Origin of the sequence: Campylobacter sp. P091 (assembly GCF_002138935.1) — a bacterium.
Taxonomy (GTDB): domain Bacteria; phylum Campylobacterota; class Campylobacteria; order Campylobacterales; family Campylobacteraceae; genus Campylobacter; species Campylobacter devanensis.
In genome coordinates this window covers 1-53,989 of the sequence record NZ_MJKZ01000004.1, presented here as the reverse complement: position 1 = coordinate 53,989, position 53,989 = coordinate 1, and the positions used below count along the sequence as shown (strand labels likewise).

Annotated in this window: 71 protein-coding genes, 1 tRNA gene and 2 pseudogenes (1 of these 74 cut by a window edge); 60 read left to right on the top strand and 14 right to left on the bottom strand. The window is 34.2% G+C overall.

Annotated elements, in window-relative coordinates; translation table 11 throughout:
* The 5 genes from CIGNP91_RS05145 to sodB all read left to right on the top strand — a co-directional run.
* Positions 1-1,734, top strand: the 3' portion of a protein-coding gene (locus CIGNP91_RS05145) for a S8 family peptidase (RefSeq protein WP_086253563.1). The gene continues 2,013 nt to the left of window position 1, outside the view; the window shows 1,734 of its 3,747 coding nt (coding positions 2,014-3,747); its start codon lies off the left edge, out of view; it ends in the stop codon at positions 1,732-1,734.
* Positions 1,735-2,024: 290 nt separating this feature from the next.
* Positions 2,025-2,207: a hypothetical protein gene (locus CIGNP91_RS05140; protein WP_086253562.1), complete on the top strand. Its 183-nt coding sequence runs from the start codon at positions 2,025-2,027 to the stop codon at positions 2,205-2,207.
* A 137-nt stretch (positions 2,208-2,344) separates the two neighbouring features.
* Positions 2,345-3,010, top strand: coding sequence for a hypothetical protein (locus CIGNP91_RS05135; protein WP_201790880.1), 666 nt, complete (start codon positions 2,345-2,347; stop codon positions 3,008-3,010).
* A 123-nt stretch (positions 3,011-3,133) separates the two neighbouring features.
* Positions 3,134-3,805: a hypothetical protein gene (locus CIGNP91_RS05130; RefSeq protein WP_086253561.1), complete on the top strand. Its 672-nt coding sequence runs from the start codon at positions 3,134-3,136 to the stop codon at positions 3,803-3,805.
* A gap of 104 nt (positions 3,806-3,909) precedes the next feature.
* Entirely contained in the window at positions 3,910-4,560 is a 651-nt protein-coding gene (sodB, locus tag CIGNP91_RS05125) for a superoxide dismutase [Fe] (RefSeq protein ID WP_086253560.1), read from the top strand.
* Positions 4,561-4,749: 189 nt separating this feature from the next.
* Here the strand turns inward: sodB and galE are convergent, their stop codons facing one another.
* From galE to CIGNP91_RS05100, 5 genes are all read right to left on the bottom strand, one after another.
* Positions 4,750-5,739, bottom strand: a complete 990-nt coding sequence (gene galE, locus CIGNP91_RS05120; protein WP_086241545.1) for a UDP-glucose 4-epimerase GalE — start codon at positions 5,737-5,739, stop codon at positions 4,750-4,752.
* Between the two features lie 123 nt (positions 5,740-5,862).
* Positions 5,863-6,342, bottom strand: coding sequence for a UDP-4-amino-4,6-dideoxy-N-acetyl-beta-L-altrosamine N-acetyltransferase (pseH, locus tag CIGNP91_RS05115; RefSeq protein WP_086253559.1), 480 nt, complete (start codon positions 6,340-6,342; stop codon positions 5,863-5,865).
* Positions 6,323-6,562, bottom strand: a complete 240-nt coding sequence (locus CIGNP91_RS05110) for a hypothetical protein (RefSeq protein WP_086253558.1) — start codon at positions 6,560-6,562, stop codon at positions 6,323-6,325. Before CIGNP91_RS05110 ends, pseH begins: the two co-directional genes overlap by 20 nt.
* Positions 6,563-7,378, bottom strand: coding sequence for a DNA ligase (locus CIGNP91_RS05105; RefSeq protein WP_086253557.1), 816 nt, complete (start codon positions 7,376-7,378; stop codon positions 6,563-6,565).
* Positions 7,375-8,184 carry a 3'-5' exonuclease gene (locus CIGNP91_RS05100; RefSeq protein WP_086234767.1) on the bottom strand — a complete coding sequence of 270 codons (810 nt, stop codon included), beginning with the start codon at positions 8,182-8,184 and terminating at the stop codon, positions 7,375-7,377. Before CIGNP91_RS05100 ends, CIGNP91_RS05105 begins: the two co-directional genes overlap by 4 nt.
* Before the next feature lie 60 nt (positions 8,185-8,244).
* Between CIGNP91_RS05100 and waaC the strand changes: the two genes are divergently transcribed.
* Genes waaC through CIGNP91_RS05075 form a run of 5 tightly spaced genes read left to right on the top strand, consistent with a single transcriptional unit; the run spans position 8,245 to position 13,096 of the window.
* On the top strand, positions 8,245-9,210 hold the full coding sequence (gene waaC, locus CIGNP91_RS05095; RefSeq protein ID WP_086225293.1) for a lipopolysaccharide heptosyltransferase I: 966 nt from the start codon (positions 8,245-8,247) through the stop codon (positions 9,208-9,210).
* Positions 9,203-10,066 (top strand): lipid A biosynthesis lauroyl acyltransferase, encoded by an 864-nt coding sequence (locus tag CIGNP91_RS05090; RefSeq protein WP_086253556.1) that lies wholly within the window; start codon positions 9,203-9,205, stop codon positions 10,064-10,066. Before waaC ends, CIGNP91_RS05090 begins: the two co-directional genes overlap by 8 nt.
* Positions 10,063-11,133: a glycosyltransferase family 9 protein gene (locus CIGNP91_RS05085; RefSeq protein ID WP_086233553.1), complete on the top strand. Its 1,071-nt coding sequence runs from the start codon at positions 10,063-10,065 to the stop codon at positions 11,131-11,133. The genes CIGNP91_RS05090 and CIGNP91_RS05085 overlap by 4 nt, the downstream gene beginning before the upstream one ends.
* 36 nt (positions 11,134-11,169) lie before the next feature.
* On the top strand, positions 11,170-12,192 hold the full coding sequence (locus CIGNP91_RS05080) for a glycosyltransferase family 4 protein (protein ID WP_086253555.1): 1,023 nt from the start codon (positions 11,170-11,172) through the stop codon (positions 12,190-12,192).
* Complete coding sequence (locus tag CIGNP91_RS05075; protein WP_086253554.1) at positions 12,176-13,096, top strand: glycosyltransferase family 9 protein; 921 nt, start codon at positions 12,176-12,178, stop codon at positions 13,094-13,096. Before CIGNP91_RS05080 ends, CIGNP91_RS05075 begins: the two co-directional genes overlap by 17 nt.
* Before the next feature lie 7 nt (positions 13,097-13,103).
* Here CIGNP91_RS05075 and gmhA read toward each other — a convergent pair whose 3' ends face one another.
* From gmhA to gmhB, 4 genes are read right to left on the bottom strand one after another with little or no spacing between them, the layout of a single operon-like run.
* Positions 13,104-13,661: a D-sedoheptulose 7-phosphate isomerase gene (gmhA, locus tag CIGNP91_RS05070; RefSeq protein WP_086253553.1), complete on the bottom strand. Its 558-nt coding sequence runs from the start codon at positions 13,659-13,661 to the stop codon at positions 13,104-13,106.
* A 9-nt stretch (positions 13,662-13,670) separates the two neighbouring features.
* Positions 13,671-15,047, bottom strand: coding sequence for a D-glycero-beta-D-manno-heptose-7-phosphate kinase (rfaE1, locus tag CIGNP91_RS05065; RefSeq protein WP_086253552.1), 1,377 nt, complete (start codon positions 15,045-15,047; stop codon positions 13,671-13,673).
* Positions 15,047-16,012 (bottom strand): ADP-glyceromanno-heptose 6-epimerase, encoded by a 966-nt coding sequence (rfaD, locus tag CIGNP91_RS05060; protein ID WP_086253551.1) that lies wholly within the window; start codon positions 16,010-16,012, stop codon positions 15,047-15,049. The genes rfaE1 and rfaD overlap by 1 nt, the downstream gene beginning before the upstream one ends.
* Entirely contained in the window at positions 16,009-16,506 is a 498-nt protein-coding gene (gene gmhB / locus CIGNP91_RS05055) for a D-glycero-beta-D-manno-heptose 1,7-bisphosphate 7-phosphatase (RefSeq protein ID WP_086225301.1), read from the bottom strand. Before gmhB ends, rfaD begins: the two co-directional genes overlap by 4 nt.
* A gap of 161 nt (positions 16,507-16,667) precedes the next feature.
* Between gmhB and CIGNP91_RS05050 the strand changes: the two genes are divergently transcribed.
* The 4 genes and pseudogenes from CIGNP91_RS05050 to CIGNP91_RS08605 form a co-directional block, all read left to right on the top strand.
* Positions 16,668-16,976: a c-type cytochrome gene (locus CIGNP91_RS05050; RefSeq protein ID WP_086225302.1), complete on the top strand. Its 309-nt coding sequence runs from the start codon at positions 16,668-16,670 to the stop codon at positions 16,974-16,976.
* Between the two features lie 117 nt (positions 16,977-17,093).
* Positions 17,094-17,255 (top strand): hypothetical protein, encoded by a 162-nt coding sequence (locus tag CIGNP91_RS08615; RefSeq protein WP_180383219.1) that lies wholly within the window; start codon positions 17,094-17,096, stop codon positions 17,253-17,255.
* Positions 17,237-17,386 (top strand): hypothetical protein, encoded by a 150-nt coding sequence (locus tag CIGNP91_RS08610; protein WP_180383218.1) that lies wholly within the window; start codon positions 17,237-17,239, stop codon positions 17,384-17,386. Before CIGNP91_RS08615 ends, CIGNP91_RS08610 begins: the two co-directional genes overlap by 19 nt.
* 104 nt (positions 17,387-17,490) lie before the next feature.
* Positions 17,491-17,956, top strand: a pseudogene (locus CIGNP91_RS08605) (trimethylamine-N-oxide reductase TorA); the annotation flags it as partial.
* 371 nt (positions 17,957-18,327) lie between these two features.
* Here CIGNP91_RS08605 and CIGNP91_RS08600 read toward each other — a convergent pair.
* Together CIGNP91_RS08600 and CIGNP91_RS05040 are read right to left on the bottom strand one after the other, a co-directional pair.
* A complete protein-coding gene (locus CIGNP91_RS08600; RefSeq protein ID WP_179186973.1) occupies positions 18,328-18,471 on the bottom strand; it encodes a hypothetical protein in 144 nt (47 codons plus the stop codon).
* 98 nt (positions 18,472-18,569) lie between these two features.
* The gene (locus CIGNP91_RS05040; protein ID WP_180379769.1) at positions 18,570-18,833 is read right to left on the bottom strand and encodes a hypothetical protein; all 264 of its coding nucleotides are present in this window, start codon (positions 18,831-18,833) and stop codon (positions 18,570-18,572) included.
* Positions 18,834-19,204: 371 nt separating this feature from the next.
* Between CIGNP91_RS05040 and rpsJ the strand changes: the two genes are divergently transcribed.
* From rpsJ to tkt, 40 genes and pseudogenes are all read left to right on the top strand, one after another.
* Positions 19,205-19,516 (top strand): 30S ribosomal protein S10, encoded by a 312-nt coding sequence (rpsJ, locus tag CIGNP91_RS05035; RefSeq protein ID WP_002847957.1) that lies wholly within the window; start codon positions 19,205-19,207, stop codon positions 19,514-19,516.
* Between the two features lie 18 nt (positions 19,517-19,534).
* Positions 19,535-20,113 carry a 50S ribosomal protein L3 gene (rplC, locus tag CIGNP91_RS05030; protein WP_086229579.1) on the top strand — a complete coding sequence of 193 codons (579 nt, stop codon included), beginning with the start codon at positions 19,535-19,537 and terminating at the stop codon, positions 20,111-20,113.
* A complete protein-coding gene (gene rplD / locus CIGNP91_RS05025; protein ID WP_063997497.1) occupies positions 20,110-20,724 on the top strand; it encodes a 50S ribosomal protein L4 in 615 nt (204 codons plus the stop codon). Before rplC ends, rplD begins: the two co-directional genes overlap by 4 nt.
* A 2-nt stretch (positions 20,725-20,726) precedes the next feature.
* Positions 20,727-21,008 (top strand): 50S ribosomal protein L23, encoded by a 282-nt coding sequence (locus tag CIGNP91_RS05020; RefSeq protein WP_086225386.1) that lies wholly within the window; start codon positions 20,727-20,729, stop codon positions 21,006-21,008.
* Position 21,009: 1 nt separating this feature from the next.
* Complete coding sequence (gene rplB, locus CIGNP91_RS05015) at positions 21,010-21,840, top strand: 50S ribosomal protein L2 (RefSeq protein WP_086225387.1); 831 nt, start codon at positions 21,010-21,012, stop codon at positions 21,838-21,840.
* 2 nt (positions 21,841-21,842) lie between these two features.
* Positions 21,843-22,124, top strand: a complete 282-nt coding sequence (rpsS, locus tag CIGNP91_RS05010; RefSeq protein ID WP_086225388.1) for a 30S ribosomal protein S19 — start codon at positions 21,843-21,845, stop codon at positions 22,122-22,124.
* A 9-nt stretch (positions 22,125-22,133) separates the two neighbouring features.
* Positions 22,134-22,466, top strand: a pseudogene (rplV, locus tag CIGNP91_RS05005) (50S ribosomal protein L22); the annotation flags it as partial.
* 7 nt (positions 22,467-22,473) lie between these two features.
* Positions 22,474-23,172, top strand: coding sequence for a 30S ribosomal protein S3 (gene rpsC / locus CIGNP91_RS05000; RefSeq protein WP_086228532.1), 699 nt, complete (start codon positions 22,474-22,476; stop codon positions 23,170-23,172).
* The gene (gene rplP, locus CIGNP91_RS04995; protein ID WP_086225391.1) at positions 23,172-23,597 is read left to right on the top strand and encodes a 50S ribosomal protein L16; all 426 of its coding nucleotides are present in this window, start codon (positions 23,172-23,174) and stop codon (positions 23,595-23,597) included. Before rpsC ends, rplP begins: the two co-directional genes overlap by 1 nt.
* Positions 23,584-23,769 carry a 50S ribosomal protein L29 gene (gene rpmC / locus CIGNP91_RS04990; RefSeq protein ID WP_086225392.1) on the top strand — a complete coding sequence of 62 codons (186 nt, stop codon included), beginning with the start codon at positions 23,584-23,586 and terminating at the stop codon, positions 23,767-23,769. Before rplP ends, rpmC begins: the two co-directional genes overlap by 14 nt.
* A gap of 22 nt (positions 23,770-23,791) precedes the next feature.
* The gene (gene rpsQ / locus CIGNP91_RS04985) at positions 23,792-24,037 is read left to right on the top strand and encodes a 30S ribosomal protein S17 (RefSeq protein ID WP_442861880.1); all 246 of its coding nucleotides are present in this window, start codon (positions 23,792-23,794) and stop codon (positions 24,035-24,037) included.
* Complete coding sequence (gene rplN, locus CIGNP91_RS04980) at positions 24,037-24,405, top strand: 50S ribosomal protein L14 (protein ID WP_086225394.1); 369 nt, start codon at positions 24,037-24,039, stop codon at positions 24,403-24,405. Before rpsQ ends, rplN begins: the two co-directional genes overlap by 1 nt.
* Complete coding sequence (rplX, locus tag CIGNP91_RS04975; RefSeq protein ID WP_086225395.1) at positions 24,405-24,638, top strand: 50S ribosomal protein L24; 234 nt, start codon at positions 24,405-24,407, stop codon at positions 24,636-24,638. Before rplN ends, rplX begins: the two co-directional genes overlap by 1 nt.
* A 2-nt stretch (positions 24,639-24,640) precedes the next feature.
* A complete protein-coding gene (gene rplE / locus CIGNP91_RS04970) occupies positions 24,641-25,183 on the top strand; it encodes a 50S ribosomal protein L5 (protein WP_086225396.1) in 543 nt (180 codons plus the stop codon).
* A gap of 1 nt (position 25,184) precedes the next feature.
* Positions 25,185-25,370, top strand: a complete 186-nt coding sequence (locus tag CIGNP91_RS04965) for a type Z 30S ribosomal protein S14 (protein WP_038452543.1) — start codon at positions 25,185-25,187, stop codon at positions 25,368-25,370.
* 10 nt (positions 25,371-25,380) lie between these two features.
* The gene (gene rpsH / locus CIGNP91_RS04960; protein ID WP_086225397.1) at positions 25,381-25,776 is read left to right on the top strand and encodes a 30S ribosomal protein S8; all 396 of its coding nucleotides are present in this window, start codon (positions 25,381-25,383) and stop codon (positions 25,774-25,776) included.
* Between the two features lie 103 nt (positions 25,777-25,879).
* Entirely contained in the window at positions 25,880-26,416 is a 537-nt protein-coding gene (gene rplF / locus CIGNP91_RS04955) for a 50S ribosomal protein L6 (RefSeq protein ID WP_086225398.1), read from the top strand.
* A 9-nt stretch (positions 26,417-26,425) separates the two neighbouring features.
* Positions 26,426-26,782, top strand: a complete 357-nt coding sequence (gene rplR / locus CIGNP91_RS04950; protein ID WP_086253549.1) for a 50S ribosomal protein L18 — start codon at positions 26,426-26,428, stop codon at positions 26,780-26,782.
* A 14-nt stretch (positions 26,783-26,796) separates the two neighbouring features.
* Positions 26,797-27,240 carry a 30S ribosomal protein S5 gene (gene rpsE / locus CIGNP91_RS04945; RefSeq protein ID WP_086225400.1) on the top strand — a complete coding sequence of 148 codons (444 nt, stop codon included), beginning with the start codon at positions 26,797-26,799 and terminating at the stop codon, positions 27,238-27,240.
* A gap of 9 nt (positions 27,241-27,249) precedes the next feature.
* The gene (gene rplO / locus CIGNP91_RS04940; RefSeq protein WP_086226580.1) at positions 27,250-27,651 is read left to right on the top strand and encodes a 50S ribosomal protein L15; all 402 of its coding nucleotides are present in this window, start codon (positions 27,250-27,252) and stop codon (positions 27,649-27,651) included.
* Positions 27,651-28,913 (top strand): preprotein translocase subunit SecY, encoded by a 1,263-nt coding sequence (secY, locus tag CIGNP91_RS04935; protein ID WP_086251247.1) that lies wholly within the window; start codon positions 27,651-27,653, stop codon positions 28,911-28,913. Before rplO ends, secY begins: the two co-directional genes overlap by 1 nt.
* A gap of 1 nt (position 28,914) precedes the next feature.
* On the top strand, positions 28,915-29,676 hold the full coding sequence (gene map / locus CIGNP91_RS04930; RefSeq protein WP_086225403.1) for a type I methionyl aminopeptidase: 762 nt from the start codon (positions 28,915-28,917) through the stop codon (positions 29,674-29,676).
* A gap of 84 nt (positions 29,677-29,760) precedes the next feature.
* Complete coding sequence (gene infA / locus CIGNP91_RS04925) at positions 29,761-29,979, top strand: translation initiation factor IF-1 (protein ID WP_009649712.1); 219 nt, start codon at positions 29,761-29,763, stop codon at positions 29,977-29,979.
* A gap of 3 nt (positions 29,980-29,982) precedes the next feature.
* Positions 29,983-30,594, top strand: a complete 612-nt coding sequence (locus CIGNP91_RS04920) for a Crp/Fnr family transcriptional regulator (RefSeq protein WP_086226578.1) — start codon at positions 29,983-29,985, stop codon at positions 30,592-30,594.
* A 66-nt stretch (positions 30,595-30,660) separates the two neighbouring features.
* On the top strand, positions 30,661-31,986 hold the full coding sequence (gene hcp / locus CIGNP91_RS04915; RefSeq protein WP_086238511.1) for a hydroxylamine reductase: 1,326 nt from the start codon (positions 30,661-30,663) through the stop codon (positions 31,984-31,986).
* Between the two features lie 226 nt (positions 31,987-32,212).
* Complete coding sequence (gene rpmJ, locus CIGNP91_RS04910) at positions 32,213-32,326, top strand: 50S ribosomal protein L36 (protein ID WP_002848032.1); 114 nt, start codon at positions 32,213-32,215, stop codon at positions 32,324-32,326.
* 3 nt (positions 32,327-32,329) lie between these two features.
* A complete protein-coding gene (gene rpsM / locus CIGNP91_RS04905; protein ID WP_086225406.1) occupies positions 32,330-32,698 on the top strand; it encodes a 30S ribosomal protein S13 in 369 nt (122 codons plus the stop codon).
* A 9-nt stretch (positions 32,699-32,707) separates the two neighbouring features.
* Entirely contained in the window at positions 32,708-33,100 is a 393-nt protein-coding gene (rpsK, locus tag CIGNP91_RS04900) for a 30S ribosomal protein S11 (RefSeq protein ID WP_086225407.1), read from the top strand.
* 27 nt (positions 33,101-33,127) lie between these two features.
* Positions 33,128-33,754, top strand: coding sequence for a 30S ribosomal protein S4 (rpsD, locus tag CIGNP91_RS04895; RefSeq protein WP_086225408.1), 627 nt, complete (start codon positions 33,128-33,130; stop codon positions 33,752-33,754).
* 13 nt (positions 33,755-33,767) lie between these two features.
* Complete coding sequence (locus tag CIGNP91_RS04890; protein WP_086225409.1) at positions 33,768-34,766, top strand: DNA-directed RNA polymerase subunit alpha; 999 nt, start codon at positions 33,768-33,770, stop codon at positions 34,764-34,766.
* A 16-nt stretch (positions 34,767-34,782) separates the two neighbouring features.
* The gene (rplQ, locus tag CIGNP91_RS04885; protein ID WP_086225410.1) at positions 34,783-35,139 is read left to right on the top strand and encodes a 50S ribosomal protein L17; all 357 of its coding nucleotides are present in this window, start codon (positions 34,783-34,785) and stop codon (positions 35,137-35,139) included.
* A gap of 261 nt (positions 35,140-35,400) precedes the next feature.
* Positions 35,401-36,651: an autotransporter outer membrane beta-barrel domain-containing protein gene (locus CIGNP91_RS04880; protein ID WP_086241534.1), complete on the top strand. Its 1,251-nt coding sequence runs from the start codon at positions 35,401-35,403 to the stop codon at positions 36,649-36,651.
* An 82-nt stretch (positions 36,652-36,733) separates the two neighbouring features.
* Positions 36,734-37,009 carry a NifU family protein gene (locus CIGNP91_RS04875; protein ID WP_086252325.1) on the top strand — a complete coding sequence of 92 codons (276 nt, stop codon included), beginning with the start codon at positions 36,734-36,736 and terminating at the stop codon, positions 37,007-37,009.
* Between the two features lie 349 nt (positions 37,010-37,358).
* On the top strand, positions 37,359-37,904 hold the full coding sequence (locus tag CIGNP91_RS04870; protein WP_086253548.1) for a hypothetical protein: 546 nt from the start codon (positions 37,359-37,361) through the stop codon (positions 37,902-37,904).
* Positions 37,885-39,156 carry a UDP-N-acetylmuramoyl-L-alanyl-D-glutamate--2,6-diaminopimelate ligase gene (locus tag CIGNP91_RS04865; protein WP_086253547.1) on the top strand — a complete coding sequence of 424 codons (1,272 nt, stop codon included), beginning with the start codon at positions 37,885-37,887 and terminating at the stop codon, positions 39,154-39,156. The genes CIGNP91_RS04870 and CIGNP91_RS04865 overlap by 20 nt, the downstream gene beginning before the upstream one ends.
* A gap of 2 nt (positions 39,157-39,158) precedes the next feature.
* The gene (gene panD / locus CIGNP91_RS04860; RefSeq protein ID WP_086226571.1) at positions 39,159-39,506 is read left to right on the top strand and encodes an aspartate 1-decarboxylase; all 348 of its coding nucleotides are present in this window, start codon (positions 39,159-39,161) and stop codon (positions 39,504-39,506) included.
* Positions 39,507-39,561: 55 nt separating this feature from the next.
* Positions 39,562-39,870, top strand: a complete 309-nt coding sequence (locus tag CIGNP91_RS04855; RefSeq protein ID WP_086226570.1) for a YbaB/EbfC family nucleoid-associated protein — start codon at positions 39,562-39,564, stop codon at positions 39,868-39,870.
* Complete coding sequence (locus CIGNP91_RS04850) at positions 39,867-40,937, top strand: DUF7488 domain-containing protein (RefSeq protein ID WP_086234743.1); 1,071 nt, start codon at positions 39,867-39,869, stop codon at positions 40,935-40,937. Before CIGNP91_RS04855 ends, CIGNP91_RS04850 begins: the two co-directional genes overlap by 4 nt.
* Entirely contained in the window at positions 40,934-41,761 is an 828-nt protein-coding gene (locus CIGNP91_RS04845) for a polyprenyl synthetase family protein (protein WP_086253546.1), read from the top strand. The genes CIGNP91_RS04850 and CIGNP91_RS04845 overlap by 4 nt, the downstream gene beginning before the upstream one ends.
* 2 nt (positions 41,762-41,763) lie before the next feature.
* Entirely contained in the window at positions 41,764-43,668 is a 1,905-nt protein-coding gene (gene tkt / locus CIGNP91_RS04840; protein ID WP_086253545.1) for a transketolase, read from the top strand.
* A 21-nt stretch (positions 43,669-43,689) separates the two neighbouring features.
* Here tkt and CIGNP91_RS04835 read toward each other — a convergent pair whose 3' ends face one another.
* Both CIGNP91_RS04835 and moaC read right to left on the bottom strand, forming a co-directional pair.
* Positions 43,690-43,956 (bottom strand): HP0495 family protein, encoded by a 267-nt coding sequence (locus CIGNP91_RS04835; protein ID WP_086225421.1) that lies wholly within the window; start codon positions 43,954-43,956, stop codon positions 43,690-43,692.
* Positions 43,949-44,425 carry a cyclic pyranopterin monophosphate synthase MoaC gene (gene moaC, locus CIGNP91_RS04830; protein WP_086253632.1) on the bottom strand — a complete coding sequence of 159 codons (477 nt, stop codon included), beginning with the start codon at positions 44,423-44,425 and terminating at the stop codon, positions 43,949-43,951. The genes CIGNP91_RS04835 and moaC overlap by 8 nt, the downstream gene beginning before the upstream one ends.
* A 195-nt stretch (positions 44,426-44,620) precedes the next feature.
* Here moaC and CIGNP91_RS04825 point away from each other — a divergent pair.
* A tRNA-Ser gene (locus CIGNP91_RS04825) sits at positions 44,621-44,708 on the top strand.
* A gap of 81 nt (positions 44,709-44,789) precedes the next feature.
* On the opposite strand, the gene rpsU is transcribed toward CIGNP91_RS04825, so the two are convergent.
* Entirely contained in the window at positions 44,790-45,002 is a 213-nt protein-coding gene (rpsU, locus tag CIGNP91_RS04820) for a 30S ribosomal protein S21 (RefSeq protein WP_002848116.1), read from the bottom strand.
* A gap of 151 nt (positions 45,003-45,153) precedes the next feature.
* Between rpsU and ccoG the strand changes: the two genes are divergently transcribed.
* The 5 genes from ccoG to CIGNP91_RS04795 all read left to right on the top strand — a co-directional run bounded on the left by ccoG (position 45,154) and on the right by CIGNP91_RS04795 (position 53,678).
* Positions 45,154-46,530: a cytochrome c oxidase accessory protein CcoG gene (ccoG, locus tag CIGNP91_RS04815; protein ID WP_086253544.1), complete on the top strand. Its 1,377-nt coding sequence runs from the start codon at positions 45,154-45,156 to the stop codon at positions 46,528-46,530.
* A 145-nt stretch (positions 46,531-46,675) separates the two neighbouring features.
* Positions 46,676-47,749 carry an efflux RND transporter periplasmic adaptor subunit gene (locus CIGNP91_RS04810; RefSeq protein WP_086253543.1) on the top strand — a complete coding sequence of 358 codons (1,074 nt, stop codon included), beginning with the start codon at positions 46,676-46,678 and terminating at the stop codon, positions 47,747-47,749.
* A complete protein-coding gene (locus tag CIGNP91_RS04805) occupies positions 47,750-50,890 on the top strand; it encodes an efflux RND transporter permease subunit (RefSeq protein ID WP_086253542.1) in 3,141 nt (1,046 codons plus the stop codon).
* On the top strand, positions 50,883-52,286 hold the full coding sequence (locus CIGNP91_RS04800) for an efflux transporter outer membrane subunit (RefSeq protein ID WP_086253541.1): 1,404 nt from the start codon (positions 50,883-50,885) through the stop codon (positions 52,284-52,286). Before CIGNP91_RS04805 ends, CIGNP91_RS04800 begins: the two co-directional genes overlap by 8 nt.
* A gap of 81 nt (positions 52,287-52,367) precedes the next feature.
* Entirely contained in the window at positions 52,368-53,678 is a 1,311-nt protein-coding gene (locus tag CIGNP91_RS04795) for a hemolysin family protein (RefSeq protein WP_086253540.1), read from the top strand.
* The last annotated feature ends 311 nt before the right edge of the window (positions 53,679-53,989 follow it).

Genomic DNA, 53,989 nt, shown 5'->3' with positions numbered 1-53,989 from the left:
CTCACCAATGAAAGCGGTATTGTGATGCCTGGTGGAGCGGGGCAAATCGGCGTTTTAAATGTAAATGGTACATATACCCAAAACCAAAGCGCAAGCCTACACATAAATTTTAATAACCAAGCAAACTCAGATATCATCGCTACAAACTATGATATCAAGGGTGGAAATTTGGTTTATATCCCGCTTAGTGGGGAGTTTTTCAAAACTGGGCAAGAGATTAAAATTGATTTTGATAAGCTTAGTGAGAATGGAAATCTAGATAAATTTACTAATATCTCAGTCCTAGGTACAAGCACTTTAAATTTTAAACTAAAAGATAATAACACAATAATATCAAGTGAAAACACCAACAATTCCGGTAACCAATCTGGTAACCAAAATAATGAAAACACCAACAATTCCGGCAACCAATCTGGAAATCAATCCGGTAACCAAAACAACAATTCCGGCAACCAATCTGGAAATCAATCCGGTAACCAAAATAACAATTCTGGAAACCAATCTGGTAACCAAAACAACAATTCTGGCAATAGCAACACTATAATAGTAGAAATAAAAGAAGATGCCTATAAACCTACAAACTCCTCACAAGCGACAAACTTGGCAGTATCTAAGTCATTGATACAGATTAGAAATTCAGCGAATTTAAGCCCAAAATATCAACAATTCTTTGGAGAATTAGATACAACAAGCAATAATCGTAAAAAAGAAATTCTATCAAGTGTAAATTCAAAAGATATCTCAAGATCCGCAGGAGAAGCTGCAACCTTCACAGGTAGAACTTTAGGACAACAAACATTGCCATTTGCAACTCTTCAAAGTGGCGCTACAAAGGTCGCTACTATAGCTAAGAATTCGAAATTAGCTCTTATAAATAGCGATATGACTGATAGTATGGTCTATGATATCTTAGAGAGTTATAACGCAGCTTTGAGTAAAAGCGAGATTTTCAGTAGGGTTTCATACTCATATTTTAAAGGCGATGACTATAATATCGATACATATTCTGTGAATTTAGGTACCAACAAATGGGTAAGCGATGATGTGAAATTGGGTGCGTTTTTGAACTATTCTCACCAAAAAGGGGATTATGGATTCTCAGATATCACAAGCAAGTTAATATCTGTGGGTTTAGCTGGTTTAAAAGATTTTGGCGATTTTAATTTAATAGCTAGCGTGGATGTCGGTATGGGATTTAATGATACTAGTCGTTATATCCTAACCTCAAGTGATGAGCTAAAAGCCGATTATAATAGCTATTTTGTCTCAACTGGGCTTGGTCTATCAAAAGATTTTGAGATAAATGATAGCTTTGTTTGGACGCCGATATCTATGCTAAATTATATATATACTAAGCAAGATGGATTTGAAGAGAGTGGCGGTATATTGGCTAAGGGGTATAAAGATATATCTATAAATAGCTTAAATTTAAGTTTAGGTGGCAATATAGCTTACAATATAGCTACCCAAAACAATCTTTTTGCTACTTTAAATGGCTTTGCTTTTTATACAAGGCGATTAAATAGTGATAGTTTTAGTAGTACAGAGTATTTTGTAGATGCTAAAAATAATCTTTGGACACAAACAACTAAGCTAAATACTGATAGTGTCTATTTTGGTGCTGATGCTAATATCGAAAAGGGTAATAAATTTATAAACTTTTTAGTCTCAAGCGAGATAACCAAAGATACACATAGTATAAATACTGCTATTAGGGCGGGGATTAGATTTTAAGAGTGAAATTATAATTTTATGAAAAGCAATAAGTGGAGAAATTTAGCGATAAATTATAAGAATTTATCGCTACTGGCCTTTAAGCCTAGAAAACGAAATTTAATATCCGCTGATCTATATAAAAATATAATTTATCGCTATTTTGATGAGCTTGGAGAAGACTACTAGAAGAAAATGGAAATATAAATGAAAGCATAAGCAGTGAAAAAATAAAAGAATATATCTATTTTAGCGAGACAAAAGAAAAATATGAACAAAATGATAGCGATTTTTTAGGTGAGTGCAATGGAGTGGCTTATTATTTTATCTACAAAAAAGATGAAGTAACTACACTAGATTTTGAGTATTTAGCAAAGTTAAAAAAGGCTAGTAGTTATGTAATTTATGCTGATGTATGTGTGCTTAGTGATGAGACTATGATGAAATACAATATAACTTTCAAAAAAATTCCAAGAGATATTAAAAAGGTATAAAAATGGAGCTAAAAGTATCAAGAAATCAGAGATAGGTTAAGAGCTGGTAATATAGATACAAGCTCTTAAGAGTTTGAAAATTAATAATATTTTAAGTTGTTTTAAGGTATATGATATAATCATATAAAGGAGAACAAATGAGCTTTTCCGATTTTATAAAAGAGCAAGCAATTGCTAAATCAGCTGATTATGATTTTGGAAATTTAAAGTATGTCAATAAGCATAGTTTAACTTCAATTGAATATACATTCGACAAATCACCCTTTGTTTATAAAGTATTTTATAATGGTGAAGAATTTTACTTTTATAAAAGGGAGTCATTTCATATTTTATCTAGAATAGTCCCCGAAGATTATCCAACTAAAGCTAACCCAAATGGAACTAAGGATAGGTATAGTCCTGTCGCTATGATAAGATTAATACCTACAGATAAAATTAAAAGAATAGGTTGTAAGAATGTTTATGAAGTTAGCGCCGTGGAAGTCGATAGAGATTTGCGAGGTAATAGAATAGGTAAATTACTATATTATCTATCTACTGTGGTTTTAGGCTATACGCTTTTGGGTGACTCTGAACAATATGAAAATGCTAGAAGAATGTATTACTCATTCAGTCATAATTCAGGGTTTACAGTTGATATAATAAAATTAGGTTATGGTATCTTAGAAAAAAATGTAAATCTAAATGATCGCAACGATGAAAGAGTTTGGAGTACAACGCCAGATAAAGTAGGAAAGCTACATAGAGTGGTTCTTAAAAGTGTAACTATGGAGTCTAAAGTAATAGTTGAAAAATTAAAATAGACTAATTTAAGCGCTTAGCATCCAAATAAATACACTAAAAGTATATTCAAAGGTTTGTTGTGTTTAAGAGTATAGCTAAGAACTTAGTACCAGAAAATTATAAATCCAATCAATTCATTATGGATGCTTGAAAATTTAAATGCTAGTTTTATTTATAAGCTTAGAAAAGATAATGCTTTAAACGAAAATGATTTAAAAAACTATATAGAGCGTATAGTAAATAATCTAAGCGATGAAAGAAAAGCAGACTTATTAGATGAAATAGACGCATACGCACTAAAAATAAGAAATAAAATCAATGAGTTAAAAAGTGAGCATAGGGAAAAAGTATTTTATGACTTATTAAATAAAGGTATCATCAAAATAAAAAATACTTTTAGCTTTCAGCCAAAAATACAAGCTTATAAACTAAGCTCTTTGCGCGATAAATCCCTATATGAAGAAGAAATAGATAATTTAAACTCACTAGAAAACAGGCTTTTAACCGAAATCGTATCACTAGATAACATAAAATGGTGGCATAGAAATAAAGATATGAAACCTGGATTTTGTATAAATGCCTTTATCAATTACTACCCAGATTTTATAATTTGCACCGAAAATGAAAATATCATAATGGTAGAAGTAAAAGGCGATGATAGAACAAATAATGATAGCAAGACAAAGCTCAAATTAGGCTCAAAGTGGGCAGATAAAGCTGGGGATAAATACTTTTATTTCATGGTATTTGAAAATAGTAAAATTAAAGGTTCTTTGCTTGTTGGTGAGTTTATTGATACTATAAAAGAGTTGTGATATTTAAATTTCGCAATATTTGTAAATTTATTTAAGAGTTTTATACTCTTATTTAATATTTTAGGCTATAATTTCAAATCTCAAATTTAATCAAAGGATAAAATATGTTAGAGTTAAGAAACCTACCATTTGACCCAAATTCCAACGCAGTAGTGAGTAAAGAAGCCTGCGATTATCACCACGGCAAACACCACCAAACATATGTAAATAACTATAATAATCTTACAAAAGATAGCGACCTAGCTAAAGCTAGTTTGTATGATGTACTTGTAAATTCACAAGGCGGATTATTTAATAATGCTGCACAAGTGTATAATCACGATTTTTACTGGGATTGTATAGCTAAAAAAAGCGATAAAAGCAGTGAGCTTGAAGCGGCTTTAAATAGTGATTTTAAAGACTTTAAAGCTGAATTTATCAGCTCTGCTACAACTCTATTTGGCTCAGGCTGGACATGGCTAGTTTATAACCCAAACACAAGCAAACTAGAGATTAAAAATACTTCAAATGCTGCTACTCCAGTAACTGATGGTCTAGTGCCACTTCTAGTAGTGGATGTATGGGAGCATGCGTATTACATTGATAATCGCAATGCTCGTCCAGCTTATTTAGAGAAATTTTATGAAAATATCAACTGGGATTTTGTAAGTACAGCGTATGAGTGGGCTAAAAAAGAGGGATTAAACTCAGTTAAATTCTATATCGATGAGCTTCATCCAGTAGCTAGTTGCTGCGGACATTGCGGTTGTAATTAATCATTTTAAATACTAAATTTGGCTAGAATCATAGCCAAATTTAGCTAGAAAATAGATAAAAAATTTATTTTTATCACAAAGATGGTAAAGCCATTATATGTTATTTGAGATTTAGCTCCAACTTTGCTGGAGCTAAAAATTTAAAATTATTTATCACTTTTGCAAGCAAGATCGCAATATATAACAAATTTAAATCTTTTTCTCCCATGCAAGCGCTGAGGCGATTATAGTCTCTAGATTATCCTTTTTAGGCTTCCAAGATGTAAGATTTCTAAGCTTAGATGAATCTGCTATAAGCACAGCAGGATCGCCTAAGCGTCTTGGCGCATCTATTACTTCAAAATCCACACCGCTTATTTTCTTAGCAGTATTTATAACCTCAAGTACGCTAAATCCATGCCCATATCCGACATTAAAGATATCACTATCATTGCTATTTAAATAATCCAAAACCGCTAAATGTGCACTAGCAAGGTCTTCGATATGAATATAATCTCTAATACAAGTTCCATCTTTGGTATCATAATCACGCCCAAAAATACTCATATTTGCTCTTTTGCCAGTTATTGTTTGTGTAGCAACTTTAATTAAATGAGTTGCGTTTGGATAGTTTTGACCGATTAAAGAGTCGCTTGAAGCTCCTGCTACATTAAAATATCTTAAAATCCCATACTTAAATTTGCTATTTGCAACGGCTGCGTCTTTTAAAATTTGCTCACTCATTAGCTTTGATGTACCATATGGATTTATAGGATTTTGTGGGCTATTTTCACATACTACTCCATCTTTTGGCTCACCATAAGTTGCAGCTGTAGAGCTAAATATAAACTTCTCTACGCCAAATTCCACCGCAAGATTAATAAGATTTGCTGTATTTGCAGTATTGTTTAGATAGTATTTTAATGGATTTTGCATACTCTCAAACACCTCTATATACGCAGCAAAATGTATAATAGCATCAAATTTATGCGAAGCAAAAATCTCTTTAAGATGAGCAGTATCAGCTAAATCGCATTTGATAAAATCAAATTTACCTACACTCTCAAGCGCTACTAATGCATCTTGTGAACCACTATAAAAATTATCAATTACAGTTATCTTATCAGCTGCACGCTCTAATAAAGCTTTTAATACATGCGAACCAATATATCCAGCACCACCAGTTATCAAAATATTCATTTTTACTCCTTAAATTTGCAATATTATAGCCAATTTAACTCTTATCTTGGCTATAAATTTGACTTTTAGTTAATTTATTGGATTAGATTATGCTAAAAGTCTTTTTGGCAAAGAGATCTTATATTAAATGTTATCTTTTTTACGACTAAAATATACCATATCTTTATCCTTTTTAATTATATTAAATTCAAATTTTTTATAAAGCGTTATAGCTTTTGAATTATCTATAAAAGCTTTAGCTAAAATCTCTTTAACATATAGCCTATTAAACGCATAATCTACAACCACTTCCATAAGTAAATCGCCCATACCACGCAAATCTGGACTAGCATATATCCCAAATTCACAAGAGCTTTTAGAGATATTTACAAACGAAATTACTCCAATTGCTAAATCATCTTTATAAGCTAAAAAATATATTTTATCATTAGAACTACTAAGAGTATCTATAAATCTTATATGCTCATTCCACTCTATACTTTTATTTATCATATATCTAGCAATTTTAGGGTTGTTTCGCCAATGATAAATCATCTTTATCTCTTTAGTATCTAAGCTAGTAAAATTGACAAGCTTTATACCATTAATCAAGCTTTCTAGCATCTATCTCCTCACTTTTATCAACCCAACCATACTCGCACCACTCTAGTTTTTCGCTATCGATATTTTTAAATTTCCTATCACACTCCCATTTGCCCATACCTAGCATTCGCATCGTCTGACCATATCTGTAGCCCTCTTTTTGCTCTTTTGTTTTTGGCTCATATAGCATTAGTGCATTTAAGCTAACGATCAATACACATAAAAATATAATTTTTTTCATCTATTCACCTCTTTTAATTCGTAAAAATACTGGAAATCTTGGCTTATTATTATTGGTTAGATTTTGAAATTTATATGTGATTATGGTGCCTATTTTTGGGGGATTTTTTCGTATTTCATCACTAAATCCAGATCCAATTTTAAATTTAATTTTACTAAAAATATCTACACAATCTACTGAACCCATAGCACCTTCATACTTACCTTTACCATTATTTATAGCTACTATTTGACACTCACTATCATGCCACTTTTTTAATTTTAGTATTTTATCGCTTCGGCCACTTATATATGATGCATTTGGAACACGAACTACTATACCTTCGCCACCTTTACTTACAATCTCATCTAAAAAGGCAAAAGCATGGAGATTGTTTTGAATATAAGTTTGCTTTACAACTTTTATAAAACTACTTGGATTTAGGCTTAAAAACTCTTCTAAATAGGCCATTTTATCACTTAAATTTCCATCAAATTTAGGTAGATCAAATACCATATACTTAATATTTTGCCATGCTTTAATATCGGAATTTTTATCTAGTACTATAGAAGCAATTAGCTCAAACTCTCCTCTATTGCTCCACAGCTCTCCATCAAGTGCAAAATCTGGCAATTGAGCTATAAAGCTAGATGGTGCATTAATTATATTACCATTACGACTTTTTAACTCCTTGCCATCCCAAATAGCACGCACGCCATCATATTTTTCGCTCATCATCCATCCAGTTAGATTTTCATCTTTATACTCTTTAAGAAGCATTACAGAAGAAAAAGCACTAGAACAAACTAGCCAAATTAATAAACATATCCTAATCATCTACGCCCTAATCTATCAAGTTCATTTTTTATATATCTATCAAATACTATGCTATAACTCATATCTGATTTTTGGGTGTTTAGATACTCATTCATCAAGCTTAAATAATTAGCATAATCATCTAAATTTAACCTACCACGCAATAATTCATATTTTAAAAATAACCAATATGTATTTAGCGTATCAGATTCACAATATTCATCAATTTTATCTTGCTCTCCATTATAGTATAAGTTCATCACCTCATCGCCACAAACATCATATTTACCAGGCAGATTTAAACTAGCACAAAGTAGATCTAGCTTTAGCCCGCTTACAGCCTTAAAATCGCTAATATGATCAAGCAAATCAAGATGAAAAACTCCATCATACCTACTTCTATAATTGCACCATTTATCCTTGCCATTAGCCCTATCATTGGTGTTAAAATACTCACTAGCTTCTATATTATAACGCATCGCTCTTATCATTAGCATAGGTAGATCAAAGCCTCTACCATTGTAGCTTACAAGTCTAGGATTATGCTCATTTATAAATTTAATAAATTCAGCTATTTTTTTCTCTTCACTATCTCCAGCAATTGTAGATACTCTTTTAAATCTACCAAACTCATCAGCTATTACTGCACTAATAGTTACTACTTTATGAAAACAAACTGGCAAAAACTCACTTCCACTTTGCTCTTTTTGCGCCTCAAGTGCCATTTGTGCTACACTCTTATCATCACCTTCATAACCATAAGCCTCTCTTAAAGAATCACAATCAGGCACAGTCTCACAATCAAATACACATATATAACCGCTCATAAATTACCAACTTTTAATCAAATTTAGATAAAATAATAGCAAAAAATCTTGGAAAATTAGTTGAAAATAGCAATTATTAGACTCTCAGCTCTTGGCGATATAGTTCATACAAGCATTGTTGTGCAATTTATCAAAAAGCATTTTAAAGATGCTAAAATTAGCTGGTTTGTAGATGAAAAATTTAGTAGTATTGTTCATCTTTTAGATGGCGTTGATGTTATCACACTTCCTTTAAAGGATAAAAAATTTATTAAAAGTTTTAAAATTCTTAGAGAATTTAGTAATCATTTTGATCTTATTATAGATTTTCAAGGCCTTATAAAATCAGCCCTTGTAGCTAAAGTTTTAGGTAGCAATATAGCTGGATTTGATAAAAATAGCATAAAAGAGCCACTAGCTTCTATATTTTATAAGAGTAAGTTTAAAATTGATTATAATGAGAATATTATAAGGCGAAATTTAGCTCTTGCTAGCGCTGCTTTGGGCTTTAGCTTTAATGATAATGATATCAAGCAAAAATCTGCTTGTTTCATCTCAAATATAAAGCCTAAACCATCTAAAACTATTTTAATAGCACCATTTGCAAGCGAAATGAGCAAATGTTATGATAAATTTAATGAAGTTATAAATTTGCTAAAAGATTATGAGATTAATATCATATCAGCAAATGCTAAAGAGTATGAACTTGCTAGTAAAATTGCTTATAATACTCATGCTAAAGTACTTAGTCCTATGAGTTTATCTAAGGTAATAGATTTTATGCAAAGCGTAGGACTTGTAATTGGCAATGATAGCGGTATAACTCATCTAGCTTGGGCTCAAAATAGAGCTAGTATCACTCTTTTTGGAAATCGACCAAGCCATAGAAATAGCTTTATCACGCCTATAAATCATACTATTGATACAGGCAAAAAAATCGATGCAAGAAATATAGATAAGAGCGATTACTGCATAAATGAGATATCACCAATTAATATAGCAAATTTAGCAAAAAATATTTTAAATTCTGAGCTTTTAAATGGTTGATTTTTTATATTTATGGCTATATTATATGCTTAGATTTATCGCAATCTACACTCCAAAAGCTATTCAAAATATATTTTTTGATCTACTTGCAAAAGGCTTTTACAAATTTGATAAAAAACATACAAATATAATGCGAACCAATCTAAAAATGTGTAAATTTGAGAATATAGAAGAGATTATTTTGCAAACTTATCGCAATTTTGCTCACTTTGGCGTGGAGTTTTTACGCAATCAAAATAACACAAAAGAGCAAATTTTATCTAAAGTTGAATTTAAAAATGCTCAAATTTTAGATAAATTCAAAGATCGTCCAATTATCATCACCACTGCACATTATGGTAATTGGGAGCTTTTTAGCCTTGCGATGGCAGCTAAATTTGGCCCTGTAAGCATTGTAGGCAGAAACCTTGATAGTCCTGTGATGGATAGAATTTTAAGCAAAAATAGAAGCAGATTTAATATAGAAGTAATTCCTAAAAGCGGTGGCGCAAGAGCGATTATGAAAGCATTGCAAAACAGAAGACTTCTTGGTATTTTAGTTGATCAAAATGTAGATATTAGAGATGGAGTAGAGTGTGAGTTTTTTTCTAATCGTATCTCGCACACACATGCTGCTAGTATCTTTGCTACTAAGCTTAATGCAATAATAATCCCAGCTTTTATCAAAAGGGTTGGCGATAAAAATGAGATTAGCTTTTATGACCCAATAGATATCAATAAACTAAATGGCGATAAAATCAAACAAGCCACACAAGCCCAAAGTAGCGCTACTCAAGATATGATAAAAAGCAAGCCAGATGAGTACTTTTGGATGCATAAGAAATTTAAACAGTTCTACCCAGAGATTTACAAATGAAAATTTTAATTATTAAATTTAGATTTATAGGCGATGTGCTTTTAACTACGCCATTAGTTGCTAATCTTAAAACCCATTATCCTAATGCTTCTATACACTTTGCTTTAAATCAAGGAACTCAAGCAGTAATACAAAATAATCCACAAATTGATAAAATCCATATCTATGATAGAGGCACTATTAAAAAATCTAATATATTTAAGCAAATTTGGCTTGAGTTAAAATACGCCTTAGAGTTAAGAAAAGAGAAATTTGATATAGTAATAAATACTGAAACTAGCGATCGTGGGATATTCTTAGCTAAATTTAGCGGAGCTAAAACCATAGTATCACGCAAAGGAACAAACCAAATTCTAAACAAACTCATAACTCACGAATCCAAATCAAACGGCCATATCGTAATGCAAAATTTATCTGCCATTAATGCTTTGGGTAAAGATATTATCACTACTAAAGTAAATTTATATTTTAATAATTATGATTTAAATTTGCCAGATTATTTTATCCATATTCATCCTATGGCTAGGTTTGATTATAAGTGTTTAAGCAATGAAGCAGTAGCTAAAATTATTGATTTTTGCGAAATTGAGCTAGATAAAAGAGTTGTGCTAACCTGTGATAAAAATCCAAATGAGATAAGCAAAATGAAAAATATCTTATCACTTTGTAGCTCAAACCCAATTGTATTTATGGGAAATTTAAGCTTAGATGAAGTGGCATTTTTAAGCTCTAAATCAAAGCTATATATCGGCACCGATACTGCTATAATGCATATGGCTGCAGCCAATGATGTGCCGTGTATAGCTATTTTTGGGCCTAGTTATACATCTGCTTGGGGTCCATGGGATAATTCAAAATCCAAAAGCCTCTATCAGAGCAAAGGCGGGATTCAAAAAATGGGTATTCACACTGTAATTCAAAATAATTTAAAGTGCGTCCCATGCGGTCTAGAAGGGTGCAATAATTCTGGTGTGAGTGAATGCTTAAATAGTTTAGATATTAACTGGATAAAAAATGAAATAAAAAACCATTTTATTACACAAAGTCAACAAAATTTAAATAAATAAACCAATTTATAAGCCTAGCTATGTTAAAATCAAAAAATGAAAAATATATCAATCTTAGAAATAAGCTTTTCTAGCAAAAATCAGAGGTTTATCGAGCGCTTAAAAGCTGCTTTAAATTCGCTCAAATATACTACTATATCTAAAAATTATAGTGGCATTAAAGCTAAAACTAGCCTACTGGGGTTGCTTAAAATCAATAATATAGCCAAAAAGCAAAAGGGCAATGAGTTTTATATCTGTTTAGATAGATTTGATAGTGCTGATATATATTTAGCTAGTGATGGCGTACAAAAAATTTATAAAAAGCTTTATAAATTTTGGTTTTTAAGCTTTTCAAATTTCATCGCTGGTCAAATTGAGAAAAAATGCGTCCAAAACGCTACTAAAATTATAGCAAATTCAAATCTAACTCGCTTTGAATTAGAGACTGTTTATAATCTAGACCCAAATAAATTAGTTACCATTTATCCAGGAATCACACCTCCAATTCAAATCCAAAAAGGCAGAGCCAAGATGCGTTTATGTAATGAGCTTGGGCTTAATATGGAATTGCCAATTATACTATTTGTATCGGATAATTTTAGGATTGATGGAGCTAGGGAATTTATTGAGCTTTTAAGTCGTTTGGAGACCAAGGTAAATGCGCTTATTATCGGTAGCGATAAAGCTGTTTTAAAATATAGAAAAATTGCCCAAAATCTTGGTGTTACAGTTATTTTCCGCCCATCTCAAACTATAATGAATCACTACTATGAAGCAGCTGATATATTTGTTTTGCCATCGCATTATAACTCATTTAGCAATCAACTCTTAGAAGCGCTTAGCTATGGTTGTGCGTGTTTTACTACTGAACAAAATGGAGCTAGTGAGATTTTAGGTAGTGAGTTTATTATGAAGGATGCTAGTGATCAAAGTATAGATGAATATATAAATCTTTTGCTAACAGATCATGATCTACTTTTAGAGATTTCAGGGCAAAATAGCGAATTAGCACGTGAATTTAGCGTTGAAAAGAATCTAAATGAAATTTTAAAGGTTATTGGTGAGAGTATTCATTGAGTTGCCAACATGGCTTGGCGATGGGGTAATGAGTAGTGCTGCTATTGCAAATATTAGGGCAAATTTTAAAGATGCAAAGCTAACATTTTTTGGCTCTGCGGCTAGTACGGCTCTATTTGCTAATCTTGGCGATATTATAATAGATGAGTCCAAAAAATCCAAATTTCGCCTAGCATATCTATATAAATTAGCCAAATCCCAGCCTAAATTTGATGCATTTATCAGCTTTAGAAGTCATCTAGCCTCAAAGGCTTTGGCATTTTTTATTCACGCTCCAAAAAGTGGAGTATATAGGCCAATTAATAAAAATGACCATTTAGTAGTTGATTATCTAAATTTTAGCTCAAAAGCCCTTAATATTGGTATTTTAACCAATGAAATGGAGTTAAGCTTTACTCCACAAATTTATACTAGGCCGACTCTAGGACTAAATCCAGGCGCAACATATGGAAGTGCTAAAAGATGGTATCCTAGCTATTTTGCTCAGGTTGCTATGGAGTTAGCAGATAAATTTGATATTTTGATTTTTGGTGGAAATGGCGAGATAGAGATTTGCGATGAGATTAGCCATATTTTGACTAAAAGCGGTATATCACATATAAATCTTTGTGGTAAAACTAGTATAAAAGATTTAGCTAGTTATATTGCTGGACTTGGGCTTTTTATTACTAATGATAGCGGACCAATGCATATCGCAGCTGCTTTTAAGGTGCCAACAGTTGCACTATTTGGCCCAACTAACTTTACTAGAACTAGCCCATATAATAACCCAAAAGCAAGACTAGCACATCTAAATTTACCATGTATGCCATGTATGAAAAGAGTCTGTCCGCTAGGCTCTCATGAGTGTATGAAAGAGCTAAAGCCAGCCCTTGCATTAGAGCTAGCTAGACAAATTATATAATTTAAACTCAAAACGCTCCATCTACTGCAGCGCAAATAGTGTGAATTATTAAGATATGCATCTCTTGAATTCTAGCTGTATCATTAGAAGGCGCAATTACATTTATATCGCATAACTCATTCATTGCTCCACCATCTCTGCCACTTAATCCTATGGTTTTAATGCCCTTTTGTTTTGCAATCTCAAATGCCTTTAATACATTTTTGCTATTACCGCTTGTACTTATACCTATTAGTAAATCTCCGCTATTTCCTACGCCACTAAGCTGTCTTGCAAAAACTTCATCATATCCATAGTCATTACCAATTGCAGTAAGCGCTGAAGTATCAGTAGTTAATGCAATTGCTGGAAGAGAGATTCTCTCGCTCTTATATCTACCAGTTAGTTCTGCTGCAAAGTGTTGTGCATCAGCTGCGCTTCCTCCATTACCACAAATTAAAATTTTATTACCATTTTTTAGCGTTTTTACTACTATGTTTGCTACACTCATCACCGCTTCATCTATGGACAAAACTCTATTTGCCACCTCTAAATGTGCTTTTAATTCATCTGTAAATATACTCATTTTAGCCTCTTATTTTTTGATTTTTTCTATTATTTTTGTGGTGCTTTTGCCCTCAATAAACTCTATTAACTCAACTCTTTTAGCAAATTCACTACCTACTATCTCTTTGTCTTTATAGTCTGCACCTTTTACTAATATATCAGGTTTAATTGCTTTGATTAACTCATGTGGAGTTAGCTCATCAAATATCACGACAAAATCGACAAACTCCATCGCACACAACATCGCAGCCCTATCATATTGCACATTTACTGGCCTATCTTTGCCTTTTAACTCTCTTACTGAGTTATCTGAATTTAACCCTACTACTAATATATCGCCAAGCATTTTAGCCTTTTGTAAGTAGCTGATATGACCAATATGCATAATATCAAAGCAACCATTAGTAAATACTAAAGTTTTACCATTTCTATCAACCTTTAAAAGCTCATCAAGTTTGACAATTTTACGCTCAAAACCAATTTTTTTACTCTTTAGATTCTCTATTTCGCCCCAGCTTGCATCTGCACTTCCTACCTTACCTACAACTACTGCTGCGGCCAAATTTGCATTATCTATCGCCTCTTCTATGCTCATCTTGCTAGCTAAGCAATAACCCAAAGTAGCTAGTACGCTATCACCAGCACCGGTTACATCAAAAACCTCTTTAGCAAGAGCTGGAAATTTCTTAACCTCATCGCTTAAAAGCCCAATCCCATCTTCGCTAAGAGTGATTAAAGAGTACTCTAATTCATAGTTGAATTTCATACTTTTTAAAGCCAATTCCAAGCTTTCATCGCTATCTATAGAAAATCCTAACGCCTCGCTTGCCTCTTTTTTATTTGGGGTTAAAAGTGTCGCACCTTTATATTTACTATAATCCTTGCCCTTTGGATCTACTAATACCATCTTATGATTATTTTTAGCAATTGATATTATCTGCTTGGTTAAGTAATTACTCAATACACCCTTGCCATAATCACTTAGCAAAACAATATCATAACTAGCTAAAATATCTGCAAATTTACTGACAATCTCATCAGCACAATTTATATCACTTATACTCTCAGTATCTAGCCTAATTACTTGCTGATGTGATACCATTATACGACTTTTTTGGCTAGATTTTCTTCCACTTTGAGATAAAACTAACTCAGCCTTAGCTCCACGAGCATCTAAAAGCTCTAAAATTTCTTTACCTAAATCATCATCGCCAACTACACTTACTACGCCTACTTCTGCACCAAGAGCGATCAAATTTGATACTACGTTACCACAGCCGCCAAGCCTTTTAGTTTCATTTTTGATATTTACTACTTGCACTGGAGCCTCTGGACTAATGCGATCACAACTACCCCAGATATAGTGATCAATCATTAAATCCCCAACTACTAAAACCTTAGCCATTATTTAAACTCACTATTATAAATTCTTTTTATTGCTGGTAGATAGTCTTTTATAGCATCTTCTAAGCTCCATCTAGGCTCATATTTTAATCCAGTTCTTGTAGGCTCAATATCAGCTTGTGTAAAGAATTGATACTGTGATGCAAATGGATTAGCAATATACTCATTACCTAAATTTACGCCAATCTCACGCTGTAAAATATCAGCAATATCTTGAAAACTTCTAGCATTGCCCGTGCCGACATTATAGACTCCGCTATCGCCATTTATCGCTAATTCATTGGCTAAAATTATATCTTTTATATAGACAAAATCCCTTTTTATCTTATCGCTACCTTCAAAAAGCCTTGGTGCTTTTCCACTTAAAATTTGAAGCCCAAACTGCAATACCATAGAGGCAGTTTTATTTTTATAAAACTCTCCATCTCCATATACATTAAAATATCTAAGCCCTACAATATGAAGTCCAGTTTTAGCATTAAATTCACACCCCATCTCATCCATCATAAGCTTACTAAATCCATATACATTACCAGGATTTTCACCTTTGCCTACACTTTGTGGGCTTGGTGCATCTCCATATGTAGCACCGCTACTAGCATATATTAGCTTTGAGCCATTTTCATAAGCAATATCAATAATATCTTTAAATGAATTTAAATTCACCCTCATTATCTCATCTTGTTCAGCCACAGTTGTATCAGATATAGCAGCCTCATGATATATCACATCGGGCTTAAACTCTCTCATCTTTTTAATAGTATCTCTATCACATATATCTCCGCAATGAATTTGGCCTTTAAAGCCGATCAAATTTTTATAATGACCAAAACTTTTTAAATTTCCATTACTAAAAGTCTCATTAGAGCGAAATTTATCCACCACTAAAACCTCATGTTTATCCATAAAATATTTAGCCAAATTTGATCCTATAAATCCAGCTCCACCAGTTATTAATATCTTCATTTTTGTCCTTTTATATGCTCTAAAACTTCTAATACGCTTTTAAATTCATCGCCGATTAAATAGCCTCTTTCTACTCCGGCTCTTCGTGCTGATTCTAAATCGCTTGGCTTATCTCCTATCATTAATGAATCTTTTAAACTAATATTAAATTCATCTAAAGCCTGCAATATCATTCCAGGTTTAGGCTTTCTGCAATTACAATCATCGCTTGGGGTGTGAGGGCAATGGTATATTTTTTTAATCTCAATACCATAAGATTTAAACTCATCAATCATATACTTGCTAAGCTTTGCAAAATCATCTTCACTATAATATCCCCTACCAATTCCAGATTGATTTGTAACTACAAAAATCTCATATCCAAGCATCATAAATCCAGCCAAAGCCTCAAAAATTCCAGGCATAAACTCAAAATCTTCTATACGATAAACATAACCAGGATCTTTATTTATCACCCCGTCACGATCTAAAAATAGTGCTTTAATCTTTTCCATAGGTTGATTTTATCTATTTTTAGTTTAAATTCACTTAATATAGATGAATTTATCCAATAATCGCTAACTAAAAATTAAAAATTTAATTCTAGTATTTAATCTAAAATTCAGAATATTGCCACTATAATACTCTTTTAAAATCTCTCAAAAAAGGATATAAAATGAAAAAAATAGTTCTATTAGTTGCATTAACCTGTGTTGGCGCATTCGCTGCTGATGGTGCTGACATTTACAAAAAATGTGCAGTTTGTCATGGTGCTAAAGCTGAGAAAAAATATCTAAATAAAGTTCCAGCTCTAGTTGATGCAGATCCAGCTCAAAGATTAGCTGATATGAAAGCTTATAAAGCTGGTGCCCTAAACGATGGTAAAGGCAAAATTGGCATGGGTGCTATCATGAAAGGTCAAATGGCTACTTTAAGCGATGCTGATATGGCAGCAGTTAATGACTATATCTCTACACTTAAATAATTCTATCTAGCTAGCATTTGCTAGCTAGGCTTTTAATTTATTTTTATATATTCATTTAAATCAATCACAATAGATATTTTCGCTCTCAAGCTAGCTCATTAGGTCAAGCCATATCTAATGGTAATGATGCAAGCCGGTATAAGAGCTGAAGTTAATAATACTCAAATTTTTGGCGTGGTTGCTGCTGGTACAATTAAAGATTTTATGATTAATGGCGTAACTATTGGTAATATTACTGTAAAAGCTAATGATTCTGGCAAGTGGACGAGGTTAAAGTAGTAGCCTATACTACAAAAGATAACCTAGAAAAAGATCTAGAACCTATGCTAGATAGAGCTAAGCAGACATATCAAGAGAGCTGTTCAATCTGCCATCATTTGCACAAAGAGAGTCAATATAATCCAAATTAGTGGCCATTGCTATTTAAATCAATGCTATCTCGTACTCCAATTGATAAAAAAGATGAGTGGCTAATAATTCAATATCTACAAAAAGCTTCAAAAGAAGATATCAAATGAAAACCAATAGAAGAGAATTTTTGAAACTAGGCGCAGCTTTAAGTCTTGCTCCAATGCTTCCTAGCAATCTATTTGCTGGAGCAAATACTCAAGTGGTTAAAAATGGTGAAGTATTTACAGCGGCTCACTGGGGTATGCTAAAAGCCACAGTAAAAGATGGTAAAATCATAAGTTCTAAACCATATCAAACGCTATCAAAAATCTCCACTTCAAGATACAATGGCAGATTTAGTATATAAAACTAGAATTACTGCTCTAATGGTAAGAAAGAGTTATCTAGAAAATCCAGATAGTCCAAAACCTGAATTAAGAGGTATAGATGAGTGGGTAGAGGTAAAATATGAAGATGTTATTAAGCTAGTAGCAAGAGAGCTTAAAAAGACAAGAGAACAAAAAGGTATGCAAAGTATATTTGCAAGAAGCCATGGATGGTATAGTAGTGGTAAATTACACAATCCTAGATTTTATTGCGTTGAGATTCCATTTTCTATTGCTACGCTATCTAATCTTTTAGGAGCGCAACGCCAAAGTGTATCGACTATATTTAATAAACTTATTAAAACTGGAAAGCTTATTAAATATGGCAAAAGCAGCTATATAATAGCTTAAATTTAGTATTGTAAGCTAAATTTAACTCCATCTTTAATATGTGAATAATGCCAATATATTAACGTTATTAAATTTTTTTTAAGATACTTAGTAACGCTAAAATAAATAAACTTTTATTTCTGGTAATGATAGCATTCTTTGTAAATTTATACTATCACGCCTTATATTTGCAAAACCCACAACGGAAAAAATTTTTAAATTTAGATAAATCATAGAATTAAAAGCTACTCCACCAAACAAAGTCCGTGTGTAAAAGGTATATCGATATTTATTTTTCCGTTCATTAGTGATTTTATTAGCTCTGCATCGCTCTCTCTTTGTTCTAGCTGTTTTTGGCGTCTTTGCTCATCGATTTTAAGGATTATCACTACATCAGCAAAGTTTATTCTTACTGGATTTGCACAGATATAAAAAATTATTTTGACATATGGAGGTAGAAATTTTGTAAATGGTTTTAGATTATCTTTTAGATTGTGTTGGGGGGGGTATTGCGAATTTTAGGGCGCGCAATAAATAGGTTTAAGCTCATCACATTATCATCTATGACGGCGATTTGGTACGGTGCAAAGTTACCAAAGCCTTTTTTGCGAATTGTCTTGCCAAGTGTGCTTTTGCCACTACCACATAGCCCAGTTAGTGCTACTATTAGTCGTGGTTTTTCTTTTAATGTTTGAATACAAATTTGATTTAATTGCTCAAATAGTTGCGAGCGATTTTGATATATTTTCATTAATTACCTTTTTAATTTATGTTAATTATATCTAAAATTTGATTGTAAATTAGATAAATTTAATGTTATATAAAAATTACTTAATTAGCTTTACAATCTTTTAGTAATAATAACATAATGCTATAGATTATCTAAATTTAAATTTCATTCTAATATTTAAAATATTCCTTATAAAAAGGAAAAAAATAAAACAAAATTTGCAAAAATAGCGCTAAAATTTGATTTTAAAACTTATTTTGGGTATAATTCGCGTCTTTTGATGAGAAGCGTAAGCTTTGCTTGCATGCTTGAGAGATTGATAATAAGCCTCTGCAAGAGCATTATATCAAAAGGTCGCAAGTTAGCGATAAGTTATTTTTAAAGGAAAAAACATGGAAAGAATTAGGCTTAAGCTAAAAGCTTATGACCACAGAGTTCTAGACCGCACAGTTGCAGCCATCGTAGAAGCTGTCAAACGCACTGGTGCCGATGTTCGTGGGCCAGTACCTATGCCTACAAAGATTAAACGCTACACAGTGTTAAAATCTCCACATGTAAATAAAGATTCTCGTGAGCAATTTGAGATGAGAATTCACGCTCGTATGCTAGATATCGTAGCAGCTACGCCTGATACAGTTGATAGCCTAACAAAGCTTGACTTAGCTCCAGAAGTTAATGTCGAAGTTCGCGCTATGGGCAAGTAAGCATAAAAGGAAGAGATGATGGAATATATCGTAGAAAAAATAGGTATGAGCAGAACTATCTCAAACCCAAGCATTCCTGTTACATTGCTTAGGCTTTTACCAGCTAAAGTATGCGAAGTAGGCGAAAATAGCAGAGCTATCGTAGCTTATGCACACACAAAAGCAAATAACAAAGCTATAAAAGGTCAGCAAAAAAAATATGGTTTAAGTAGCGAATTTAACCAATTTGCGACTCTAAGCGTAGCAAATAGCGAAGCTGGGGATTTAGATACTACTCCACTAAATGAAGCAAAAGTTTTAAAAGTTAGCTTTAATACAAAAGGTAGAGGCTTCCAAGGTGTTATAAAAAGACATGGATTTTCAGGTGGTCCTGCAAGTCATGGTTCGAGATTTCACCGCAGACCAGGTTCTATAGGTAACTGCGAATGGCCAGGCCGTGTCCAACCAGGTAGAAAAATGGCCGGACATTATGGTAATGAAAAAACTACCGTTAAAAACGAAGTTGTAAGCTTTGATAGTGCTAATGGAATTTTAGTATTAAAAGGCTCAGTTCCAGGATTTAATGGTGCGATGGGTAGAGTAAGGATAGTTAAATGAGTAAAATAGCAGTTTTAAATGATAAATTTGAAAAAACAAGTGAATTAGAACTTCCAGCTAGTTACGCTGAAGTAAATTCGCACAATTTATATCTCTATGTCAAAAGCTACCTTGCTAGTATGAGAGCAAACTCAGCCCACACAAAAGGTCGCTCAGATGTAAGTGGTGGCGGTAAAAAACCTTGGCGTCAAAAAGGCCGTGGTGGCGCAAGAGCTGGTTCAACTAGAACAAATGTTTGGGTTGGCGGTGCTGTGGCATTTGGTCCTAAAAATAATAGAAATTATAATCAAAAAGTTAATAAAAAACAAAAAAGATTAGCGCTTGAATTTGCTCTAAACGAAAAAGTAGCAAATGGCAAATTTTATGCAGTAGATAGCATCGCTATCGAAAGTGGCAAAACAAAAGACGCAGCAGCTATCATCAAAAAATTAGGCGTTAGAGATGCGTTAATCATCAAAAATGAGCTTGATGCTAAGACTCTTTTAGCATTTAGAAACCTAGCAAATTGCTATGTAATTGATGCTAGTGAAGTAAATGCATATTTAGTCTCAGTCTATAGTGCGGTTATAGCAGAGAAATCAGCACTACAATCAATAGTAAAAGAGGGCTAAAAATGGCAGATATAACAGATATCAAAACTATAGTATATACAGAAAAAACTCTTGGCCTTCAAGAACAAGGTGTAGTAGTGATCCAAACTTCACCAAAAATGACTAAAAATGGCCTAAAAGAGGTATTAAGAGAGTATTTTGGTGTAACGCCACTTAGAGTAAATTCACTTAGAATAGACGGCAAAGTTAAGCGTTTTAGAGGTAGAGTTGGCGTAAGAAATGACTATAAAAAATTCTATGTCAAATTACCAGATGGCGTAAGCCTAGCAAGTCAGGAGGCATAAGATGGCAATAAGAAGTTTTAAACCTTATACCCCAAGTAGAAGATTTATGACAAGTCTTAGCAGCGAAGATATCACAGCTAAAGCTAGTGTAAGAAGTCTACTTGTTAAAATTCCTGCCGCAGCTGGTAGAAATAATAATGGTAGAATCACAAGTCGCCATAAAGAAGCAGGTGCTAAAAAATTATATCGTATAATTGACTTTAAGCGTCGTAAATTCGGAATTCCAGGCAAGGTTGAAGCTATTGAGTATGATCCAAATAGAAATTGCCGTATCGCTCTAATCTCATATGCAGATGGCGAAAAAAGATATATTATCCGCCCTAGTGGCTTAAATGTAGGCGATGTTATAAGTGCAGCCGAAGCCGGCCTTGATATAAAACCAGGCAACGCTATGAAGTTAAAAAGCATTCCAGTTGGTACAATCGTCCATAATATCGAGCTAAAACCAGGCAAAGGCGCCCAAATGGCAAGAAGTGCGGGTGGATATGCTCAACTTATGGGTAAAGAAGAAAAATATGTAATCCTAAGACTTCCAAGCGGTGAGATGAGACAAGTACTAGCTGAATGTATGGCTACAGTTGGCGTAGTTGGCAATGAAGATTGGGCAAATGTAACTATCGGTAAAGCAGGTCGCAATCGCTATAGAGGTATCCGCCCACAAACTAGAGGTAGTGCGATGAACCCAGTAGATCACCCACACGGTGGTGGTGAAGGTAAGAAAAATTCGGGTCGCCACCCAGTTACTCCATGGGGCAAACCAACTAAAGGTGCTAAAACTCGCCGTAAAAAAGCTAGTGATAGACTTATAATTTCTAGAAGAAAGGGTAAATAACGATGGCTAGATCGCTAAAAAAAGGTCCTTTTGTAGATGACCATGTAATGAAAAAAGTCATCGCTGCAAAAGCCGCTAATGATAATAAACCAATCAAAACTTGGTCAAGAAGAAGCACAATTACACCTGAAATGATAGGTTTGACATTTAATGTGCATAATGGCAAAAGCTTTATCCCTGTATATATAACAGAAAATCATATAGGTTACAAGCTAGGCGAATTCGCTCCAACAAGAACATTTAAGGGTCATAAAGGCTCTGTTCAGAAAAAAATAGGTAAATAAGGGGAAGTTATGAGTAGAGCGATTATTAAATTCATCAGACTATCTCCAACAAAAGCTAGATTAATAGCTGATGAAGTTCAAGGCATGAATGCTGAATTAGCATTAGCTAGCCTTAGCTTTATGCCAAATCGTGGCGCAAAATATATCGCAAATGCTATCAGCTCAGCTGTAGCTAATGGCGGATTTGAGCCTGAAGAGGTAGTTGTGAAAAGTTGTAGAGTAGATGCAGGTCCTGTCTTAAAAAGATTCCGCCCAAGAGCAAGAGGAAGCGCAAGTAGAATTCGCAAACCTACTAGCCATATCTTAGTAGAAGTAGCTAGACCAGCAAAAACAGAGAAGGAAGCATAAAATGGGACAAAAAGTTAATCCAATAGGTCTTAGACTAGGTATAAACAGAAACTGGGAGTCTAGATGGTTTCCATCAAAAGCAACTCTTCCAGAAAGCATAGGCGAAGACTATAAAATAAGAAAATTCCTAAAAGCTAAGCTATATTACGCTGGTGTTAGCCAAATTTTAGTTGAAAGAACAGCTAAAAAACTAAGAGTTACAGTAGTTGCGGCTCGTCCTGGTATCATCATCGGCAAAAAAGGTGGCGAAGTAGAAAATTTAAGACTAGAAGTTGCTAAATTAGTCAATAAAGATGTAGCTATCAATATCAAAGAAGAGCGTAAAGCAGGAAGCTCAGCTCAATTAGCAGCTGAAAATGTAGCGATGCAACTTGAGCGTCGTGTGGCATTCCGCCGTGCTATGAAAAAGGTAATCCAAGGTGCTCAAAAAGCTGGTGCCAAAGGTATCAAAGTAAGCGTAGCAGGTCGTTTAGGTGGTGCTGAAATGGCTAGAACAGAGTGGTATCTTGAAGGTCGTGTGCCTTTGCATACTTTAAGAGCTAGAATAGATTATGGTTTTGCTGAAGCTCACACAACTTATGGCAATATAGGTGTCAAAGTATGGATATTTAAAGGCGAAGTACTTCAAAAAGGTATCCAAGCTGATAAGAGTGAAGAGACAACTTCTAAAAAAGCAAAACGCGCTAGAAGGGGTAAATAATGTTATTACCAAAAAGAACGAAATATCGCAAAATGATGAAAGGCCGCAATCGTGGCTACGCAACTCGTGGTACAGCTCTAGCACTTGGCGAATTTGGATTAAAAGCTGTAGAAGCTGGTAGAATCAACTCTCGTCAAATAGAATCTGCTCGTCAAGCATATACTCGTCATGTTAAAAGACAGGCTAAAACTTGGATTAGAGTATTTCCAGATAAACCAATAACCAAAAAACCATTAGAAACTCGTATGGGTAAAGGTAAAGGCGGTGTTGAAGAGTGGGTTATGAATATTAAACCAGGTAGAATAATATTTGAAATGGCTGGAGTATCTGAAGAGCTTGCTAGAGAGGCTCTGACATTAGCTATGCACAAACTACCATTTAAAACTAAGTTTGTAACAAGAGAGAGCGAAAATGAAATATACTGATATAAGTGGAAAAAATTTAAGCGAACTTAACGCTTTGTTAAAAGAGAAAAAGGTGCTTTTATTTACACTTAGACAAAAGCTAAAAACTATGCAGCTAACTAACCCAAATGAGATCCGTGAAGCTAAAAAAGATATCGCTAGGATCAATACTGCAATTAGTGCTGCGAAGTAAGGGGTAAATGATGGCAGTAGAAATGAAAAGAGAAATTCAAGGTGTCGTAGTAGCGATAGCTGGGAATAAAACTGCAACTATATTAGTTGAAAGAAGAGTTATGCACTCAAGATATCATAAATTCGTAAAACGCTTTAAAAAGTATCTAGTTCATGATGAGAAAAATGAGCTAAAAGTGGGAGATACTATATCAGCTGTTGAGTGCAGACCGCTAAGCGCTAGAAAAAAATTCCGCTTACAATCAGTTTTGAAAACAGGAGTTGAATAATGATACAAAGTTTTACAAGACTAGCAGTAGCAGATAATAGTGGCGCAAAAGAGTTAATGTGTATAAAAGTTTTAGGTGGTAGCAAAAGACGATATGCAAGCCTAGGTGATGTTATCGTTTGCTCAGTTAAGAAAGCTCTACCAAATGGCAAAATTAAAAAAGGTCAAGTGGTAAAAGCAGTAGTAGTAAGGACTAAAAAAGAAGTTCAAAGAGATAATGGATCTTTAATTAGATTTGATGAAAATGCTGCTGTTATACTTGATAACAAAAGAGAGCCAGTAGGTACTCGTATATTTGGCCCAGTGGGTAGAGAAGTAAGATATGCGAATTTTATGAAAATCGTATCTCTTGCACCGGAGGTTCTATAATGGCAGTAAAATATAAAATCAAAAAAGGCGATGAAGTAAAAGTAATCGCAGGTGATGATAAAGGCAAAGTTGCTAAAGTTTTAGCAGTGCTTCCTAAAAAAGGTCAAGTGATAGTAGAGGGTGTAAAAGTTGCTAAAAAAGCTGTAAAACCAAGTGAGAAAAATCCAAATGGTGGCTTTATAAGCAAAGAGATGCCTATTGATATTTCAAATGTAAGCAAAGTTGAGGGCTAAGTATGAGATTAAAAACTAAATACGCAGAGAGTATTAAACCGGCTTTGGTTAAAGAATTTGATATCAAAAATCCTATGCTTATTCCAGCAATTGAGAAAATTGTGATTAGCGTCGGAGCTGGCGAGGGTGCTAAGGATCAAAAATTGCTTCAAAATATGGCTGATACAATATCTTTAATAGCCGGTCAAAAAGCAGTTGTTACAAATGCTAAAAAATCAGTTGCTGGCTTTAAAGTAAGAGAAGGCTTCCCTGTTGGTATAAAAGTAACTCTAAGAAAAGAGCAAATGTATGCATTCTTAGATAAACTAATTAGCATCGCACTTCCTAGGGTAAAAGACTTCCGTGGTTTGCCTAGAGATGGATTTGATGGTCGTGGTAATTATAACTTTGGTTTAAATGAACAACTAATGTTTCCAGAAGTTGTATTTGATCAAATTCTAAGAACACATGGTATGAATATAACTATAGTTACAACAACTAACGATGACAAACAAGCGTTCAAACTACTTGAACTCTTTGGCATTCCATTTGCAAAAGGAAAGTAATATGGCAAAAAAATCAATGATAGCAAAAGCAGCACGCAAACCTAAATTTAGCGTGCGTGGATACACTAGATGTCAAATTTGTGGTCGCCCACACTCTGTTTATAAAGATTTTGGAATTTGCCGTGTGTGCCTAAGAAAAATGGCTAACGAAGGACTAATACCAGGTCTTAAAAAAGCAAGTTGGTAAGGGAAGCAAGATGATAAATGATTTAATTTCAGACGGATTAACACGCATTAGAAATGCGGCTATGAGAAGATTAGAGACTACTCAACTTCTACACTCAAATGTTGTTGAGGCGACTTTAAAAATTCTAGCACAAAAAGGTTATATTGAAAGCTACAATGTTATTGAAGAGAATAATAAAAAATTCATTAATGTAGTTTTAAAATATGACGAGCGTGGTAGAAGTGTTATCAATGAGCTAAAAAGAGTTTCAAAACCAGGCCGTAGAGTTTATCAAGGCAAAGACGAGATTAAAAGATTTAAAAATGGTTATGGGACAATTATCGTTAGCACAAGCAAAGGTGTTTTAAGTAATGATGAAGCACACAAAGCTGGTGTTGGCGGTGAGGTGCTTTGTACAGTTTGGTAAGAGTGGAATTAGCCTTTTTAAATTTGAAAGGCTAATCTTTTTATGGTATTGGGTATCCATTCGCATAGCGTAGAAATACCCTAGACAAGTAAAAAGGAAAAATATGTCAAGAATTGGAAAACAGCCAATATCTATCCCAAGTGGTTTAGATGTTAGTTTAAATGGTGCAGTTTTAGTGTTTAAAAAGGGCAACGCTACTAAAGAACTAGACACTAAAGGCAATGTCAATGTAGAAGTTAAAGATGGTTTTATCACTTTTGCTAGTAAGGGCGATGATAGACAAAGCAGAGCCTACTGGGGTACATATCGTGCTTTGGCTAATAATATAGTAATTGGCTTAACTGCTGGATTTACTAGACAGTTAGAGATCAATGGTGTTGGTTATAAAGCTGCAGCAAAAGGCAAAGTATTAGAGTTAGCATTAGGCTTTTCTCACCCTATTAATTATGAACTTCCTGAAGGTGTAGAAGTAAGTGTTGAGAAAAACATTATCACAATTAAAGGTAGCGATAAACAAGTAGTAGGCCAAGTAGCAGCTGAAGTAAGAGGCTTTAGACCACCAGAACCTTACAAAGGCAAAGGTGTCAAATATGTCGAAGAGCGCATAATCCGCAAAGCCGGTAAAACATCTAAGAAATAAGGGTAAGCAATGGTAGCAAATGTATTAAAAAGAAAATTATCTCTAAGAATTAAGAGAAAAAGAAGAATAAGAGCTAAAATTAGCGGTACTGCGTCTTGCCCTAGAATTTCTATATTCAAATCTAATAGAACTCTATATGTCCAAGCGATAGAAGATATCAACGCTACTACGCTTTGTGCTAGTGATGGCAGAAAACTAGGCGTAAAAGCAAATAAAGCCGGTGCGGCAGTGCTAGCTAAAGATATTGCTGCAAAACTAGAAAAAGCTGGAATTAAAGAAGCGGTATTTGATAGAAATGGCTATCTTTATCATGGTGTAGTTGCAGCATTTGCTGAAGCTCTAAGAGAAAATGGCATTAAGCTATAACGCAAGGATTGTTGATGGAAAAGTATAATAGAGAAGAATTTGAAGAAGTAATCGTCGATATCGGTCGTGTTACTAAGGTTGTAAAAGGCGGTAGAAGATTTAGATTTACAGCTCTTGTTGTTGTAGGTGATAAAAAAGGTCGTGTTGGATTCGGATTTGGTAAAGCTAAAGAGGTGCCAGATGCGATGAGAAAAGCTACTGATGATGCGTTTAAAAACATTGTAGAAGTCAAATTAAAAGGCAATACAATTCCTCACGATATCGAAGTTAAATACAACGCAAGTAGAATTCTACTAAAACCAGCTAGCGAAGGTACCGGAGTTATCGCTGGTGGTGGTGCTCGTCCAGTTGTAGAGTTGGCAGGTATCAAAAATATACTTACTAAATCTCTTGGTTCAAACAACTCTGCAAATGTCGTTCGTGCTACAATTAAAGCATTAAGTATGCTAAAAGGTTAAGGAGAGAGCATGGGACTAGAAAATTTACAAAAAGCTGCTGGCTCAACTCGCAACACTAAAAGAATCGGTCGTGGTCAAGGTAGCGGTTGGGGTAAAACAGCCACAAAAGGTGGCAAAGGCCAAACAGCTAGAAAAGGTTATAACGAAAAAAGAGGCTTTGAAGGTGGCCAACAACCACTTCAAAGAAGACTACCAAAAGTAGGCTTTACTTCTAAATTTGAAAAACCATATGCGATTAGCGTTGATAGAAATCCTGCTATTAAAGAGTTAAGCGAAATTACACTAGATACTCTTAAAACAGTACATAAATTCTCAAACAGCATTAAAAAAGTTAAACTCATTGGTGCTGGTGCTAAAGATTTAGCAAGTAAAATAAAAGATGAGAATATAAAGGCAACTGGAATTAACTAATGAACAGAGCATTAATCAACAAGATATTAATTACGCTTGGATTTTTGTTTGCTTACAGGGTGCTGGCTTATGTGCCAGTGCCTGGTGTAAATATTGATGTTATTAGGGAATTTTTTACTTCAAATAGCTCAAATGCGCTTGGTATGTTTAATATGTTTAGCGGCGGCGCTGCTGAGCGTCTAAGCATTATTTCGCTAGGCATTATGCCTTATATTACTGCTTCAATTATTATGGAGCTTTTAGCTGCTACATTTCCAAATTTAGGCAAGATGAAAAAAGAGCGTGATGGTATGCAAAAATATATGCAGATTATCCGCTATGCTACTATCGTAATTACCGTGATACAAGCAATTGGTGTAAGCATCGGATTACAAAGTCTAACTGGCAAAGATGGATCTAGTGCGATAATGATAGATACGAATTTATTTATCGGAATTAGCTGCGTATCTATGCTAACTGGTACGATGTTGCTTATGTGGATAGGTGAGCAGATCACTCAAAGAGGTATTGGTAATGGTATTAGTCTTATAATCTTTGCTGGTATCGTAAGTGGTATTCCAAGTGCTATTGGCGGGACAATTGATCTAGTCAATACCGGCGAGTTAAATTTCTTAGTAGTTATAGCAATTGCTTTGATTATCCTAGCTACTGTTGGTGTGGTAATATATGTAGAGATGGGAGAAAGAAGGGTGCCGATTTCATATTCTCGTAAAACTGTTATGCAAAATCAAAATAAGAGAATAATGAATTACATCCCTATTAAAGTAAATTTAAGTGGTGTTATTCCACCGATTTTTGCTAGTGCTATTTTGATGTTCCCGGGGACAATTTTACAAGCAAGTACAAATGAGTTTATATTAGCTATCAATGATTTTTTAAATCCAAATAGCTATTTTTTCAATATTTTAACATTTTTGTTTATTCTATTTTTTGCATATTTTTATGCTTCAATCACATTTAACGCAAAAGACATAAGCGAAAATTTAAAAAGACAAGGTGGATTTATTCCTGGTGTTAGACCTGGCGAAAGCACCGCTAACTTCTTAAACGAAGTAGCTAGCAGACTTACCTTAACTGGTTCTATATATCTTGGTCTTATCTCTACTTTGCCTTGGGTTTTGGTTAAATTTATGGGAGTTCCTTTCTATTTTGGTGGTACATCTGTATTGATTGTAGTTCAAGTAGCGCTTGATACTATGAGAAAGATAGAAGCTCAAGTCTATATGAGTAAATATCAAACTCTAAGTGCGGTTGGGCTATAAAATGGCTATAGGTATAAAAACTCCAAAAGAGATAGAGAGTATGCGTGCGGCTAATAAGATAGTCGCAGCTACTCTAGATCATCTCCATACTATTATTAAGCCTGGAATTTCGCTACTTGAAATTGACAAAATTTGCGAAGATATGATAGTTTCTGCTGGGGCTAAACCAGCTTTTAAAGGACTTTACGGCTTTCCAAATACAGCTTGTATCAGCGTAAATGAGGTTGTGATTCATGGAATTCCAAATGGCTATATTTTACAAGATGGTGATATAGTTTCAGTTGATATTGGTTCAAATTTAAATGGATTTTTTGGTGATAGTGCTAGGACATATCCAGTAGGCAATATCTCAAAAAGCGATGAAGATTTGATAGCTTGTAGCAAAGATGCTTTGTATTATGCTATTGATGAGATTAGGGTTGGTATGCATTTTAAAGAGTTGTGCTATAAGTTGGAGCAATTTATACTATCTCGTGGGTATGTGCCTTTAAAGGGATTTTGCGGTCATGGTATAGGTCGCAAACCACATGAAGAGCCTGAAATTCCAAATTATTTAGAAGGGACAACCCCAAAAGCTGGGCCAAAGATTAGAAATGGTATGGTCTTTTGTATCGAGCCGATGATTTGTCAAAAAGATGGCACCCCAAAGATTGCCGCAGACAAATGGACTGTTACTAGCGTAGATGGTATGCGCACTAGCCATTATGAACACTGCGTAGCTGTGATAAATGGCAAGGCTGAAATTTTAAGTAGCGTTAGCTAAAGGTTGCTTTGAGTTTAAAGAAATTTAAATTCAATTTAATTTTCTTTAAATTTTTAATAGCTGATAATAACGAAAGGAATAAATTTGGCAAAAGATGATGTTATAGAGATTGATGGTAATGTAGTTGAAGCCCTACCAAATGCCACTTTCAAAGTAGAATTAGATAATAAGCATGTGATTTTATGCCACATTGCAGGCAAGATGAGAATGCACTATATCAAAATAATGCCAGGTGATAGGGTTAAAGTGGAGCTTACGCCATATAGTCTAGATAAAGGCAGAATCACATATCGTTATAAATAATCTATGATAGAGATTTTAAAAGATAAGCTTAAAAGATTTGGCGTATCTTCGCAAGATTTAGATGAGATAGAAGAATCTTTACAAATTAAAAAATTTAGCGATGGTAGCTCCCTTACAAAGAGCCATTATGGACTGCTGATGATAGGCTCTGGGTCCCTTAGAGTTTATACTATTTTTGGCTCTCAAGAACAGACAATTCTCACCCTTGAAAAGGGTGATGAATGGGTAATATGCCAAATTTGTACTCAAAAATCACTTCAATTAGAATTAAATCTTCAAGCTCTTGGCGATTTAGAAATTATCACAATCCCAGATAATATTTTTAGAAATTTAAGGGAGAAATATCCTAAGCTTAGTGAGTATATTTTGACTATTTTTGCTAAGCAATTTGCTAAGAGTATAGAGGTAGCTTCAAAAAGCAAAACTATACCATTTCGTGATAGGCTGATTGAATTTATCAATAAAAATGCTATAAATAACAGCATAAAGATAACTCATCAGCAAATAGCAAATCATCTAGGCGTAACAAGAGAGAGCGTATCTAAAAATCTCAAACAGCTAGAAAAAAATGGATTTTTAACCCTATCAAGAGGTGAAATTTGTTTAGTTGTGTGAAGCGGTTACATACAAAAATATAAAAATTCTATAAAATCCAAATTTAATTTATTTTAAAGGATTTTTATGGATTTAGAGATGTTTTGTCATCAATGTGAGATGAGTGCTAATGATGGATGTGGCTCTAAAGGACAAAGTATCGGAACTTGCGGTAAAGACGCTACACTAGCAAGACTACAAGATATGATGATATTTGCCTTAAAGGGTCTAAGTGCATATCGCCACCACGCAAATGAATTAGGGGCTAATACAAAAAATGTAGATGATGTAATGGCTCAAACCCTGTATTTTACACTTACAAATATGAATTTTAACTTTGATCAGCATATTGAACAATTGCTAAAAGTAGGCAAAGCTGGAGTAGAAGTTATGGATATTCTAAGCAATGCTCATACAAGCAAATTCGGTATCCCAACGCCCGTAAAAATTACTCAAAACAGAGCAGAAGGCAAAGCTATTTTAGTAAGCGGACATAATCTTCATGCGCTAAAAGAGTTGTTAGAACAGACCAAAGACAAAGGGATCAATATCTATACTCACTCTGAAATGCTTCCAGCTCATGGCTATCCAGAGCTTAAAAAGTATCCTCATTTAAAAGGGAATTTAGGCAAAGCTTGGTTTGATCAAACTGAGCTTTTTAATAAATTTAACGGGGCTATTTTGATGACTACAAATTGTATTGTCCCGCTTCGCAAAAGTGCCAAGTATAGCGATAGATTGTTTGGATATGATATTGCTAGCACTAAAGGCATAGCTCATATTATCGGTGACGACTTTACTCCATTAATTAATAAGGCTTTAGAGCTTGATGATGTAAGCGGCTTTGATAGCGATGAAGTAATCAGCACAGGCCATCACTATAAGGCTGTTTTGCCTATGGCTGGTGAGATTTTAGAGGCGATTAAAAGTGGTAAAATTCGTAGATTTTTTGTTATAGCAGGATGTGATGCGCCGGGCAAGGGTAGAGAGTATTATAGAGAGCTAGCTCTTAGCGTGCCAAAAGATTGTGTGATTTTGACTTCAAGTTGTGGTAAATTTAGATTTAATGATATAGATTTTGGTCTAATTGAAGGGACAAATATCCCAAGATATTTAGATTTGGGTCAGTGTAATGATAGCAATGGCGGAGTAAAAATAGCTATGGCTTTAAGCGAAGCTACAGGGATAGCTATCAATGACTTGCCACTTTCAATAGTGTTAATGTGGATGGAACAAAAAGCTATAATAATATTAGTAGCACTCTTATATTTAGGTGTAAAAAATATCCATATAGGGCCTAGCTTGCCAAAATTTTTAAATAGTGAGATATTAAATTTCTTAGTAGAAAAATATAATCTATCACTAATCAGCGAAGATCCAAAAGCGGATTTAGAGAAATTTTTAAACTCTTAAGTTTTTAACAGGGCTACGGCTCTGTTAAGCGTAATCCCATTTTGATTTAAATTCAAATTTATAAATTTTAAAGCCAATTTTAGATACAATTTTGCGCTTTGCATCCAAACTGGATAAAGAAGTGTTTTCAAAGCGTGCCACTTGTTTTGAAAATAGTTGGTTTAGGCGTGTTCTTAGACCTAAGTGCAGTCTAGTAAAAGTGGTAAATAATTTTTAGGAGACTCAGATGAAAGTTCGTCCTTCTGTAAAGAAGATGTGTGACAAATGTAAAATTGTCAAACGCAAAGGCATAGTTCATGTAATTTGCGAAAATCCAAAACATAAACAAAGACAAGGATAAGGTATGGCTCGTATTGCAGGTGTTGATTTACCAAAGAAAAAAAGAGTTGAGTATGGCCTTACATATATCTATGGTATAGGGCTATATACTTCAAGAAAAATTCTTGATGCTGTAGGTATCTCTTATGACAAGAGAGTTTATGAGCTAAGTGAAGATGAAGCCGCTGCGATCAGAAAAGAGATCCAAGAGCACTATATGGTTGAAGGTGACCTAAGAAAAAGTGTAGCTATGGATATTAAGGCTTTAATGGATTTAGGTAGCTTTAGAGGCTTAAGACACAGAAAAGGTCTGCCAGTGCGTGGTCAAAAAACAAAAACAAACGCAAGAACTAGAAAAGGCAGAAGAAAAACTGTTGGCGCTGCTACTAAATAAGGATAAAATATGGCAAAGAGAAAAGTAATTAAGAAAAAAGTAGTTAAAAAAAATATAGCTAGAGGCATTGTATATGTTTCTGCTACATTTAATAATACAATGGTTACGGTTACTGATGAGATGGGTAATGCTATTGCTTGGAGTAGTGCTGGTGGCTTAGGCTTTAAAGGTAGCAAAAAATCAACCCCATACGCAGCTCAACAAGCTGTAGAAGATGCATTAAATAAAGCTAAAGAGCATGGCATTAAAGAAGTAGGCATCAAAGTTCAAGGCCCAGGTAGTGGTAGAGAAACAGCAGTTAAAAGTATCGGCGCAGTAGAAGGAATTAAGGTGCTATATCTAAAAGATATAACTCCTCTAGCTCACAATGGCTGCAGACCACCAAAACGCCGCCGCGTGTAATTGTAGATAGAATTTAGGAGAATTATAATGGCAAGATATAGAGGACCAGTTGAAAAATTAGAAAGACGCCTAGGTGTATCTCTTGCACTTAAAGGCGAAAGAAGACTAGCTGGCAAGAGCGCATTAGAAAAAAGACCATACGCTCCAGGCCAACACGGACAAAGAAAAGCTAAAGTAAGCGAATATGGCTTACAATTAAGAGAGAAACAAAAAGCTAAATTTATGTATGGCGTAAGTGAAAAACAATTTAGAAGATTATTTGCCGAAGCCGCAAGAAGAGAGGGAAATACTGGTGCACTTCTTATCTCTTTATTAGAGCAAAGACTTGATAATGTAGTTTATAGAATGGGCTTTGCATCTACTAGAAGATTCGCAAGACAGCTAGTAACTCACGGCCATATCTTAGTAAATGGCAAAAGAGTTGATATCCCTTCATACAGAGTAAGAGCCGGTGAAAAGATAGAAATTGTCGAGAAAAGCAAAGAAAACCCACAAATCGTTCGTGCTATAGAGCTTACTAATCAAACAGGCATGGTGGCTTGGGTTGATGTAGAAAAAGATAAAAAATATGGAATTTTCACTAGAATTCCAGAACGAGAAGAGGTTATCATTCCAGTTGAGGAAAGATATATAGTCGAGCTTTACTCTAAATAATAAGGAGAGTATGATGAGAAAGATAACAACATCAGCTTACATGCCTACTGATATAGAGGTTATCCCAGTAAGTGAAAATGTAGCTAAAATAGTAGCATATCCATTTGAAACTGGTTATGCAGTTACTCTAGCTCATCCGCTTCGCAGACTACTTTATACAAGTACAGTTGGATTTGCTCCAACTGCTGTTAAAATCGAGGGCGTATCGCACGAATTCGATAGTATGCGTGGTATGCTAGAAGATGTAACACTATTTATCATAAATCTCAAAAATTTACGATTTAAGCTAAAAAATGACTCAGAACATGAAGTTATCGAGTATAGCTTCAAAGGGCCAAAAGAGATAACTGGTGCTGATTTATGTAACGATATCGTTAGTATAGTAAATCCTGAAGCATATCTAGCAACAATCAATGAAGATGCTGAGCTTAAATTTACACTGGTAATAGAAAAAGGTATCGGTTATGTTCCTAGTGAAGAGATTAGAGAGAGTGTAGAGAGTGGCTATATCGCTCTTGATGCGTTTTTTACACCAGTTAAACATGCAGTTTATGAGATTGAAAATGTCCTAGTTGAGGATAATCCAGACTATGAAAAAATAGTTTTAACTATAACTACTGATGGTCAGGTGTCACCTTTAGAGGCGTTTAAAAACTCAATTGAGGCTATGTACAAGCAAATGGCAATATTTAATAATATTTTAAGTATAGACGTAAATATGGCTATGACATCATCTCAAGGTTCTAGTGAGCATTCAAAATTACTAGAGAGCATCGAAAATTTAAATCTATCAGCTAGAAGTTTTAACTGCTTAGATAAGGCTGAGATTAAATTTATCGGTGAGCTTGCTTTGATGGAAGAGAGCGAGTTAAAAGAGCTTAAAAATTTAGGTAAAAAATCTCTTGATGAGATTAAGGCTGTAATGGCTGAAATTGGCTATCCATTTAGCGAGAATAAGCTAGGCGATAGCAAAGAATCACTCAGAAAAAAGATAGCTGAGTTAAAATCATAAAAGCGAAGGAAAGATAATGAGACACAATCACGGATATAGAAAACTAGGCCGCACTAGCTCTCACCGTGCTGCTTTGCTTAAAAACCTTACGATCGCAATCGTTAAGGCTGGTAGAATTGAAACTACACTGCCAAAAGCAAAAGAGCTAAGAAGCTACGTAGAAAAATTAATTACAAGAGCTAGAAAAGGCGATTTTAACGCTCATAAATTTGTATTTGCATCTTTACAAGATAAAGAAGCTACTAACAAATTAGTTACTCAAATCGCACCAAAATATGCAAATAGAAATGGTGGCTACACTAGAATCATCAAAACACGCACCAGAAAAGGTGACGCAGCTGAAATGGCTTATATCGAGCTAGTATCTGAATAAAATTATTTGCTAGGAGAGATCCTAGCAAGTTGCTTAATTAAGTATTCTAAATTTACAAACCATACATTTTAAAAATCAAATGGGATTATATTTATAATATCTGCTCTAATAATTTTATTTGCTGGTTGTAGCGTAACAAAAAATGATGAAATTCATCATTTAACTATCCTTCATACCAACGATCATCATGGCGTTATTTTACCTATTAACTCTAAAGGCGGGTTAGCTCAACGCTCAACATATATTAATAGCGTTATTCTAATGTCTGATGATATGCAAAACAAACCAATTAACGAGAAAATCGATTTTATAGCTCAATCTGCTCAAGCATTAGGCATAAATCTAACCGCCCAAGACTTAGATATTATCACATCGCTATTTACTATAGAAGATACTAAAGGCAATAGTGTAATAGCAACTGAGGGCATAAAGCTAGCTGCTCAAGCCGCACAGGGCAATCAAGAAGCTGCTCAAATAATATCTAAAACCGCCAAAGCTATTCAAAAGAACTCACAAGACTCTATAAATGCTACTTCAAATTTGATAAATACATTTAACTTGGCTACAAAAAATGAAGTAGGCAAAAGAATTTCAAATGTTACAGCTCGCTCAAATGCAAGCCAACTTGCAAATTTCATCGAATCTCTTGAAGGGCAAAAATTTGCTGATGTTAGTAGCGGTGTGCTTCTTTTAATGATGGCTGATGAGATGGCTGCGTATCAAAACTCATTTTATCTAAATGCCCTAGGTGCTAAATGCGACTTTAAAGATGGCACAAATCCAAAAATCTACGGCGCAATCTTGGGCTATGATAGAATGATAGATGACTTGCTAATTGGTGGTTACTTCTCATATACAAATTCCCAAACTGAAAATATCAAGCTTGATAGCGATGTCTATGAACTTGGCCTTTATTCTAGATATTTTTTAGATAATAATGAATTTGGCTTTAATATAGCTGGAGGTTATGGTAAAAATGATTTAAGCTATACTCAAAATATCTTTGGGATAAATAAAATCTTGCAGTCTAATTTTAACTCATCATATATTGCTTTAGGATTAGATTATGGTTATAGATTTGCTATCAATGATAATGCAAGTATTAAACCATATATTGGAGCAGATTATCTATATTCTAAAACTCAAAACTACACTCTAAAAGATGAAACCGGAGCAGACTTTCAAAAAATACAGAGCAATGCAGTTAAGAATTTAAAAGCTAAACTAGGTCTTGAAATGGTTAAAAACTTTGATGAAATTTCAATATATGCTAATGCTAAAATCAAAAGAGATTTAATCAATGATGAAGGATTTACTAGAAGCTCATTTGCAGGTTCAAGTGCTGGATTTAATATCAAAGGCAATGATAAAAAACATACAAATTTTGCAATTGATACTGGAATTGCATATAATGCAACTAAAAATCTAAGTATAAATTTAAACCTAGGAGCTGATGTAAATAGCGATGATAAAATATATAGCACAAGTTTTGGAGCTGCTTATAAATTCTAATAAATAGAGCCTAGAAATAGGCTCCATTTAATCTAAATTTTTTATACTGCTATATAATTATTAAAAATACAAAAGGATAAAAATGATACCATTTAGCGATGAGGAGCTATATGAACCAGTTTGGCAGAGCCTTAAAGTTGTAATGCCTATGCTTGAGCGTGATGGTGGCGGTATGAAGCTTTTGGGGATTAAAAATGGAGTTGTGTATGTGCAATTAATAGGACATTGTAACGGCTGTTCTGCAAGTGGTCAGACGCTTAAATTTGGGATTGAAAAGCAGATTCGCAACGATATTCATCCAGAATTGACAGTAGTAAATATTCCAATCGGTCAAGAATTTGATATATCAAAGATGTAAAATCTTACAATGTTTCAAACTAAATTGAAATAAAATTTATTATATTTTATAAAAGATAGTGGAGGATTTTGCTGTATTTTTACTCTTAAGCAGTGAAAATGGTAAATTTTGAATTATCTCTTTTGGTATGTGGTTATAGCATCTACTAATGCAACTAAAATCTAAGTTGAAATTTAAACCTAGGCGATGATATAAATAGCGATGATAAAATCTATAGCACAAACTTTAGAACTACTTATAAATTCTATTAATAGAGCCTAAAAATAGGCTCTATTTAATCTAAATTTTTTATATTTTGTGTATAATTAGTCAAAATTTTTTTAAATTTATGCTATATCCAGGGGAATAGATGGAGCAAAATTACAAAGAAATTGCGATAAAATTATTTAAGCAAGGTCAATTTGAGCTAGCTAAAATAAGCCTTAGCATGGCGTATAATAAATTGCCAAGCGATGAGTTGCTTGCATTTATTGAGTTTTGCGATATAGCAAAGGATAATCCAAATGATGCTTTCTCGCTCTTTGCGATATACTTTGATCCAGCTCAAGATGACAATACGCAAATATTTAATGAGATGATTGAGATTATGCAAAGCTCAGCCCAAGAGAGCAATATGGAGATTGAAAGCCAAAATGCTATTACTTATGCTGATTTTAAAAATTTGTTAAATGAAAATAATTTTAAAAGTCTATTTGAGAGCATTTTATTTTCAACTAAAATCATAATTATGCATAAAGATGAGCTTTTTGAGCTGGTAAATTTCCTTGTAGATAATGGATTTACGGATATTGGACTAAAGTATTTAGAGGGTTCAACTAAGATGTTTGCAGGAGATGAGCGCTTAGCAATTATGCTAGAAAAGATTAAGGATAAAGATGAAAATAGCCTTAAATAATGGATTTTTAACTGATAATTCTAATGATGTTACGACTGGGGCTTATTTTGTAGTTACTAATTCAAATTCAAAATATGCAGATGATGCACTAGATGCTGGAGCAAAACTAATTAGCCCACGACAAGCTATAGAGATTTTAGGACTTAAAGAACGTATAAAAATTATTGGAATTACAGGTACAAATGGCAAGACTACAACAGCGTTTTTACTTGCTCATACCCTCTCAAATTTGGGCTATAAATGTGCTATTAGTGGGACATGTGGATCATTTGTAGATGGTAGGCAGATTGCTAAAAAAGGGTTGACAACTAGTCAAATTCTAGAGACTCTAAGCTATATAAAAGAAGCAGTTGAATGTGATTGTAAATATTTTATAATGGAGGTTAGCTCTCATGCTATAGCACAAAATCGTATTGAAGGGCTAGAATTTGCTTTAAAAATTTTTACGAATTTAAGTCAAGACCATTTAGATTTTCATAAAAGCTTTGATGAGTACGCTAGAGTAAAATCAAGCTTTTTATCAGATTCAAGCGATAAAATTATAAATTGCGATGATAAAAATATTAGCTATAATGCTTTAAATGCGCTTACCTACTCATTAAAAAACGGCAACATAATCGCTAGTAATTTTGAGTTAAAAGATGGCATAATAGCAACTATACAAAGCAAGAGCGAAATAGCAAATTTAAGCCTAAATTTGCATGGCAAATTTAATCTTTATAATGCTCTTGGCGTTATTGCTGCAAGCAAGAAGTTGCTAAATTTAGACCTGCAATCTATTTGCAATGCTCTAAAAGGCTTTAGTGGAGTAGCTGGTAGAATGGAGATAGTATCTCCTGATATTATTGTAGATTTTGCACATACACCAGATGGGATAGAAAAAGTTTTAAGCTCCGTAACAGAAAGAGAGTTGATAGTAGTCTTTGGTGCTGGTGGTGATAGAGATAAAAGTAAGCGAGCTATAATGGGACAAATAGTTGCAAAATATGCTAAGGTTGCAATCGTAACAAGCGATAATCCTCGTAGCGAAGATCCAAATTCAATAATAGAACAAGTTGCTTCTAAAATGCCGCCAAATACCATTAAAATTACCGATCGTAAAGAGGCTATTAAAAGGGCAATGGATATACAAAATGGCGAAGTTTTACTCATTTTAGGTAAGGGAGATGAGGATTATCAAGAGATAAATGGGATAAAGTATCCATTTAGCGATCAAAAAATAGTAAAAGAAATATTAAGCAATAAAGGATAAAAATGAAAATACAGATGCTAGCTAGCAAAATTCACAGAGCCACAGTAACTGATGCAAATTTAAACTATGTAGGCTCTATTACAATTGATGAAAATCTGATGAAGGCTGCAAATTTAATCGAATTTCAAAAGGTTGAAATCTTAGATGTAAATAATGGTGAGAGATTTGCAACTTATGTAATAAAAGGGGAAAAAGAGGGCGAAATATGCTTAAATGGAGCAGCTGCTAGAAAGGTTTGTATAGGTGATATTATTATAATAGTTAGCTATGCTACAATGAGTGTAAAAAAGGCTAAAAAATTTAAACCAACTATTGTTCATGTAGATTCAAATAATAAAATAGATGACTAAAAAAGCCAAATTTAATGGCTCATTTGTTATAATCGCCAAAATTTAAAGGTTAAATATGTTTAAGGATTTTGATTTTTCAAAAATGGGTGAAATGTTGGCTCAAGCCCAGCAAAAAGCAAGCGAATTTGAGGCGCAGATTGCCGCAAAAGAGTTTGAGAGTAAATCAGGCGGTGGATTAATTAGTGTTAAGATTAATGGCAAGGCCGAAATTCTAGATATTTGCATAGATGATTCCTTGCTTGAAGATAAGGATAGCTTGCAAATTTTGCTAATTTCAGCTGTGAATGATGCTATTAAACTAGCTAACGATGAAAAGCAAAATGCAGCCGCATCTTTACTTGGCGGTTTTGGAGGTATAAGGTGAGAAAGATTTTGGCTGCTATTTTAGTGGTTGGGGCGATTTTGCATGCCGCCCCAGAGCCGACAATCGCTGATAGAACGGCGATTTATGATAAAATGCGTGAGTCGCAGTTTAACTACAAAGATCAAATAGCAATCTCTTTAAATGGCGAATATGCTGCTGTTGTTTATGATAAGGCAAACCCGCTAAATAAAAAGGATTATATTAAATTTGACCCATATTTAGGGCTATATTTGGTTAGACCAGGGTTTTCTTTGCGTGGTGCATTTATGCTTGATGAGCTCGATAGTAAGCAAGATATGTGGGTTATGACGCTACAAGAAAACATTACAAATATGGGGCATATTAAGAGTTTTGGTAGTGAATTAGGTCAATTTGATGAGCTTAGCTTTAAAACAGGTAAGGTTGGAATGCTAGTATGCGATTGCGCTTCAATGGTAGGAATTAGCCTAGGCGATGATAAATTTATTCCAAATAGATATTTAAAGCATTTTATGCGATATGACGATGTGTATTATGGTGATATTGGAGTTAAATTTAGCGAAGATAATGCTACTATAAAAGTTCAAAGTGTAAATCCATTTGGTTCAGGCAAGGAGCTTAAAAGCTCTGATATAGTCGTCTCAGTAAATGGCAAAACGCCAAAAAATTTAAGAGAAATAAATGAGATGGTGCTATTTGCTGATAAGGGTTCGGTGCTTAAATTTGAGATAAAGCGTGATGGAAAACCACTAAGCTACGATGTAAAAATGGCAAATATTACAGTTAAAAATTTAGATATAAAAGAAGCTGAGAGCAATAAAACTGCAATTAAAAAAACACAGCCAAAGTCTAAATTTTCATCTGAATTTGGTGCTAGCTTGAATAAATCATTAGTTATTACAAGCATTAAGGCTAATTCAAAAGCTGCAAAATTAGGACTAAAAGCTGGTGATAAGATTATGCAAATTGATGGCGTAGCAATTAAAAGTATTTCTAAAATAGATGAGTTAATGAAAAATAAAAGTGGATTAGTATATATTTTAGTTTCTAGAGATGATTTTCAGTTTTTTGTGCGAGTAAATAGATGAGCTTTCTAGAGTATCTAGAATCAAATTTGCCTAGCGTAGAGAGTTTTCATCCATATTTTAATGAGGCTCTTGCTTGGGTTTTAAAAGCTGGAGGAAAGCATTTTCGTGCCCAATTAGTTATAGGCACTGCAAAGGCCATTAATCCATTGTGCGATCCATATGCAGCAGCTTTAGCTGTGGAGCTTTTGCATACATATTCGCTCATTCACGATGATCTTCCAGCGATGGATAATGCTAATCTTCGCCGTGGTGTGCCAACCTTGCATGTAAAATATGATGAGGTTACTGCAATCTTAGCTGGAGATGCACTAAATACTGCAGCATTTGGAGTGTTGGCTAATTCAAATTTACCGCCACACATTGCTATAAAATGCATACAAGTATTAAGTAAAAATGGCGGTCTTGATGGAATGGTAATTGGTCAAGCCATTGATTGCTATTTTGAAAATAAAAAATTAAGCTTAGATGAGCTTGAGTTTTTACATTTGCATAAAACAGGTGCATTAATTGCTGCAAGTATGCAAATTGGTGCAATAGTAGCTGGTGCAAGTGATGAAGAGTCTAATGATATATATAAGGCTGGTTTAAAACTAGGTCTTGCATTTCAAATTCACGATGATATAATAGATGCTACAAGTAGTAGCGATAAAGCTGGAAAACCTACAAATAATGATAGTTCCAAAAACTCATTTACAAATTTACTTGGTGTTGATAAAGCCATAGAAGCTAGAGATGAGCTAGAAAAGCAAATTATCAATCAAATTCAAAATCAAGATGTAAAAGAGTTGGTTACAAACTTAATAAACAAATACCTAAAAGGATAAAAATGTATAAAAAACAGGCCGATACAATAAGATTTTTATGTGCTGACATGGTACAAAAAGCAAATTCAGGTCACCCAGGCGCACCGATGGGGCTAGCTGATATAATTGCGGTTTTAAGCACTCATCTAAATCACAATCCCAAAAACCCATCTTGGTTAAATAGAGATAGATTGATCTTTAGTGGTGGTCATGCTAGTAGCTTGGTTTATAGCTTTTTATATCTTAGTGGATATGATATTAGCTTAGATGATTTAAAGGCGTTTCGCCAACTCCACTCTAAGACTCCAGGCCATCCCGAGATCGAGACTGCTGGTGTAGAGATCGCTACGGGGCCTCTTGGCCAGGGCGTGGCAAATGCTGTTGGCTTTGCTATGGCGGCTAAATCGGCTGCGAATTTGCTAGGTAGTGATATCATAAATCACAAGATCTATTGTCTATGTGGAGATGGCGATTTACAAGAAGGGATTAGCTATGAGGCCTGTGCGCTTGCGGGTAAGCATAATTTGGATAATTTAGTAATAATCTATGATAGCAATGAGATTACCATTGAAGGAGATACAGCTATAGCGTGGTCTGAGGATGTAAAGGTGAGATTTGAAGCGGCTGGATTTGAGGTAGCTAAGATAGATGGTCATTGCTATGATGAGATTGAATTTGCCCTAAATGAAGCCAAACACAAAACCAAGCCATATCTAATAATAGCCAAAACCAAAATCGCTAAAGGCGCTGGCGAGCTAGAAGGGAGCCACCACGCTCATGGCGCTCCGCTTGGTGCTGAGATTATCGCTAAGGCTAAAGAAGCGGCCGGATTTGATCCGAATTTGAGTTTTTTTGTAGATGATGATGTGAAATTTTGGTTTAATCTAGCCTTAGAAAGGGGTGATTTGGCAAATGCTTTATGGGATAAGAAAGTAAGCGAGTTAAGCCAAGATAAAAAAGAGCTGTTGAATTCACTTTTAAATCCTGATTTTAGCAAGATAGAATTTCCTGTTTTTAACGCTCAAAAGATAGCTACAAGAGATAGTAATGGTAAAATTTTAAACGCTATCGCCGCTGCTTTGCCAGGTTTTATAGGTGGTAGTGCAGATTTAGCGCCTAGTAATAAAACAGAGTTAAAGGGCTTTGGTGAGTATCCAAACGGCAAAAATCTACACTTTGGTATCAGAGAACACGCTATGGCTGCGATCTGTAATGCCTATGCTAGGTATGGAATTTTCATCCCATTTAGTGCGACATTTTTTATATTTAGCGACTATCTCAAAGCTGGAGCTAGACTTGCGGCGTTAATGAGACTTAAACACTATTTTATCTGGACGCACGATAGTATCGGAGTAGGTGAAGATGGCCCAACACATGAGCCAATTGAGCAGCTTAGTACATTTAGAGCAATGCCGAATTTCTATACATTTCGCCCAGCTGATGGCGTGGAAAATGTAGAGTGCTGGAAGGTTGCGCTTAGGCTCAATGCGCCGTGTGCTTTTGTCTGTTCAAGACAGGGATTAAATCCATTAGATGAGCCTAAATTTGGTGGCGTGGCAAATGGTGCTTATCTCATCCAAGAGAGCCAAAATCCGCAAATTACACTAGTAGCTAGCGGTAGTGAGGTTGGATTATGCCTTGAAGCATCTAAATTATTAGAAAATAGTGGTATTGGCGTAAATGTCGTCTCTGCGCCTTGCTTTGAGCTTTTATGCGAGCAAGATGATGATTATATCAAGCGTATATTTTCGCCTAATACTAAAATTTTAGCCGTAGAGGCAGCAAGTGCGCTTGAGTGGTATAAATTTGCTGATAATGTGCTTGGAATGAGTTCATTTGGTGCTTCAGCTCCAGCTGATGAGCTATTTAAATATTTTGGATTTAGTGCTACAAATGTAGCTAATATCGCTAAAGAGATGATCAAATAAACTCTAGCCAATTGGCTAGAGTTATAATACAAATTTAGAGTGTTTTTTAAGTAGAGTAAATAGCTCTAAACGCTCTGTGTTGTTATTTACTAATACACTTAGATTAAAGCTTTTGAATTTGGCATTTTTACTAGTGTGAGAGCTTTGAAGTTTGTATTCTCTATCACCTACGCACTCTTTTATAATGCTTTTTTCATCGCTTAAACTATCAAATATTACCTTATATTCCCAAAATATTGGATAGATTATTTCTGGTTTTTTATTATTAAAATCGCAAATTTCAGCCATCATTTCTCCTATATTCTCCACTTTTACCGCCACTTTTAGATTCTAGAGTTATATTGCTAATTACCATGGATTTATCAATAGCTTTTATCATATCATAAATAGTCAAAAGCCCAATACTAACACTGTTTAAAGCCTCCATCTCTACGCCTGTTTTACCATGAGTTATAACCTTAGAAATGAGCTTAAAACCTGGCAAATTTGGCATATCTTCTATATTGATATCAACTGAATTTATATAAAGTGGATGGCACATAGGAATTAGCTCGCTAGTGCGTTTAGCCCCCATAATTGCAGCGATAACAGCAGTTTGTAAGACAGGGCCCTTTTTACCTGTGTTTTGCTTAATCGCATTGTAAGCTTCTTGCGACATTGTGATAGTGCCACTAGCGATTGCGACTCTTTTGGTGGTATCTTTATCGCCTACATCTACCATTTTGGGTATATTTTTTTCATTTAAATGTGTTAGCATTTTTATCCTTTTTTGATTGATTATATCAAATTTTATCTTAATTATTTTCATTTTATCTTATATTTATCATATATTAAAAAATTAATTATATAATTAAAGCTCCTAAACAAATAACCTCCTTTTTGTAAAGACACTCGCTCTTTTGAGTGGGTGTTTTATCCGTTTTTAACCAGTATTTATTTTACTTATTGTTTTGGGCAGATGTCCGAGTGGTTGAAGGAGCACGCCTGGAACGCGTGTAAGGTGAAAGCCTTCGGGGGTTCAAATCCCTCTCTGTCCGCCATGAATTATAAAAAATATATTAAAGTTTTAATTTATATGGATTATTTAAATAATAAAAAGACCGCCGAAGCGGCCTATGGCATTAGAGTCTTGACTCATAGCGTCTAAGCATATAAAGCCTTTTAAGCATTTTTTTACGAGCTGAGATTTTTTGTTTTTTACGAATTTCAGTCATAGGCTCAAAAAAGCGTCTAGCACGAACTTCAGTAACAACTAAGTTACGGTCAGTTTGTTTTTTAAAGCGTCTATATGCTTCATCAAAAGACTCATTTGGATGTACCTTAACTCCTGGCACGATCCTCACCACCTTTCGTTAAAATTTGAGCGGTGATTATAACCAAAAATAACTTAAATTTAAATTTCTTAAACAAATAATAAAATTTGATTTAACTATATTTTAATATAATAAGGTTATAATTACGCCAAAAATCAATAAGGAATTATCAATGTCTTGTACGCCTACACACTATACCAAACGGCGATATATTGGGTATTTGATCGTTACGATTGTCGCTTTGGTGCTTCCATTTATCCGCATTAATGGCAATCATCTATTTTTGCTTAGTTTTGATAAAAAGCAACTCCATCTATTTTTTACTGCTTTTGATATGCAAGAGCTCTATTTAATGCCGTTTTTGCTTATTATTTTGTTTTTGAGTATATTTTTTCTCACTACTTTGGGCGGTAGGGTTTGGTGTGGATGGACCTGTCCGCAGACGATATTTCGTGTGATTTATAGGGATTTAATCTGCACCAAAATACTTAAAATTCGCAAAAATATCAAAGATAAACAAAAAGAATTTGATGAAAATATCATTAAAAAATTTATATCAGTAATCATCTGGATAGCTCTAGCTTTCATAGCTGCGAGTAATTTTATGTGGTATTTTGTACCACCTGAGGATTTTTTTACTTATCTTGCTAATCCAGCCGAGCATAAGCTTTTAGTTGGAATTTTAATAGGTATTACAACATTTTTAGTTTTTGATGTGGTGTTTTTGGCTGAGAATTTTTGTATATATGTTTGCCCGTATGCTAGAGTGCAAAGCGTTATGTTTGACAATGATACAATTCAGGTGATTTATGATGAAAATCGTGGAGGTAAATTATATGATGGCCATACAAAATTAGGTAAAAAGCCAACTACTCCAGGTGCTGAGTGTATAGGTTGTGAGGCTTGTGTAAGAGTATGCCCAACTCATATAGATATTAGAAAAGGTATGCAGCTTGAGTGTATTAACTGTCTTGAATGTAGTGATGCTTGTAGCGAGGTAATGGGCAAACTAGGCAAAGAGAGCTTAATTAATTGGACTAGCGCTAAGGCTATTAAAACTAGAAGTAAGGTTAAATATTTTAGATTTAGAACAATTGGCTATATGATTGCATTATCTATTGCTGTGATTGCGCTAGGGCTAATGACAACCAAAAAAGAGCATATGTTATTAAATATAAATAGGGCTACTCAACTTTATAGTATTAAGGTACTTGATGATAATACACCAAAAGTGCAAAATGCATATACATTTTTAATACAAAATACTGATAATGTTGAGCATTCATACTATTTTGATATCAATGAGACTAGAATTAAAATCGATAGACCACTTGAGCCTATTAAATTAAAAGCTGGTGGAAAGAAAAAAGTAATTGTGGTATTAAGCACAACACAGACGCTAGTAGATGATACAAGACGAGATACTCCAATAGATATTACAATTAATGCATATACCAAAGATGCTAAGGAGACAATTAGTGTTGATCGCAAAACTATCTTTGTATATCCTAAGCAGATTGAGCTAGAAAAAGCTATACAATCAAAATAAATTCACCTAAAAGGAGAGTAATTGCTCTCCTTTTAGATAATGAATATCAAAAATAATTTACCATATTAATTTTTTATTAACAAAAATTTTTGTAGAATACCAAAATTTAATTCAGTTCAAATACGCAATTTGAAAGGTTATTATTATGAATAAATTTGGTAAATTTTTAACTCTTGGCTTTGCTGCTTTGATGATAGTAGGTTGCAGTGATAGCAAAAAAAGCAATGCTCCACAAGCCGCTCGAGCACTTCCAGTAAGTGTAACTGTAGCAAAAATGGGCGATATTCCTATTAATCTTGAATTTAACGGTCAAGTTGTAAGCGAGATGGATGTAATAATCAAAGGCAAGGTAACTGGCTCTATTGAAAAGCAGTTTTTTACTCCAGGTAGTATGGTTAAGCAAGGCGATAAACTATATCAAATTGATGAATCAAAATATAGAGCAATCTATAATGATAGATTAGCAAATTTTAAAAACGCTAAAGCTCAATATGATAGAGCAGTAAATCTAAAAGCTAAAAATGCAATATCGGCTAAGGAATTTGACGCAGCTAGTAGCGCATACGGCTCAGCTTTAGCAAATTTAAATAACGCTAAAATTGATTTAGATTACTCTGTGGTGACTGCGCCTTTTGATGGAGTTATTGGCGATACACTTAAAGATGTTGGTTCATATGTTAGCACTACCGATAATGATTTAGTTCGAATCACAAAATTAAATCCAATATTTATTGAATTTGGAATATCAGATCGTGATAGGCTTGATATTGATGAAAAAAGCAAAAGTGGACAGTGGAAACAGCTACATTCAACAGTGCAGATAAAGTTAGCCAATGGTAATGAGTATAATGGAACTATAAGCTTTCTTGATAGCGTAGTAGATTCAAAAAGCGGCACTGTAAAAGCAAAAGCTAAATTTGATAATAATCAAACTCAAATTCGCCCAGGCGTATTTGCTGCTGTAAAAGTATATGGATTTTATCAAAAAGATGGATTTAAAATCCCACAAATTGCAGTATTACAAGATTTAGTAAATCCGTTTGTATATGTAGTAGAAAATGGCAAAGTATCAAAAAGAGCTATTAAAATAGCCTCTCAAGATGCCATTAGTGTTGTTGTATCAAGTGGATTAAAAGATGGAGATAAGGTAATTTTGGATAATTTTAAAAAGATTCAAGATGGCTCATCAGTCCAAATAGTAGAAACAAAAGGCGAGTAGATGTTTTCTAAATTTTTTATCAATCGTCCAGTTTTTGCCTGCGTAATATCTATTATTATAGTTTTAGCAGGTCTTATCGGTCTTAAAAATGCTGCTATAGAGGAGTATCCACAGCTTACGCCACCACAAATTGTGGTGCAAGCTACATATAGTGGCGCAGATGCTCAAACTATCGCAAGTGCAGTTGCAGCTCCATTAGAAGAGGCTATAAATGGCGTTGATGATATGATATATATGCAAAGTACATCAAGTTCAGCTGGTACAATGAGCTTAAATATTTTCTTTGAGATTGGCACAGATCCTCAAACTGCTTCAGTAAATGTAAATAATAGAGTAAGTCCAATTTTATCAAAACTTCCAGAAGAAGTTCGTAGAGTCGGTGTAAAAGTAGATGAAAGAAGTAGCAATATCTTAGAGGTTTTGGCTTTTTATGACCCAAGTAAAAAGATGAACGATACTGAGCTATCTAATTATGTAAGTATCAATGTTGCTGATGAGTTAAAACGCGTTAAGGGTGTAGGTGATGCTGTTGTAATTGGTAATAAAGAGTACTCTATGAGAGTATGGATAAAGCCAGATTTATTAAAGCATTATGATATGACTGTTAATGAAGTAATTAATGCTATCAAAGAACAAAACTCACAATATGCAGCTGGAAAGATAGGCGAACAACCTATGGCTACTGGAAATCCATATGTATATTCTATTAAGCCAGAAGGAAGACTAACTCAAATTAGCGAATTTGAAAATATTATAATTAGAGCTGATTTAAACGGAAATATTATTAAGTTAAAAGATGTTGCTAATATTGAGCTTGGAGCTCAAAGTTATGCATTTTCTGGACGCTTTAATGGCGGTAGTATGGTTCCAGTACTTATATTTTTACAAAGTGGAGCCAATGCTTTAGAAACCGCCCAAGCAGTTCAAGCCAGAGTTGAAGAGTTAAAAGATAATTTTCCAGGAGATATGACTTATAGAATAGCATATGATACGACTGAGTTTGTTCAAGTTTCAATTGATGAGGTTGTTAAGACTTTTATAGAGGCTATTATTTTAGTTGTAATTGTTATTTATATGTTCCTTGGAAATATTAGGGCTACATTTATTCCGCTACTTACTGTTCCAGTATCAATTTTAGGTGCGTTTGCTGGAATTTATGTAATGGGATTTTCAGTAAATTTAATTACACTTTTTGCACTTATTTTAGCAATTGGAATTGTCGTTGATGATGCTATTATTGTTATAGAAAATGTCGAGCGGATACTTCACGAAGAGCCAAATTTAAGTGTCAAAGAGGCTACCATCAAGGCCATGGATGAGATTATGGCACCGGTTATATCTATTGTACTAGTTCTTTCAGCGGTATTTATTCCGGTTGCATTTATGGAGGGCTTTGTAGGCGTGATACAAAGGCAGTTTGCGCTTACACTAGTTGTCTCTGTATGTATTTCTGGGTTAGTAGCACTTACTCTTACACCTGCGCTTTGTGCAATAATTTTACGCAAAAAAGAGAAACCACCATTTTGGTTTGTTCGTAAATTTAATGAATTTTTTGATTTTTCGACTAGGATTTTCTCTGCTGGTGTAGCTAAGATTTTACGTCACGTTATTATTAGTTTGATTAGTGTAGCGATTATTATATTTATGATGATTGAGCTATTTAAGGTTATTCCTAGCGGGCTTGTACCAGCTGAGGATAAAGGTAGTGTATTAACTATTATCAATCTACCTCCGGCATCTACTCTACCTAGAACGCTTGAAGATGCTGCGTTTATAGAGAGTATAGTATCTAAAAATCCAAATGTAAAAAGTGTTACTACACTAACAGGCTATGATATGATGGCTGGATCGCTTAGAGAAAATGCTGGTATGATGTTTATCACACTTCAGCCGTGGGATGAGCGTCCAGGTAAAGAGAATGCAGCTGCGACAATAGCAGGGCAGTTTATGGGAACTCTATATGGTTCTGATAGAAACTCATTAGCCTTTGTTACGACTCCACCTCCTATTATGGGATTATCAATGACTGGAGGATTTGAGCTTTATGCGCAAAATATCACAGGTAAAAACTATAATCAAATAGAAGCTGATGTACAAAGAGTTGTGGCTAAAGCAAATCAAAGCCCGGTTTTAACTCAAGTTAGAACCACGCTAGATACAAATTTCCCTCTATATAATTTAACTTTAGATAGAGAGAAAATCAAGATGATGGGAATCTCATTTAGCGATATATTTGATACGATAAATTCAACTATCGGTCAGTATTATGTAAATGATTTTAATATTCTTGGTAAAACATATAAAGTAAATATTAGAGCATATGAGAGTTATAGAGATTCGCCTGAAGATTTAGGATTGCTTTATGTACGTAGTAGAAGCGGTGATTTAGTACCATTAGATTCTATTATGACTCTTACAAGAGGTTTGGGGCCTGATAATGTTGATAGATTTAATGGTTTCCCAGCAGCTAAGATTATGGGTGAGCCAAGACCTGGATACACTTCAGGTGATTCTATTAAAGAGATTGAAAGAATCATTAAAGAGGAGCTTGGTAAAGAGTATAATATAGGCTGGGCAGGATCGGCATATCAAGAAGTTAGCAGTACTGGCAAGGGCGCTCAAGCTTTTGTGTTTGGACTTATATTTGTATTTTTGATTCTTGCAGCACAGTATGAGAGATGGCTAATGCCACTAGCGGTTGTAACAGCTGTGCCATTTTCTGTATTTGGAGCGTTAGCATTTACATATTTAAGAGGGCTTAGCAACGATGTTTATTTTGAGATTGGGTTACTTCTTTTAATAGGTTTGGCAGCTAAAAATGCAATTTTGATAGTTGAATTTGCTATGCAAGAGCATTTAGCAGGCAAAAGTATAAAAGACGCTGCCATTAGTGCGTCTAAGATGAGATTTAGGCCGATTATTATGACCTCTTTGGCATTTACTCTTGGGGTATTGCCTATGGCCTTAGCTACCGGCGCTGGAGCAGCATCACGCCACGCATTAGGCACTGGCGTTATCGGTGGTATGATAGCAGCATCTACTATTGCGATATTCTTTGTGCCACTATTTTTCTATATATTAGAAAGTTTCAATGAGTGGCTAGATAGAAAACGAGCTAAATTTGGAGCAAAAGATGAATAAGGTTATTACAATATTAATAGCAGCTATTATAAGTGGCTGCTCTCTTCGTCCTGATATGATTGAAATACAGCAAGAGTATAGATATCAAATGGATGTTTATAGCATCAATGAGAGTTGGTGGGAGAGTTTTGGTGATGAGAGGCTAAATTTACTCATTCAAAAAGCGCTGCAAAATAATAGTGATTTGTTAATTGCATTAAATAATATAGAAAAATCTAGAATTGCCCTAAGACTTGATAGAATAGAGTATTTACCAAATATATCTTTGCAAGGTGAAGCTAGCAAGAGCGATAAAGGCTATAATAATCCTACTGTTGAACAATTCTCTCTTAGTGCAGTATTAAGCTATGAGTTGGATTTATGGGGTAGAGTTCGCAATACTGCAAATGCGAGTGAAGCAGCATATAATGCTACTAAATTTGATTATGAAAGTGCTAGAATTAGTTTAGCAAGTAGTGTGGCTAATGCCTATTTTTTGCTAATTTCATTAAGAGAACAAGAGCAAATTTTAAAAGATACCCTAATCTCATATATCCAAAGTGTAGAGTATAGGGCTATGCAATTAGCTAGTGGTGAAATAGATGAGCTAGTATATGCCCAAACAGTAGCAACCGCAGATGAAGCTAGGGCCCAGCTAGCCGGATTACAAACTCAAATTTCACAAGCCAATTCAGCCCTTGCTATTTTAGTTGGTGGAAGTCTAGATGAAATTTTATACTCTGATATAAATGTCGCAACTAGATTGCCAAATTTACCACAAGTTCCAAGTGGGATTAGTTCAGATATATTATTAAAAAGGGCTGATGTCGCAAGTGCGTTAGAGAGGCTAAAATCGAGTAATTATCTAGTTGGTGTAGCTAGAACTCAGTGGCTACCAAAAATATCACTTACTGGTATCTTTGGATATTCAAGTGCAGATTTAGATAATCTAATAAGCGTTAATAAATCTATTTGGAGCGTAGGCGGAAGTCTTATTGGGCCACTTCTTGATTTTGGAAGAACATATAATAGTGTTGAGATTGCAAATTTAGAACAAAACGCATCTTTTTTGGCTTATGATAAAGCGGTTAAAAATGCTTTTAGCGAGATTAGAACCGCACTTGATAGTAGAAAAAACTCAATGATAAAAGCCCAAAGCACGGCAAATTTAGTCGCTAGTCAACAAAAGGTCTATGATATAGCTCAAAGTCGCTATGATGCTGGATATAGTAGCCATCTAGAGCTTTTGGACTCTCAAAGAAGTTTATTATCAGCAAAGCTTAGTTTAACAAGTGCAAATTTAGAGGCTGCAAATAGTGTAGTTGCCGTATTTAAGGCCTTTGGCGGTGGATTTGAGTATGAGAGCGATGAGGAAACTAAAGAGCTTTTAGGCATAAATGTAAATTCGCAAAATTAAATTAAATTTCAACTAAATATGCTATAATTGAGCCATTTTAAATTTTTTTAAGGAAAAGAATTGGATACTTACCCCATTATTATGATAATATTGGCGGCCATTTTTATACTTTTAAATGGCTTTTTTGTTTTATCTGAATTTTGTATTGTTAAGGTTAGAAGATCACGCTTAGAGGAGCTTGTCAAAGAAAAACGCCCCAATGCCAAACTCGCTCTAAGAATGTCAAATTCCCTAGATACCTATCTTAGTGCCACGCAGCTTGGCATTACACTTAGCTCTCTTGCACTTGGTTGGATCGGCGAGCCAGCTGTGGCCGATATCATCAGAGAGCCATTAAAAATTATATTTGATATTGATAATACCACTACTTTACACACGGTATCTTTTGTTATTGCTTTTAGCTTCATCACTCTTTTACATGTTGTCTTAGGCGAGCTAGTGCCAAAATCAGTAGCAATAGCCAAAGCCGAACAAGCCGTACTTTTGGTCGCTAGACCATTATACTTTTTTTGGCTTATATTTTTTCCTGTTATTCGCACATTTGATTTTGTAGCGGCTATGTTTTTAAAGCTTATTGGTATTAGACCTGCTAGAGAGAGCGAGTTAGCACACTCAGAAGAAGAGATTAAAATCATAGTCGGAGAGAGCTTAAAAGGCGGTGTTTTAGATAGTATGGAGAGCGAAATAATCAAAAATGCTGTGGATTTTAGCGATACAGTAGCCAAAGAAATTATGACGCCTCGTAAAGATGTGATCTGCTTAAATAAAAGATTAAGCTTTGAAGAGAATATGAGAATTGTAAGCCAAAGCAAATATACTAGATTTCCATATATAGATGGTAGCAAAGATAGCGTTTTGGGCATGATTCACATTAGAGATATATTGCAAAACGACCTAGATGGCAAGATAGAAAATCTTGATAAAATAGTAAGAAAGCTTATTATTGTACCTGAAAATAGTTCAATTTCAAAGATTCTTGTAATGATGAATAAAGATAGAATCTCAGCTGCACTAGTTGTTGATGAGTATGGCGGAACTGCTGGATTAGTAACTATGGAAGATATCATTGAAGAGATCGTAGGCGATATCAATGACGAACACGATGATAAAGATCAAAGCTATAAAAAAATCTCCGATGATACATATGAATTTAATGGTAGATTTGAGCTTGAAGGTGTTGAGGAGATTATGAGAATTCGCTTTGATGAAGAGACTGAGCAGCTTACGATTGGCGGATATGTCTTTAATTTATTTGAGCGTCTACCAGTAGTAGGCGATACTATAGAGGATCAAAACTGCTTATATGAAGTTGTTAAAATGGATGGAGCAAGTATTGGAGCTCTTAAAGTTACACTACTAAACTCAAGTAGCGATGAAGAGGATTTTGATTAATAATCATCTTTAATATTTGAGCAATAAGCAAAATTTATAATTAAATTTTCTTATTGCTTTTTTCTTTAATTGCATCCATTTTTCATTTTCTTTTTACTTTATTATAATCCAATACAGTATATAAACCAAAAACTCTCAAATTCACTCTTATCCATAGCCAACCCATTAACCTCCCCAAAACCCTCAAATAAATTACACCCCCATAATATTTAATATCTCACCTAATCTAAATTCCACTCTAAAAATTATAAAATCACTTAGCCTAAATCTATAATATATAATCTAAATTTAATTAATTACTCAAATTTATT

What these genes read in the sequence shown, in the direction of transcription:
- CIGNP91_RS05135 (WP_201790880.1), top strand. Translation starts at nt 2,345, where the DNA reads ATGAGCTTTTCCGATTTTATAAAAGAGCAAGCAATTGCTAAATCAGCT.
- CIGNP91_RS05130 (WP_086253561.1), top strand. Translation starts at nt 3,134, where the DNA reads ATGCTTGAAAATTTAAATGCTAGTTTTATTTATAAGCTTAGAAAAGAT.
- sodB (WP_086253560.1), top strand. Translation starts at nt 3,910, where the DNA reads ATGTTAGAGTTAAGAAACCTACCATTTGACCCAAATTCCAACGCAGTA.
- galE (WP_086241545.1), bottom strand. Translation starts at nt 5,739, where the DNA reads ATGAATATTTTGATAACTGGTGGTGCTGGATATATTGGTTCGCATGTA.
- pseH (WP_086253559.1), bottom strand. Translation starts at nt 6,342, where the DNA reads ATGCTAGAAAGCTTGATTAATGGTATAAAGCTTGTCAATTTTACTAGC.
- CIGNP91_RS05110 (WP_086253558.1), bottom strand. Translation starts at nt 6,562, where the DNA reads ATGAAAAAAATTATATTTTTATGTGTATTGATCGTTAGCTTAAATGCA.
- CIGNP91_RS05105 (WP_086253557.1), bottom strand. Translation starts at nt 7,378, where the DNA reads ATGATTAGGATATGTTTATTAATTTGGCTAGTTTGTTCTAGTGCTTTT.
- CIGNP91_RS05100 (WP_086234767.1), bottom strand. Translation starts at nt 8,184, where the DNA reads ATGAGCGGTTATATATGTGTATTTGATTGTGAGACTGTGCCTGATTGT.
- CIGNP91_RS05090 (WP_086253556.1), top strand. Translation starts at nt 9,203, where the DNA reads ATGGTTGATTTTTTATATTTATGGCTATATTATATGCTTAGATTTATC.
- CIGNP91_RS05085 (WP_086233553.1), top strand. Translation starts at nt 10,063, where the DNA reads ATGAAAATTTTAATTATTAAATTTAGATTTATAGGCGATGTGCTTTTA.
- CIGNP91_RS05080 (WP_086253555.1), top strand. Translation starts at nt 11,170, where the DNA reads ATGAAAAATATATCAATCTTAGAAATAAGCTTTTCTAGCAAAAATCAG.
- gmhA (WP_086253553.1), bottom strand. Translation starts at nt 13,661, where the DNA reads ATGAGTATATTTACAGATGAATTAAAAGCACATTTAGAGGTGGCAAAT.
- rfaE1 (WP_086253552.1), bottom strand. Translation starts at nt 15,047, where the DNA reads ATGGCTAAGGTTTTAGTAGTTGGGGATTTAATGATTGATCACTATATC.
- rfaD (WP_086253551.1), bottom strand. Translation starts at nt 16,012, where the DNA reads ATGAAGATATTAATAACTGGTGGAGCTGGATTTATAGGATCAAATTTG.
- gmhB (WP_086225301.1), bottom strand. Translation starts at nt 16,506, where the DNA reads ATGGAAAAGATTAAAGCACTATTTTTAGATCGTGACGGGGTGATAAAT.
- CIGNP91_RS05050 (WP_086225302.1), top strand. Translation starts at nt 16,668, where the DNA reads ATGAAAAAAATAGTTCTATTAGTTGCATTAACCTGTGTTGGCGCATTC.
- CIGNP91_RS08615 (WP_180383219.1), top strand. Translation starts at nt 17,094, where the DNA reads ATGGTAATGATGCAAGCCGGTATAAGAGCTGAAGTTAATAATACTCAA.
- CIGNP91_RS05040 (WP_180379769.1), bottom strand. Translation starts at nt 18,833, where the DNA reads ATGAAAATATATCAAAATCGCTCGCAACTATTTGAGCAATTAAATCAA.
- rpsJ (WP_002847957.1), top strand. Translation starts at nt 19,205, where the DNA reads ATGGAAAGAATTAGGCTTAAGCTAAAAGCTTATGACCACAGAGTTCTA.
- rplC (WP_086229579.1), top strand. Translation starts at nt 19,535, where the DNA reads ATGGAATATATCGTAGAAAAAATAGGTATGAGCAGAACTATCTCAAAC.
- rplD (WP_063997497.1), top strand. Translation starts at nt 20,110, where the DNA reads ATGAGTAAAATAGCAGTTTTAAATGATAAATTTGAAAAAACAAGTGAA.
- CIGNP91_RS05020 (WP_086225386.1), top strand. Translation starts at nt 20,727, where the DNA reads ATGGCAGATATAACAGATATCAAAACTATAGTATATACAGAAAAAACT.
- rplB (WP_086225387.1), top strand. Translation starts at nt 21,010, where the DNA reads ATGGCAATAAGAAGTTTTAAACCTTATACCCCAAGTAGAAGATTTATG.
- rpsS (WP_086225388.1), top strand. Translation starts at nt 21,843, where the DNA reads ATGGCTAGATCGCTAAAAAAAGGTCCTTTTGTAGATGACCATGTAATG.
- rpsC (WP_086228532.1), top strand. Translation starts at nt 22,474, where the DNA reads ATGGGACAAAAAGTTAATCCAATAGGTCTTAGACTAGGTATAAACAGA.
- rplP (WP_086225391.1), top strand. Translation starts at nt 23,172, where the DNA reads ATGTTATTACCAAAAAGAACGAAATATCGCAAAATGATGAAAGGCCGC.
- rpmC (WP_086225392.1), top strand. Translation starts at nt 23,584, where the DNA reads ATGAAATATACTGATATAAGTGGAAAAAATTTAAGCGAACTTAACGCT.
- rpsQ (WP_442861880.1), top strand. Translation starts at nt 23,792, where the DNA reads ATGAAAAGAGAAATTCAAGGTGTCGTAGTAGCGATAGCTGGGAATAAA.
- rplN (WP_086225394.1), top strand. Translation starts at nt 24,037, where the DNA reads ATGATACAAAGTTTTACAAGACTAGCAGTAGCAGATAATAGTGGCGCA.
- rplX (WP_086225395.1), top strand. Translation starts at nt 24,405, where the DNA reads ATGGCAGTAAAATATAAAATCAAAAAAGGCGATGAAGTAAAAGTAATC.
- rplE (WP_086225396.1), top strand. Translation starts at nt 24,641, where the DNA reads ATGAGATTAAAAACTAAATACGCAGAGAGTATTAAACCGGCTTTGGTT.
- CIGNP91_RS04965 (WP_038452543.1), top strand. Translation starts at nt 25,185, where the DNA reads ATGGCAAAAAAATCAATGATAGCAAAAGCAGCACGCAAACCTAAATTT.
- rpsH (WP_086225397.1), top strand. Translation starts at nt 25,381, where the DNA reads ATGATAAATGATTTAATTTCAGACGGATTAACACGCATTAGAAATGCG.
- rplF (WP_086225398.1), top strand. Translation starts at nt 25,880, where the DNA reads ATGTCAAGAATTGGAAAACAGCCAATATCTATCCCAAGTGGTTTAGAT.
- rplR (WP_086253549.1), top strand. Translation starts at nt 26,426, where the DNA reads ATGGTAGCAAATGTATTAAAAAGAAAATTATCTCTAAGAATTAAGAGA.
- rpsE (WP_086225400.1), top strand. Translation starts at nt 26,797, where the DNA reads ATGGAAAAGTATAATAGAGAAGAATTTGAAGAAGTAATCGTCGATATC.
- rplO (WP_086226580.1), top strand. Translation starts at nt 27,250, where the DNA reads ATGGGACTAGAAAATTTACAAAAAGCTGCTGGCTCAACTCGCAACACT.
- secY (WP_086251247.1), top strand. Translation starts at nt 27,651, where the DNA reads ATGAACAGAGCATTAATCAACAAGATATTAATTACGCTTGGATTTTTG.
- map (WP_086225403.1), top strand. Translation starts at nt 28,915, where the DNA reads ATGGCTATAGGTATAAAAACTCCAAAAGAGATAGAGAGTATGCGTGCG.
- CIGNP91_RS04920 (WP_086226578.1), top strand. Translation starts at nt 29,983, where the DNA reads ATGATAGAGATTTTAAAAGATAAGCTTAAAAGATTTGGCGTATCTTCG.
- hcp (WP_086238511.1), top strand. Translation starts at nt 30,661, where the DNA reads ATGGATTTAGAGATGTTTTGTCATCAATGTGAGATGAGTGCTAATGAT.
- rpmJ (WP_002848032.1), top strand. Translation starts at nt 32,213, where the DNA reads ATGAAAGTTCGTCCTTCTGTAAAGAAGATGTGTGACAAATGTAAAATT.
- rpsM (WP_086225406.1), top strand. Translation starts at nt 32,330, where the DNA reads ATGGCTCGTATTGCAGGTGTTGATTTACCAAAGAAAAAAAGAGTTGAG.
- rpsK (WP_086225407.1), top strand. Translation starts at nt 32,708, where the DNA reads ATGGCAAAGAGAAAAGTAATTAAGAAAAAAGTAGTTAAAAAAAATATA.
- rpsD (WP_086225408.1), top strand. Translation starts at nt 33,128, where the DNA reads ATGGCAAGATATAGAGGACCAGTTGAAAAATTAGAAAGACGCCTAGGT.
- CIGNP91_RS04890 (WP_086225409.1), top strand. Translation starts at nt 33,768, where the DNA reads ATGAGAAAGATAACAACATCAGCTTACATGCCTACTGATATAGAGGTT.
- rplQ (WP_086225410.1), top strand. Translation starts at nt 34,783, where the DNA reads ATGAGACACAATCACGGATATAGAAAACTAGGCCGCACTAGCTCTCAC.
- CIGNP91_RS04880 (WP_086241534.1), top strand. Translation starts at nt 35,401, where the DNA reads ATGTCTGATGATATGCAAAACAAACCAATTAACGAGAAAATCGATTTT.
- CIGNP91_RS04875 (WP_086252325.1), top strand. Translation starts at nt 36,734, where the DNA reads ATGATACCATTTAGCGATGAGGAGCTATATGAACCAGTTTGGCAGAGC.
- CIGNP91_RS04870 (WP_086253548.1), top strand. Translation starts at nt 37,359, where the DNA reads ATGGAGCAAAATTACAAAGAAATTGCGATAAAATTATTTAAGCAAGGT.
- CIGNP91_RS04865 (WP_086253547.1), top strand. Translation starts at nt 37,885, where the DNA reads ATGAAAATAGCCTTAAATAATGGATTTTTAACTGATAATTCTAATGAT.
- panD (WP_086226571.1), top strand. Translation starts at nt 39,159, where the DNA reads ATGAAAATACAGATGCTAGCTAGCAAAATTCACAGAGCCACAGTAACT.
- CIGNP91_RS04855 (WP_086226570.1), top strand. Translation starts at nt 39,562, where the DNA reads ATGTTTAAGGATTTTGATTTTTCAAAAATGGGTGAAATGTTGGCTCAA.
- CIGNP91_RS04845 (WP_086253546.1), top strand. Translation starts at nt 40,934, where the DNA reads ATGAGCTTTCTAGAGTATCTAGAATCAAATTTGCCTAGCGTAGAGAGT.
- tkt (WP_086253545.1), top strand. Translation starts at nt 41,764, where the DNA reads ATGTATAAAAAACAGGCCGATACAATAAGATTTTTATGTGCTGACATG.
- CIGNP91_RS04835 (WP_086225421.1), bottom strand. Translation starts at nt 43,956, where the DNA reads ATGGCTGAAATTTGCGATTTTAATAATAAAAAACCAGAAATAATCTAT.
- moaC (WP_086253632.1), bottom strand. Translation starts at nt 44,425, where the DNA reads ATGCTAACACATTTAAATGAAAAAAATATACCCAAAATGGTAGATGTA.
- ccoG (WP_086253544.1), top strand. Translation starts at nt 45,154, where the DNA reads ATGTCTTGTACGCCTACACACTATACCAAACGGCGATATATTGGGTAT.
- CIGNP91_RS04810 (WP_086253543.1), top strand. Translation starts at nt 46,676, where the DNA reads ATGAATAAATTTGGTAAATTTTTAACTCTTGGCTTTGCTGCTTTGATG.
- CIGNP91_RS04805 (WP_086253542.1), top strand. Translation starts at nt 47,750, where the DNA reads ATGTTTTCTAAATTTTTTATCAATCGTCCAGTTTTTGCCTGCGTAATA.
- CIGNP91_RS04800 (WP_086253541.1), top strand. Translation starts at nt 50,883, where the DNA reads ATGAATAAGGTTATTACAATATTAATAGCAGCTATTATAAGTGGCTGC.
- CIGNP91_RS04795 (WP_086253540.1), top strand. Translation starts at nt 52,368, where the DNA reads ATGATAATATTGGCGGCCATTTTTATACTTTTAAATGGCTTTTTTGTT.